We start from the raw sequence: 57169 nt of genomic DNA on the forward strand, positions 1-57169 counted from the left end.
CCGGACAATTTGATATAGAAATTATACCAAGGTTAGCGGCGGTGAGGGGGAGAAAAAGCACGGTCGCAATGACCATGCCTTTTCCACAGTTAATCGACAGCTTCTGACGGACCGCTAGTCCGACATTCCGCTGCTGATCAGCCTTTTAACGGCCTGACGGATCGCTATTCCGGTGATCCGCCGCTGATCGCGGCCCATTCAAAGTTTTATAGAACGCCATTTAAAGAATATCTCGCTTTATTTCTATTAAGATCGCAACAGAATGCTTTTGATTTTGTAATAGTTATAGGTAAGTTGAACCCGCGAAGAGGAGGTCTGTTGCATTCCGAGAGAGGGTTGTGTGAAAGTCCCATTTGATCGCGAAGTATGGGCATGGGGAACACAGGGGAGATACCGCATGAAGACTATAAACAACCAAATAACCAAATAATCGGCCAGGAGGGAGCAAAGCTGAGATTTCTATTATCTAGCTTGTGTATTTTGTTGCTCGCCGTGCTGTTGGGCTGCGCCAAGCAACCGGACCCGATCGCCATTGACTATGATAGCAGCCTTGTTCCGGTGCAAGTCCAATTTAACGGCAAGGTCTATCAAACAACTTCCGAAACAGGGACATGTACAAAAGAAAAAGAAATCGGAAAGGGATACGCGTTATCGGAGGAAGGCGAGATTTTAGAACGGATATATTGGCGGGTCTTTCAAGAAGCCGATGGGAGAATTGCGGTGAAGGCAACGAGGACGTGTTACATTTTTACCGAATAGAGCAAAAGGGACCGCCCGCGGGGCAGTCCCTTGCTCGTTGTTTTCGCAAATTAAGAAATGATGAATTTAACGACAACCGCGACCGTGAATACGATGAACATGAAGCCGAACATCACTCCAAAGCCGGCCGCCACGTCGAACAGATCGTCGCGCGGTTCTTCGTTGATGTGCTGGCGCGGATCGGTAACATTAGCCATTGATAAGCCTCCTGATACGCATTCGATAGTTACAGTATACCCAACATCGCTTTTTGTTGTAAAGTATTCCCCGGAACGATCGGTGACAAGTTTGCGACAACGGAAAATCCGATAAGGCGGCGTATCGTCCGAATGTGCTACAATGGGAGGAACGGGTGTTCTATCCGGCCGGACGTCAAAGCTTAACCAGAGGAGGGACGTTATCTTGGATACCCTGAAATCTTCCGCGGATCGGGACAAAGCGATGGAGAACATTCGCAACAAGCTGGCGCTGCTTCCCGATCAGCCCGGCTGCTATCTGATGAAAAACGAAGAAGGAAAAATCATATACGTCGGCAAGGCGAAAGTGCTCAAAAACCGCGTGCGCTCCTACTTTACCGGCAGCCACGACGGCAAGACGCAGCGGCTCGTCTCCGAAATCCGCGACTTCGAATACATCGTAACGGCCAGCAATACGGAATCGCTGATTCTCGAGTGCAACTTGATCAAGGAGCATTTTCCCCGATACAATGTGCTGCTCAAGGACGACAAATCGTTTCCCTACTTGAAAATCACCAGCGACAAGCACCCGAAGCTGGAGGTGACGAGGCGGGTCGTGAAGGACAGGGCGAAATATTTCGGGCCTTACCCGAACGCCTTCGCCGCGCAGGAAACGAAGAAGCTCCTCGATAGGATGTACCCGCTGCGCAAATGCAATACGCTCCCGGACAAAGTATGCCTGTACTATCATATGGGCCAGTGCGTGGCGCCTTGCGAGTATCCGGTGGAGCAGCAGGTTTATGACGAGATGGTCGGGGAGATTGCCCGCTTTCTGAACGGCGGTCATACGGAGATTAAACGCGAGCTGAAGCGCAAAATGGAGCAGGCCGCCGAAGAGCTGCAATTCGAGCGGGCCAAGGAATACCGCGATCAGATCGCGGCGATCGAGGCGCTGATGGAGAAGCAGACGATCAATATGGCGGACGCGATGGACCGCGACGTGTTCGGCTATTCGGTCGACAAGGGCTGGATGTGCGTGCAAATTCTTTATATGCGCCAAGGCAAAATGAATCAGCGGCATATGTCCGTTTTTCCGTTCTACGGGGAGGCGTACGATGACTTCCTCAGCTATGTGACGCAGTATTACAGTGACAATCCGGCCTTGCCCCGCGAGGTGCTGCTGCCCTCGCCGCCGGGGGAAGAAGCGGGCGAGGAGGCGGCGGAGAAATCCGCCCAGCCGGGTGTGGCCGGCGAAGCGGCCCGGACCGCCATGGTCGCCGAAGCGAAGACGAGCTATGGCGCGGCGGACGGGCACGAGGCGGAAGAGGGAGAAGCCGCGGAGGTCGGGGAATCGCTGCGGCGCTGGCTGAAAATCAAGGTGGCGATTCCGCGCCGGGGCTCGAAGCGCCAGCTCGTTTCGATGGCGTGCGACAACTCCCGCGTCGCGCTGGAGGAGAAGTTCCGGCTGATCGAGCGGGACGAGTCGCGCACGGGCAAGGCGGCGGAAGGGCTGGCGAATTGGCTCGGCATTCCGAGCGCGTCGCGCATCGAGGCGTTCGACAACTCGAACATCCAGGGCGCTTCCGCCGTGTCGGCGATGGTCGTGTTCACGGACGGCAAGCCGGATAAGAAGGAATACCGCAAATACAACGTCAAGACGGTGCAGGGTCCGGACGATTACGAGTCGATGCGCGAGGTCGTGCGGCGGCGTTACGAGCGCGTGCTGAAGGAAGGGCTGCGCCTGCCCGACCTGATCGTCGTCGACGGCGGCAAAGGGCATATCGCCGCCGCGCTGGACGTGCTCGTCAACGAGCTGGGGCTCGACGTGCCTGTCTGCGGCTTGGCGAAGGACGCGAAGCACCGCACCTCACAGCTGCTTGTGGGCGATCCGCCCGAGGTCGTTCCGCTGCCGCGCGACAGCCAGGAGTTTTACTTGCTGCAGCGTATCCAGGACGAGGTGCACCGGTTCGCGATTACGTTCCACCGCGAGAAGCGGGCCAAATCGATGGTCGCTTCGCGGCTGGACGCGATCCCGGGCATCGGGGAGAAAAGAAGGAAACAGCTGCTGAGCCATTTCGGCTCGCTCAAGGCGATCAGGGAAGCGTCCGTTGAAGATTTTCGCGAGGTATCGATCGGCGAGGCGCTGGCCCAACGCATTCTTGACGCGCTTCATGCGGAATAATTCTTAAACCGGAAATCAAGGCCGATTCATAAGCCGATGCGGAAACGCCGGCTTGCGGGTCGGCCTTTCGCGTTTCTCTGGACCAAAGTCTAATGCCTGCTGGACGAAAGTTCGGAACCGAACCCGACGCGAACCGATGGGAACGGGAGCCGCCCGGCGATACAATGAACTTAACGCGAACGGCAGCGGAAAATAGACGAAGACGGAGGAGCGGACATGCATAATCAACCGGTATGGACGGCGGGAAGAACGGTGTGGCAGCGAGGACTGACGCTGCAGAGAAGAAGCTTCGGCTTTGCCAGGCAAAGCGTATGGATGGCGTGGGAGAAGGCCGCGGCCTGGGCGATGAGATTGACGAGCGAGCATACGCTGCGCGCCGGAATGTGCATCGTCATGGTCAAGAAGTACAAGGGAGAGCCGTTCGTCTGCGAGGACGGAACCCGGATCGAGCGCGGCGACCGGATCGGCGAGCTGCATCTGAACAACGGGATGGTGCTGGCGTTAACGAGGGAGCTCGGTGCGGACAGGGCGGCGCTTCAGACGGCGCGGCTGGCGCGGAACTCTCTCCGGCAAATCCGCGAGGAATTGGATGGAAGGCTCGCCCCGGCGGGGGTCAAAGCGCTGGTCGGCATTACGATTCTTCATCGGGGGCTGACGCACGGCCTCGGATTCGAACAGCGGCCGCTCGCCTCGAAGCGATTCGAGCGGCTGACGGCGTTTTATTTGAAGCTGCTGCTTCGCTTCATGCACCCCGACGGGATGGGGCGCAGCGAACGGAGCAAGCTGAAGCTGACTCCGGTTATGCTCGTCTGCACCCGCGACAATCTTGGCCGCAAGTTCGGAGCCCGTTCATCCGTTCCTCGCAAGGAGCGAATAAGTTGAACGCTCCCGCAGCCGAAGCTTCTTCCCGGAGCGTCAAGCGCGGCGCGGCGGCCTGGAAGCCGCTGCTGTGGCTGCTGCTCATTCCGACGCTTAACCTGCTGTACGTCTTTCAGAACAGGGCGGCGGCGGACGCATGGTCGCTCATGACCGAAGTCGACGCAAGCCTCCCTTTCGTGCCGGCCTTCGCGCTTCCTTACTCGCTCTGGTATCCTTTTCTGTTCGTCGTGTTCGCCCTTGTTCTTCGCAAGGACAGGAAGGAATACTTCCGCTTGCTGCTGGCGTTCTGTCTCGGCCTGCTGCTGTCCAACCTCGTTTTTCTGCTGTTTCAGACGACGGTTCCCCGTCCCGAGATCGGGCCGGACGGATTTTTCCACGGCCTTGTCTCTTTTATCTACACGAACGATCAGCCGTACAATTGTTTTCCAAGCGTGCACGTACTGACGAGTGCTCTGATGGTCTACGGCTCCCGGGTTTTGAGCAGGGCGGCGAAAATCCCGATTTTCGCCGTTGCCGCCGGCATTATCGTTTCGACGGTGATGATCAAGCAGCACGTGATCGCGGACGTATTGGCCGGGCTGCTTGCCGCCAAGCTTGTGTTTTGGCTGTCCGGGGCGCTGATCGCGCGGCTGTCGGAACGCAAAAGGAGCCGTCTGCCAAGCCGGGGCGCACAAGATGATAGATGAGAAAAGAAGAAGCATCTATCTCCTGGAGACTGTCTCATACGGTCCTGAAATGTAGGAGATAGATGCGACTCACGCCCATCCATCGATCATCGTTCAGTGCGCTCCTGTTTGCTCGGCAGACGGCTCCGGGTTTCAGACTTGCGGTCGAAGCGCCTTGTGAAGCCGCCCTATCACGATGCCGACAAGAGCGGGGGTGAGGAGGCTGAAGACGCCGCCGGCGAAGTCGCCGGGCAAGCCGTCGAACATCATCTGCATGCCCATCAGAATGGCGTCCAGCGCGACATGCGCGAAGATCACCGTCATCAGGCCGAAGCGGAGCATAAACCATCCGAAGAGGAAGGACAGCAGCACGAGCTCGATGACGCGCGTATACACCGGATAAACCGCATAGCCGACATGGCCGAGCGCCCAGAACAGACCGGGCGGCACGATCGCCAGCGTCGTCAGAACGACAGCCGTTCTTTTGGAAGGCTCTCCGCCCTTCAGCTTGCGGGCGAGGCCGACGAACCATTTGCGGAACACGCCGATGCCGAACAGCCGGCTTTGCAGCTCCTCCGATATGCCGGCGCACCAGGCCAGCAGCGGCAGCAGCAGCGGGATGCTCATGTTGTACATCGATTGCGTCGCGTCGCTCGAGGCGAACGCGCCCAGGCTTTTCTCCAGCAGAAGCAGGATGACGGATTGCGCGCCCAGCAAAATAAAGGCCAGGAAGTAGCCCTCCTTCATGCTCTTGAGCACCGCTTCCCCGTAGCCCGATTCCCGCCATCTCGGCCACAGCGAACGACCCATCGACTTCCACAGGCCGTCGCCGCCGACCGCCGAGAAATAAGTGAGCAGCGCCATGGCCGCGTATGTCACGAGGCTGACCGCAAGATTAAGATTGTCTCCCGGGCTGATGCCCGATTCCCACGTTCCCGCCCGCAAGCCCGGAATCATATTAAACGTCAGGCCCGCGTACAGCGCGAAAAAGACGAGCGCCAGAAAGATGCCCCTGCGATACGAAGTATGTCCGCCATGCGTTCCCGTATAAATGATAGCCAGGATGAATAGCAGCACTTGGGGCAAAATGAAGCCGAAAACCGACAATTCCGTCGCCCACCGCTCCTGCCGCTCCATGTACGCGAGGAACGGCGCGGGCAAGTCGACGCGATAGGAGACCGCTCCGCCCTGCCAGCTCGGGTAAGCGGAATCCGTCAGCCGGAAATCCGCCGGGGCTGCGACTTCCAGCACAAGCTTGGCTTCTCCGATCGCCGGCTGCCGGGAGGCGTACGCGAAGCCGCCGCCGGCGGACGTCCCGCCGGTCCATTCCCAATCGTCCGGACGGATCCCGAATGCCGACGCGTACTGCAGCGCGTTGGCCGCCTGCTCCGCCGTCGGCTGTTCCGCCGCTTCGCCGGCCGAAGCGCCGGCTGCCGCGCCAAGATGACGCCAGGCGACGAGCTCGCCCGACTCCATATGGAGCGAGACGGCCAGCGCCCCGGGCACTCCGTTTACGTACAGCTCGACGACGTAGACGTCCGTCGGAGTCGCCGCCGCCCATTGCTTGTCGTAAGCGTCCGCCAGCGCGTGTTTCGAGAAATAGCCGTTCGTTTTGCCGTCGGTCATGTGCGTGACCGTCGTCTTGCTTACGTCGGAGGCCGCGACGTTGAATTTATCCGCCGCCCATTCGATCGCCCGCTGCTCCGCTTCGCCCCTCGTGAGCACGGGAGCGGAGTTCATGGAAAACAATTGCCCGGTAACGGGAAACACTTGAATCAATAAAAACAAGACCAGTCCGACGGAGGACGCCCACACCCAGCGTCTGTCCAGCGGCAGCGGTCGATTGTCGATCATTCGGCTTCTCTCCTCGCATGCAAATCAATACAAGATAACGGATACAACGGCTTTGTTCGCGGCGTTGCCGGGATTTTCATTAAGTATCTCGCATTTTCAACGAAAATGAAAGCAAATGGAACGATAAAGACTGTCCGAGGCCGTTCCGTGCGGATAACCGCTGCTTAAATCGCTCAAACGAGCCGGATTGCCCCCATTCTGGTGTTGTTCCTCCTATTCGTTCGGACTATAATTCGGATGGTACGTCAATTCCATTCATTTCATCGAACGAAACGGCCGAATTTCCGCATCCGGAAAACGGGGGAACCAAAGGATTGCGTGTACAAGACCTATTGTATTCGAAGATCCAGGGGTGAATTCCATTCCGCGCAAGTCGCGAAGGATAGGGCAGCCTGTTCGAGCCCGAACCCGACAGCTAACCTCGTAGGCTTTATACGAACAGGAATCGCGTGCGTCGAAAGCGCTGGGTTCCAGTGCTTTTTTATTTTGCCTGAAAAGAGTAAGCCAACTGCAGAGGTGGATATTTTGTTTAAAAAAGCGGTGCGCTGGTTGTATGCTTCCCCGCCAAGAATGCTGTTATTGGGGTTTTCGATCATCATATTGGCGGGGGCGTTCCTGCTCAAGCTGCCGGTTGCTTCCGCAAGCCGGGAACCGATCTCGTTCGTCGACGCCTTGTTCACCGCGACCTCCGCGGCTTGCGTCACCGGCCTGGTCGTGTTCGACACGGGCTCTCATTTCTCCACGTTCGGCCATTGGGTCATTCTGATGCTCGTGCAGATCGGCGGGATCGGCTTCATGACGATGGCGACGCTGTTCGCGTTGATTTTGCGCAGAAGGATTTCGCTCAGGGAAAGGCTGATTTTGCAGGAGTCGTTAAATCAGGGCAGCATCGAAGGGCTTGTCCGGCTCGTGCGCAAAGTGATTTTTTACGCGCTGATGATCGAGCTGGTCGGGACCGTCCTCTATACCGTGCGCTTCGCCTTCGATATGCCGTTCGGACAGGCCGTTTACCACGGCGTCTTTCATGCGATTTCCGTGTTTAACAACGCGGGCTTCGACTTGTCCGGCAATTCCGGCAGCTTTTCCCAATACGCTTCCGACCTGTACATCAACGCCGTCTCGATGGGGCTTATCGTACTCGGAGGTTTCGGGTTTATCGTACTGGCCGACCTGTTCGAAATTCGCAGGAAGAAGAAGTTCTCCCTGCACACGAAAGTCGTTCTGAGCGTGTCCGCCGTTCTGATTGCGGTCGGAGCCGTTATCATTCTCATCTTCGAATTTACGAATACCCGCTCGATCGGGGACGAAAGCTTCGGTCACAAAGCTTTGAGCGCGCTGTTCCATTCGGTGACGACCCGCTCCGCGGGGGTGACGACCGGCGATATCGCGGATTATCGCCAGGCGACCCAGTTTTTCATGATTATTCTGATGTTTATCGGCGCTTCGCCGGGCTCCACCGGGGGCGGCATCAAGACGACGACGTTTGCCGTGCTCGTCGGGGCCGTGCTCGCGATGATCCGCGGCAAGGAGGACGTCGTGCTGTTCCGCTTCCGTCTCGCCCAGGAGCGCGTTTATAAAGCCGTAACCGTCACGCTGTTCTGTATCGGCATCGTGTTGCTGGGAACGATGATTCTGGCGACGACCGAGGACGCGAGCTTCCTGAAAATTTTGTTCGAGGCCACTTCGGCCTTCGGCACCGTCGGATTGTCGATGGGGCTTACGGGGAGTTTAACGGTAGCCGGGAAGCTGACGATCATTTTCTTGATGTTCATGGGCCGGCTGGGTCCGCTTACGCTGACGTACGCTTTGGGACCCAAACCGGGCCGGGTGCTTTATCGGCATGCCGAAGGCAAAATTATTATCGGATAAGGGCGGAGAACCATGAAATTAAATCAATTCGTCATTATCGGCCTTGGCAGATTCGGCTCCAACCTGGGCCGGGAATTGATCAGACTGGGCTATGAAGTGCTCGGCGTGGATCGGGACGAGGAGAAGGTGCAGGAGCTTTCCGGCGTGCTGACGCATACGATCGTGGCGGACGCGACGGAGGAAGAGGTTTTGCGCTCCGTGGGAGCGCGGAATTTCGACTGCGGCGTCGTGGCGATCGGCGACGATATCCAGGCCAGCATTCTGGCCACGATTCTGCTTAAGGAGCTCGGCGTCAAGAAGGTCGTGGCGAAGGCGGTGTCCGACCTGCACGGACGAGTGCTGGAGAGGATGGGCGTCGACCGGATCATCTATCCCGAGCGGGATATGGGCATACGGGTCGCGCATCAGCTCGTCTCGCCCAACCTGCTCGATTACATCGAGCTGTCCCGGAAGTATACGATCGCGGAGCTTGCGGTTCCGCGGTGCTGGTCGGGCAAATCTCTTGGAGACGTCGATTTGCGCGGCAAATTCGGCTGCAGCATCGTGGCGATCAACAAGCCGCAAGGGATGATCATCGCTCCGGCGGCCCAAGACGTTTTGGCGCAGGAGGACGTGATGGTGCTGATCGGCACGAACGATCAAATCGAGCAGTGTCAGGAATCGTTTCAGTCCGGTGAATGAAATCCATCCGGTTCGTTCAGGCTAACGTTAGATGACGAGCGGGTGGGAGGAATGGGCGATGAAGAGGGTGCGCCTTGGAATAGCGGTGACGGCGCTGGCGAGCGTCGTCGCTTTTTTGGCTTTGGGGCTTGCGCCCTCGCCGACGAACGCCGATGCGGCGAAGCCGTCCGGCAGCCGTTGGACCGAATGGGAGCGCAAGTACGAAGGCGTCTTCGTGCTGTCCGCTTCGCGGGAGTCCCGCAAAATCGCCTTGACGTTCGACGACGTGCCCGATCCGCGCTACACGCCCCGGGTGCTGGACATTTTGAAGAGGAAGGGCGTTCGCGCCAGCTTTTTCGTCGTCGGCACCCGCGCGCGCAAACATCCCGACCTGGTCAAACGAATCCATCGGGAAGGCCACGATATCGGCAACCATTCTTACAGTCATCCCGATTTTTCGAAAATGACGCTGGCGCGGGTGCAGGACCAAATTTTGCGGGCGGAAGCGGCGATCACGAGCGCGGTCGGCTTAAGGCCGAGGCTCGTTCGTCCGCCGTACGGGGAAATCGTGCCCAGGCAGCTGGAATGGGCGAAAAGACGAGGCTACACGGTCGTCAATTGGGACGTCGATTCCTCGGACTGGCGCCAGCTTAGCGCCGAGCAGGTATTTCGCAACGTGACCCGCGCGATAAAGCCGGGCTCGGTCGTGCTGATGCATGCCGGAGGCGGGGTCGGCCAAAGCCTGTCCGGAACGGTCGAAGCGCTGCCGAAAATCATCGACTGGCTGCGGGAGCACGACTACGAGCCCGTTGCGCTGACGGAGCTGCTGAACTTGCCTGAGAAGAAGGGGCAGGTAAAGTAAGGTAATGTAAAGTAAAGTAAGGGGGCAGGGGCTGTCCCTTAAGTAGGGAGAAGTATAAGATTAGCGAAGAAAAAAGTGGGCATCTATCTCCTGGAGACTGCCTCATACGATCCTGAAATCACCGATTAACGGGTTTACCATTCCCATTTCAGGATCGTATAGCATCGGAAGGAGATAGATACCCCTTGAGAACATCGATAATCATTAGGCACGACTCTTATTACTTATGGGGCATCCCCCGTTATTCCAAAACGTACACTTTGACATTCTGGAAGCCGAAGCCGGAGACGAACGAACGGGAGCCGGGAACGAAAATGTCGATTCGGTTGCCCTTGATCGCGCCGCCCGCATCGGACGCGGTGGCGGTCATGCCGCCTGCCGGAAGGCCGGAGAAGTCGTAGCCGGTAATGTACACTTTGGTGCCAAACGGAATGACGTCGGGATCGACCGCGATCGTTCCGAGCTTCAGCGGATTGCCGAAGTAGTCGACGGCGCCCCATTTGCCGTTCTCCTCGGCCGCCGCCGAGTACGCGGTCGCTTTAACGTCCAGCGCCCTGGAGAAGGCGAGCGATTGACCGGAAACAGTCGTCACCGCCTGCGTCTTCTGAACTGCGGACTTGGAAGCGGCCGTCATCGTCTTGTTCGCGGCGGGAGCGGCGGGAATGACCAGCTTCAGGCCGGCGTAGATGTTAAGCGGATCGATGGCGGGATTCGCGTCCATCAACTGCTGCAAAGGGAGATTCAACTGTTGGGAAAGCTTCCAGAACGTATCGGAATCCTTCGCCGTATAGGTCGAAGCCGCATGGGCGGTCAGGCCCGGAAGCGCGATAGCCGCGCCCAGGGCAAGCGCGGCCGAGCGCGCGCCGATTGTTTTCCAACGGATAGTCATGGTATTTTCCTCCTGAACAAATTGGGGATAGCCCCGACTCGTTGTAAAAGGTACCATAGCCAATCGTCGGATAACAGAGGAAAGATCAGGAAGGCGCGGCGGGTGAGAATTCTCTAAGATTCCTTGCTCCGCGCCGATTTGCGGTTAAAGTAGGCGCTTGTCTCCTCGATCAGATAACGCGTCGAAGGGGCGAGCCAGGCCGGATCGCCGTGAATCAGAAACGTCGTTCGCTTCGTCTCCTCAAGCTCTTTGATGCGCGCGAGGTACAGATCGTTGTCGATAAGCACCTGCTCGCGGAGGTAGGATTTGGGAAGCAGCGTGGCCGCGCGGCAGGCGCTAAGCAGCCGGATAATCGCCTCGAACGAGTCGATTTCCATGCGGACGTCGGGCTTGAGGTTATATTTTTTTAATAATTCGTCGGTCAAGGTGCGATACCACGTTCCGTGGGCGAACAGAATCATCGGCAGGTTCTGCAGATCGGTCATCTCGATATGCGTTCTTTCCAATATAATATGCGTTCGCGGCAGCACGAGGATAAGATGGTCGTCGAATAAGGGTACACTGGTAATGGCGGCATCGTCGATCACGGAGGAGGCGACAATGCCGAAATCGACTTTGCGTTCCTTGACCAGCTCGGCGATTTCGTGCGATTTGCCGGTGATCGCTTTGATCTCCAGATTGGGGTGCTTCTCGGTCATCGTCTTTACGAGATCGGGCAGCGTCGTTTGCAGCGTCGTCAGGCTGGCCCCGATCGTGGCGATGTGGGCTTCGGACGACTTGTAAGCGTTCAGCTTCTGCAGGTAGCTGCCGTGGAAGCGTCTGAGCTCCAGCGCGAATTCGTAGGTGACCTGGCCGGCCGCGGTCAGCTCCAGCCTTTTGCCGATTCTGCGGAACAAGTCGACCTCCAGCTCGGCCTCGAGCCGGGCAAGGCGGCGGGACAGCGCCGGCTGGGACAGGTTTAATCGTTCCGCCGCCCTGTTCAGGCTGGTCTGCTCGACGATTGTCGCGAACAAACGCATATCTTCAAGCATGAATGCACCTCGTCTCTTATGCGGTATTGTTATAAGCGATAATATTAAATAAGCAGTTCCATTATAAGCGAAAATAGAGTAACCTTAAAGACGGTGACAAAATGGTGACGAATGCCAGCCGTGCCAGAAGCATCGTCATCCGATGTCGAAGCACGGATGCGAAAGGAGAACAAACTTAGACATGAAAGGTAATTCTTATTTACCGCGCAAGCTTCATTCGTTGCTTGGCGTAATCCCGCTCGGCTTGTTCATCGTCGAGCATGCGCTGACGAACTACTCGGCCTTTGAGGGGGGGCAGGAAGGATTCTCGGACGCGATCGATTTGCTGAACAGCCTTCCGCTTATTTTCTTCCTGGAGCTGTTCGTGATCTGGCTGCCGATTTTGTTCCACGGGGTGTACGGCCTGTACATCGCTTACCAGTCGAACCTTAACACCGGCAGATTCAGCTACGGGCGCAACTGGGCGTTCGCGCTGCAAAGGATTACGGGGGTCATCACTTTTATTTTTATCGCATGGCATTTCTACGATACCCGGATTCAGGTCGCGTTGGGCAACGTCTCCCATGAGGAATTGGGTCAGCACATGAACAATATTCTGAGCAACCCGCTTGCCGCGACGGCTTACGTCATCGGCGTATTGGCCGCGACGTTCCACTTCGCGAACGGGCTGTGGGCGTTCCTCGTCAGCTGGGGCATTACGATCGGTCCTCGCGCGCAGAAGGTTTCGTCCAGAATTTGCATGGGGATCTTCGTCATCCTGGCGGTTCTGTTCTTGCTGTCCATTTTCGCATTCCGCAGCGACGAGTTCGCTTCGGCGGCGGCAGCGGCGCTAAGCGCGGTATCGGTAGGTTAAGGGAGGAGTAACTACACATGGCAACTCAAAAAGTCATAGTCGTCGGGGGCGGCCTCGCCGGCCTGATGGCGACGATCAAAGCGGCGGAGGCCGGCGTTCGCGTCGATCTGTTCTCGCTTGTTCCGGTCAAGAGATCTCACTCCGTGTGCGCGCAGGGCGGCATCAACGGAGCTGTAAATACGAAGGGCGAAGGCGACTCCCCCTGGGAGCACTTCGACGATACGGTATACGGCGGCGACTTCCTGGCGAACCAGCCTCCGGTTAAAGCGATGTGCGAGGCGGCGCCCGGCATCATTCACCTGATGGACCGGATGGGCGTCATGTTCAGCCGGACTCCGGAAGGCTTGCTCGACTTCCGCCGCTTCGGCGGGACGCAGTACCACCGCACCGCGTTCGCGGGCGCGACGACCGGGCAGCAGCTGCTCTACGCGCTGGACGAGCAAGTTCGCCGCTGGGAAGTGGCGGGTCTCGTGCAGAAGTACGAGCACTGGGAATTCACCGGCGCCGTTCTCGACGACGACGGCGTATGCCGCGGCATTTCCGCGCAGGATCTGCGCACGATGGAGTCGGTTACGTTCCGCGGCGACGCGGTTATTCTGGCGACGGGCGGACCGGGCATCATCTTCGGCAAAACGACGAACTCCGTCATCAATACGGGAACCGCGGCCAGCGCGGTGTACCAGCAGGGCGTCTACTACGCGAACGGCGAGTTTATCCAGATTCACCCGACGGCGATTCCCGGCGACGACAAAAACCGTCTCATGAGCGAATCGGCGCGCGGGGAAGGCGGACGCATCTGGACGTACAAGGACGGCAAGCCGTGGTACTTCCTCGAGGAGAAATATCCGGCATACGGCAACCTCGTGCCGCGGGACATCGCGACGCGGGAAATTTTCGACGTGTGCGTCAACCAGAAGCTCGGCATCGACGGCGAGAACAAAGTGTATCTCGACCTCTCGCACAAGGATCCGAAGGAGCTCGACGTCAAGCTCGGCGGGATCATCGAAATCTACGAGAAATTCACGGGCGACGACCCGCGTAAAATTCCGATGCAGATTTTCCCGGCCGTGCACTATTCGATGGGCGGCCTGTGGGTCGACTACAATCAAATGACGAACATTCCGGGGCTGTTCGCCTGCGGCGAGTGCGATTATCAATACCACGGCGCGAACCGGCTCGGCGCGAACTCGCTGCTGTCCGCGATTTTCGGCGGCATGGTGACCGGACCGAAAGCGATCGAGTACGTCAAAGGCTTGAAGAAATCGGCCGAGGACGTGTCCGAGAGCGTGTACGAGCGCGAGCGCAGCAAGCATGCGTCCAAGTACGAAGCGATCACGAAGATGGACGGCAAGGAAAACGCGTACGTCTTGGCCAAAGAACTGGGCGAATGGATGACGAACAATATGACCGTCGTCCGTTACAACAAGAAGCTTGAAGAGACGCTTGACAAGATCAAAGAACTCAAGCAGCGTTACCAAAATATCAACATTAACGATACGGCGCAATGGAACAACTCGGGCGCGGCGTTTACTCGCCAGTTGTGGAACATGATCGAGCTGGCCGAGTCGATGACGGCCGGAGCGCTGCTGCGCAACGAAAGCCGCGGCGCGCACTACAAGCCGGAGTTCCCGGAGCGCGACGACGACAATTTCCTGAAGACGACAAAGGCGAAATGGACGCCGGAAGGGCCGCAAATTTCGTACGAGGACGTCGACGTATCGCTGATCAAGCCGCGGAAGCGCGACTATTCCACCAACAAGAAGAAGGAGGGCTAATCCATGGCGGAAGCAACTGCAGCACCGACTCCGTCGGCGACAGGTCGTAAAGTCAAATTTATCATTACTCGCCGGGAGCGTCCGGATGCCTCCCCATTCACGGAGGAATTCGAGGTTCCCTATCGTCCGAACATGAACGTCATCAGCGCGCTGATGGAAATTCAGCGCAACCCGGTTAACGCGAAGGGCGAGAAAACCGTTCCCGTATGCTGGGAGTCCAACTGTCTGGAGGAAGTGTGCGGCGCGTGCTCGATGGTGATCAACGGCAAGCCGCGCCAAGCGTGCAGCGCGCTGATCGACAAGCTGGAGCAGCCGATCCGGCTGGAGCCGATGTCGACGTTCCCGGTCGTGCGCGATCTGGTCATCAACCGCGAGCGCATGTTCAACGCGCTTAAGAAGGTCAAAGCCTGGATTCCGATCGACGGAACGTACGATCTCGGACCGGGACCGCGGATGGCGGAATCGAAGCGCCAATGGGCGTACGAGCTGTCCAAATGCATGACGTGCGGCGTCTGCCTCGAGGCATGCCCGAACGTCAACGACCGCAACAGCTTTATCGGACCGGCTTCGATCTCGCAGGTGCGGCTGTTCAACGCCCATCCGACGGGCGAGATGAACGCGCACGAGCGTCTCGAAGCGCTGATGGAGGAAGGCGGCATCGAAGGCTGCGGCAACTCGCAAAACTGCGTCCGCTCCTGCCCGAAAGGCATTCCGCTGACAACTTCGATCGCGGCGATGAACAAGGATACGACCAAGCAGCTGTTCAAGCAGTGGCTCGGCCTGTAAGTCAAGCTTGCGTCCCGCAATCGTTCGCAGCGCAGCGGAAGTCTTCTTTTAAGATGCGAAAGGACCTCAAAATCCACGGAAATGGTGGAGGCTGAGGTCCTTTTTTTTGCGGCTCGGCCGGAGCGTTAAGGGACTCTGACCAAATAGGTTGCGAAGCGGTTGCGGTTTTGCTGTTCGTCGGGCAGGGTGGACGTCACCATAAGCCGGTTGCCGGACGGATTCCAGCGCAAAGGGTCGGCCAGAAACTTGATGTCCAGCGACAAAGGAACGGATAGCCCGGTGGAAGCGTCCGCGACATAGATGCCTCGCACCGTTCCGCTCTGCGTGATCGCGGCGTACGCGAGCCGGCTGCCGTCCGGAGACCAGGCCAGACCGTACAGCTGGGAATCCTGGGCGACCGCGTGCAGCACGCTGCCCTGAAGGTCGACAATCAGCAGCTCCATCTCCCGGCTTTGCACGCTGCGAACGACGACGGCGAGCCGCTGCTCGTCGGGGGAGGGAACCATCCAGATGACACTGCCCTTCGTCTTGAGCTGCACCTGCTCGGTCGGGCTCTGAATCATCAGGGCGCCCTTAAGCGTCGTATAGAACAGCCGGTCGCCGAGCAAAGCCAGGTTGCCGGGAAACATTTCTTCACTGTCCAGCAGGAGACGCGGCTTCGCGCGGCTCGCGTCCGTCCGCCATTCGAAGATCTGCCCTTGAATCGTCGCGTAGACGAGCGAATCGTTATCGATCCAGCGGCCGTTGTCGACGGTCATCGCGTCCTCGGCCGTGAAAGCCGTCGATTCGCCGGTCGCCAGGTTCGCGATATGCCCTTGGCCCGTATTGCTCTGCAGGGAGAACGATTTGTAAAACACCTTCGTTTTGTCCGGACTGGCCACGGCATAGCCCTGATTGCTGTCCGAGGCGTCGATCGGCGTCTCGGTCCCGCCGGACAGCTCATGAATGTAGACGTTGCGCGGATACCAATCGGCGCCTTCCGCCCGTTCCGGCTTCCTGTCCGCGTTCTCGCGATCGACAAGCAGCTGCTCATCGCTGAGCCAGTCGGTGCCGCGAAGGTCGTTGAGCCGAACGAGTTCGTCGATTTCCGTCACCTCGTAGGCCGCTTGCTCGGGATTGTCCAATACGGTGATCGTCCGGTTCGCGATCTCGATCTCTTCCCTGTCCGCTCCCCATTGCGAGCCGCAGCCGGCCAGCAGAAGAACGGACGCCAGGCCGATTGCGGCCCCGGCATTGCGCCATGCGATCACGTCAGACCAGCTCCTTGTTCGAATGGTTTCGGGAGGGAGGGCGGAGGGGCAGGAAGAGCCGGAAGGTCGTCCCGGGTCCGGTGCGCGTCAGCAGCTCCACCGTTCCGCCCTGCTTCTCGGTCAATTGCTTGACGAGCGCCAGCCCGAGCCCCGTCCCGCCGCTGCTTCGGGAGCGATCCTTGTTCACCGTATAGAACGGCTCGAACACGCGCTCCCGGGCTTCCGCGGGAATGCCGATGCCCGTGTCGGCGATTTCCACGACGGAACGGCCTTCCGCCTCCCGGTTGGATACGGTCACCGTTCCTCCCTGCACGTTGTACTTGATGCCGTTGTCGAGCAGGTTCATGAAAATATGGATCAAGCTTTCGCGATCGGCCCATGCGTTGCCCGGCGTTAACGCCGGAACGAGCTCGACGCCGTATCTTTCCGCCTTGGCTTTCATCCGGCCGATCAGATCGAGCAGCAGCCCGGCCATATCGACCCTCTCCGGCCGGTATTCGAAATCGTATTTTTCCAGCGAAGACAGCCGCAGCACCTTATCGACCATCTCGGTCAGACGGTCCGCCTCGGCTCCGATATGGCGGACGGCATCCTCCGCCAGGGAGGCGTCCTCCGGATACAGCTCCATCAGCTCGGAATAGGCTTTAATCGACGTAAGGGGCGTCTTGAATTCGTGGCTGACGTTGCCGATGAATTGCTTCATGCCCGAAATATGATTGCGGATCTCGGTGCTCATATAATAAATTTCCTGTCCGAGCCGGCCCAGCTCATCCCGCCGTTTAAGCGGAGGACGGGTCAGAAACTCGCCTTTGCGGATGCGCCCGGCGGCGCGGTTCAGCTTCGCGATGGAGGACGCGGCCCGGGAGAAGTATAGATAGCCGAGAATAAAGCTCGCGGCCAGGACGGCCGCTCCGGTCCAGGCGAATAAACCGGCGATCGTATGGTAGAAACGCAGGTCGTTGGCCAGCGGATATTGAAATTGGATGACGCCCATCTGCTGTCCCGGTCCCTGGATCGGGGACAGATAAAGAATCGACGAGCCATCGCTCTGATAGGCGATTTTTCCTTCCAGGGCGAACCGGAGCGCGTGCTCTACGCCGTACGAGCTTGTGTTGAGAGGGACGGAGTCTCCGACTTTTTTGCCGTCCTTGTCGTACAGCGCGACATGCAGGCCCGAATAGACCGCCAGGTCCATCGAGAACTGCTGGCCCCTGGCCCGCAGAAACTGCTGCGCCTCGATGGGCGGTGAGGTCTGATAAGCCTGCTTGATGCTGAGATTGGCCAGCCTCGTCTGCTGCAGCAGCTCCTGCTCTATTCTCGTCCGCTGGTCGTCCTTGATGCCCTTGAGCACGAGCAGGCTCAGCACGAACACGGTCAGCAGCAGGAGCAGCGCGAGAAACAGGCTGAACTTGACCTTGATGCTGACCGCTCTCATGAACGGACTCCGGTCGCCTTGTAGCCGACTCCGAATACCGTTTGCAGCAGATGCTGCCCCGTGTCTCCCAGCTTTTTGCGCAGCCGCTGCATATGGATGTCGACCGTGCGGGTGCCGGCGGCGTATTCGAGTCCCCAGACGGCGTCCAGCAGCTCGTCGCGGGTATACACGCGTTCGGGATGGGACAGCAGCAGCAGGAGCAGATCGAATTCCTTCGGCGTCAGCTCGACCGGCTCGTCCCGGACGAGAACGGTGCGCGGCTTCGGAAGAAGCGTCAGCGCGCCCGCGACGATTTTTTCTTCCTCGGGCTCCTTCTTGTCGAGACGCCGGAGCAGCGCCTTGACCCGCGCGATCAGCTCCCGCAGGTCGAACGGCTTGGTCATGTAATCGTCCGCGCCCATCTCCAGGCCGACGATCTTGTCCACGATGTCGTTCTTGACGGTAAGCAGGATGATGCCCATGTTTGCGCGGTTGTCGAGCTTCTTGCAAACTTCGTAGCCCGTCAGCTTCGGCATCATGACGTCCAGCACGATGACATGCGGCCGGAAGCCGAGCGCTTGATCGAGCGCGGCTTGGCCGTCGTAGACCGTTACGACCTCGTAGCCTTCCTTGCGGAAGGCGTAGGAGATCGGGTTCGCGATGCCGGGCTCGTCGTCGGCCACGAGAATTCTTTTGTTCATAATCTCACCCGGATGGTTGATTAGGCTTTTGTGCGCAGCGCCTCTTCCGCCTCTTCGAAATATTGCTCTAACGTCACTTTCTTATTCGTCACGTCCTTGGCAATTTGCTCACCGACATAGCGCACGTGCCACGGCTCGTAGGAATAGCCGGTTAAATCTTCCTTGCCCTTCGGGTAGCGGATAATAAATCCGTAATCGGCCGCGTTTTTGGCCAGCCATTTGCCTTCCTTCGTATCGCCGAAGCTTTCCTCCAGCCCGTAGGAGACGCTTGCGCTCGATACGTCCATCGCCAGGCCGGTCTGATGCTCGCTTTGGCCGGGGCGCGCGCTGGTGCGGTTGGCGACTTCCTCGCCCTTGCGCTGGGCGTTGCTCTCGAAGATCGACTTCTGCGTCGAGTAGGAGCGATACCCGGAGACCGCCTTTAATTCGATGCCGTCGTCCTCCGCGCCCTTAAACAGCTTCTCCAGCGCTTTGGCGGCTTCCTTGCGCATCTGTTTTTTCGGCGAATCTCCCGAGAAGGAGAACGGCACGTCCGGCACGACAAGATCGCCGGGAGCGTAATCGGACGGCAGATTGCGTTTCTTGTTGACGAGGACGAACTGGCTTGTCGCGTTGGTAATGACGGCCAGCCCTTTTTTGTCCTCCTTGATCGTACGGCTCGGCAGACTGTCGGCCAGCAGAGCGAACGCCGGCGACGCCTTCACGGGCGGCTTGACGATCTCGATCGGAGTCTCGGAAGGCTCCGAGGATGGCGATTCGGACGTTTCCGCCGGAACGCTCGCATGCGGCGATTCCCCGGAAGGTTCCGCAGAAGCGGGGGGAGAGAACGTCCCGCTATCGGACGGCTGGGCGGCCGGCGAGGGCGAGCCGCCCGAGGATTGCACTTCCTTATACAACAGTCCGCCCGCGATAGCAATTCCGAGCGCAACGACGACTAAGCTTCTCTTTTTCATCTCGTAATCTCCTTGTCGAATGGCATCAATAATTAAAAGAATAATAGAAGAATGTTTCTACAATATATCGAGATGTTTCGAAAATGTAAACTCGAAATAGGTCGACGGGGCTATTGAAACGACTCGAAAAACGCAAATATCGGTCGAAGGAAGGAGGATTACGGTACGGAAACGTCTAATAGTAAAGAGTTGAACTTGCTTACAATCGGGAGGATATACGCTATGGTCGCGCGCCGACGTTTCTGGAATTATTTGTGGGTTCAAGTCATTTTGCTGATGCTGGTCGTCTTGCTGCTGCCCCTTGGGGGCGTCGGCTGGTATTATTACGGCATGCTAAGCTCGGATCTGGAGCAGATCGAGCGCACGCATTCCCTGGAGGTCAGCGATTCGGCGCACCGGCTGATCGCCCAGCTCGGGGAGCAGCTGTCCGGTTCCGTCATCACGAACGCCAAGTGGAAGGATTACGTGGACGCCATTAACGGCGGGGATCTGGGCTGGATCGAGGAAAATATCAACGTATCGCCGGAAATCGTGCCGAACGTCGATTTTGTCGCTACGGTCGATTACGAGGGCAAGGTGCTGACGCAAGCGGGGGACGTGGCGGAATTTGTCGGGCAGCTGGCGGATCTGTCGATCGTCGAAAAAGCGAAGGAAACTCCGGACGTGTACGGCATGATCCAAACGTCGCAGGGGCTGGCGGTGATCGCGATCTCGCAGGTGACCGACGAGCAGGGACAGGCGGAGTCTCCGGCGGCGCTGCTGTTCGGACGGATGCTGGACGACGAAGCGATGGAGGGGATCGGCGCCATTCTGAACGCGGGGGTCGCCGTTCGCTCCTCCGGGGGCCAGCGGCTGAGCAGCGCTCCCGAATCGGATGGCTTGGCGAATCCGGGAGAGGGGCCGCTTCCGGCGGCCGGGGAAAGCCCCCGTTTTGCGGCGGTCGAATCGGGCGGGACGAGACACGGTCTCGTCGTGTCGGGCTACGCCGGCTTATCCGGCGAGACGGTCGCCGAGCTGGTCGTGTCGGTGCCCGCCGAGGCCAGCGGAACGGTGCACAAGGAAATGGTGCGCATGAGCGGGATCATAGCGGCGCTGGGCGCCTTGCTGATCGCGATCATCGCCTATCTGCTGCGCAGGAGGATCATCGTCCCGCTGGTCGGCTTCGAAGCTTTCCTGAAGGAGGTGTCTGCGGGACAGCTGTCCGTGACGGTGCCGGACAAGGAGCGCGGACGCAAGGACGAAATCGGCACGATCGGCCGTTCCTTGCAGGAGATGGTCGATCAATTGAAGACGATCGTGGCGGGCATCCGGGCCACGGCATCCGTCACTTCGACGGCCGCCGGCCAGCTGACCGAGGAAGCGGGGAGCGCGGCGGACGGAGCGAACCGGATCGCGCTGGCGATGAAGGAGGTCGCCGCCGGAGCGGATTCCCAGATGCAGGGCATGAAGCGCGGAGCGGACGTGGCGCTGGAAATCGTCGCCGGAATGAACACCATCGGCGAGCGTTCGTCCTCCGTCGCGGCGGTGGCGGAGCAGGCGTCCAGGCAGGCGTCGGAAGGCAGCGGCACGGTGAGCGGAGCGATCGAGCAGATGGATAAAATATCGGCCGCGGTCGGCTCGTCCGTCCGGGACGCGCACGAGCTGCACGCCCAATCCGAGCGAATCGGCCGGATGGTCGAGGCGATCTCGGCGATTGCCTACCGCACGAATTTGCTGGCGCTGAACGCGAATATCGAAGCCAGCCGGGCCGGGGAGCACGGGAGAGGATTCGCGGTTGTCGCCGGGGAAGTAAGGAAGCTGGCGCAGCAGGCGGATCAAACCGCGGCCGAGATTGTTTCCGTTATCGAGGTGGTGCAAACGGGCATTCAATCGGTCGTGCGGCGGATTGAGGACGGGCAGCGCGAGGTGGACAGCGGCACGGTCCGGGTCCGCGAAGCCGGGCAGACGTTCGAGGGCATCGCGGCCGGCATTCGCGGCATGGAGGACGAGCTGCAGGGCATCGCCGCAGCCGGTCAGGAGATCGGCGCGCAGCTGGAGGAGCTGTCCGCGCTGATCGAGGAGACGGAGGCGATCTCCGAATCGAGCGCGGACCGCGCCGGGGATGTCGCCGATATCGCGGATTCGCAGATGAATACGGTGCGTAAAGTCGCGGACGAAACGGATGGATTGGCCGGCCGGATTCGCGAATTGGAGCGGGCGGTCAACCGTTTTCGATAAACTGGACTTAAGTCGAGGGGCAGTCCAGTGCATCGGTCAAGGGAAATCGTTGGAAGGATACGGTAGAATGATCGTATCATGAGGAGAACAGGGAGATTTGGTATGAAGATAAAAGGATTATCGCAGACGATCGCAGCATGGAAGTTGTTACTAAGCAGCTTACCTCGCGGAGTCGTTGCATTCGTCATCGCGGTAGCGGGTTTAAGCGTCGGGTTGCCGCTTGCTCTATTCGTGATCGGTTTACCGATTCTGGTCGGAATGCTTGCCGCATGCGAAAAAATATTGGGCGTGGATCGGCGCATGGTGGCCGCTTGGGAGTCTTGCGGGGAATATCCGTCCGGATCTCCCCGAATCGGCCTGCCCGATAGCCGGGCCGAACTGGTTCAGGGGGGCTTGAAAAGTTGGATCAGCTCGCTCGGAAACGTTCAGCGATATCGAAATTTGGCGTACGGAATCGGCCAATTCCCGGTTTCCATTCTGGCTTTCGTGCTGGCAATCGTCATTCCGGCGACGGCGTTGGCCTTGCTGCTGTCGCCTGTTGCGGAACTTATCAGCTCGCGCATCTTCTCGTTCAACCTATTCGAGCAGGACTTGATCATGAAGTGGCTTTTCCCCGATTTGTCAAGCTTTCAACGGTCTTGGTTCAACACCGGCCTCGGCGTGCTTCTGCTAATGGCTACGCCATTCTTGTTTCGAAAGCTGGGTCAATGTTATGCGGCCTGGATTCGCTGGATTTCAGGTGCGCTATCCCATACGTAAGAGAGCGGACCGGCGTCGGTCCGCTCTCTTGCGTATGGCTCCGAGTTACATCCAGGCTTCGCCCCAGTGCTGGATGGACTGGATGACTTCCTCCAATTGGTGGCCCTTCTCGGTTAGCTCGTACTCAATGCGCACCGGCATTTCGGGATACACCGTACGGGTCAGAATTCCGGCCGCTTCCAGCTCCTTCATACGGTCCGTCAGCATTTTATCGCTCATTTCCGGAATTTGCTCTTTAATGTCCTTAAACCGTTTGGGACCTCCGAGAAGCACGCGGATGATCAGTCCGGTCCATTTTTTGCCCAGCAGCTCCGCAGCCGATTCGTACTTGGGGCACATTTTGGAATAGTCCATATCGACTCCCCCTTTTGTTCTATTTTAGCACACTCACTTCAAAAAAGTAAGTGGGATCTGACTGGGAACGTCAAAGGGCTGCAGCGGACGTCCGGCGCAGCCGCTTTGTTACACAAATGAAACATTCCTGTGATGTTGCTGTCGTACAGGTCGGTTATCCTTATTAACAAGACCCCCTTTTTTCATAGTATTGAAGCCTGCCAACGTTGGCAGGCTTCCTTTTTGTATTCGGAGCCCGGAGGCGTCCGATGCCCCGCGTCCGATACAGCTTATAGAGGAACGGCGACCTTCTCCTTCTGCCGGAAAAACACCCAACGCGCAAAGCCGATCTCGCGAAGCCGGGAACGGACGATCTCCCACTCGTCCCCGACGCGGGCCGGAAGGTGGGCGTCGGACCCGAACGTGACGTCGGCTCCGAAATGCAGCGCGCGCTCCAGAATGGCGTCCGACGGGTACCAGCCGCCGCAGTCCTTTGTCTTGCCGCTTGTATTGATCTCGATGGACAAGTCGTTCGCGGCGACCGCTTTAAGCGCTTCGTCGATGTCGGCTTCCGCGCCGGCAATGTCCGCGAAGCCCGGATAATAGCCCTTCATCGCGTCGATATGGCCGAGCACCTGGAACAGTCCGCTTTCCGCGGAACGGCGGATCAGCTCGTAGTAATGCTTTTTCTCCTCCAGCTGCCGCGTCTCGTCCAGGCCCTTCCAGCGGTTGCGGTTAAAGATGCTGACGCCGCTCGTCTGATGCACGGAGCCGATAATGTAATCGAACGGGTAAGGCGCGTAAGCGGACCGGTACAGCTCGATCTGGTCGATAAAGAAATCGGATTCGACGCCGAGCAGCACCTCGATCCGGCCCTTGTACTCCTCCTTGAGCCGCAGCACCTCGGCCACGTAGTTCGGGAACTCGCTACGGGCCATCGCGATGCCCGGATACGGATGGTCCTGCTCGTGGGCGAAATAGGGAGAATGGTCGGAAATGCCGATGACGTGCAGCCCGGCACCGATCGCCGCTTCGATATAATCGCGAATATCGTCCGTTGCGTGTCCGCATCTGTCGTGGTGCGTGTGCAAATCGAATTTCATAGCGTTCACTCCTGCCTTAGTCGTTATTCGGTTCCAATGAACTGATCCTCGGGCATTCCCTTCAGATCGTTGAGAAATTGCCGCATCGCGCTGTTAACGTATCTCCCGGACTTGGTCATCACGCCGACCGGATGGCTGACCTCCAGCTCGGTGACGGGAATCATTTTCAGCGTGCCCCGCCGAAGCTCTTCGGCTACCGACAGCTTGGATACGACCGCGGCCCCCAAATTCAGCTCGACCATTCGCTTGACTTCCTCGCTGCTTCCCAGCTCCATGACGATGTTGGGCTCGATGCCGTGATCCCGTAAAATCCGGTCCGTAAACCGTCTTCCGAGCGTATCGGGGGATAATAAAATCAGAGGGACGTCCTTCAGCATGCCGATCGTGACCCGCTTGGCTCCGGCAAGCGGATGCCGGGGGGCGACGACGAATTCGAACGTGTCGTAGTAGAGAATGGACGTTTCGACTTGCAGGCTGCGATCGGTCAAGTAGCCGATGCCGATATCCACGGCGCCGTTCTCGACGCTGGAAAGCACTTGGGTCGAAGACATGGAAAGGATGCTGGTCTTGATAAGCGGGTACTGGTTCTGGAAATAGGACAGGACGCGGGGCAAAATCTGAATCGCGATCGAGGAGGTCGTTCCGAGCACGATATGGCCTTGCGGAACCTCGTTCAAATCGGTCAGCTTCTGCTTGAGCTGCTCCACGATGGCCAGAATTTGTTCGGCGTGATCGAGGAACACTTGTCCTCTGTCCGTTAATGCGACGGGATGATTCCGGTCGACGAGAATCGTCTTGAACTCGTCTTCGAGACTTTTGATTTGCGCCGAGACGGCGGGCTGCGTCAAGTTGAGCATTTCGCCGGCTTTGCGGAAGCTTAGCGTCTTGGATATCGTGACCAACGTCTCCAGTTGGCTAATGTTCACCTGCACGCCTCCTTGGGTATCGAATTAATTTATCAACTGCTGCAATAGATATAAACAACGTTTGTCATAACCTTATTATAGGGGAAATATTTTTTCCTCGCAAAGGGTTTACACGTACTCAAAATAGAGTATAATATTCGTTGCCTACTCAAATTTGAGTAAAGAGAATTAACGGGAGAGGAAGTTTAGCAATGGATGTCAACAAGAGCAATACGAAGCTTGTCGTGACCGGCCTGCTGCTCGGCCTGTTCATGGCCGCGCTCGACCAGACGATCGTGTCGACGGCGATGACGACGATCATCAAGAAGCTGGGAGGGCTCGAAAGCTTTATTTGGGTCTATTCCGCTTATATGATCGCGATGGTCGTCTCGACGCCGATTTTCGGCAAGCTGTCCGATATGTACGGGCGCAAGCGGTTTTTCCTGATGGGCCTGATTCTGTTCCTGCTCGGCTCGATTCTGTGCGGCACGGCGCAAAATATGGATCAGCTCATTATTTACCGGGCAATTCAGGGAATCGGCGGCGGCGCCTTGATGCCGATCGTGTTCACGATTATTTTCGACCTGTTCCCGGGAGAAAAACGCGGGAAAATGATGGGGCTGTTCGGCGCGGTATTCGGCGTATCGAGCGTTTTCGGACCGATTATGGGCGGGGCGATTACGGATTACATGAGCTGGCGCTGGATTTTCTACATTAACGTACCGATCGGCCTGCTGTCCATTTACTTCATCTCGACGGCGTACCGGGAGTCGAAAAATACCCGCAAGCAGGTCATCGACTGGGCCGGGGCGATTTTGCTTACCGGAGCGATTCTGTGCCTCATGTTCGGACTGGAGCTGGGCGGCTCGGAAGGGTGGGCCTGGGACTCCGCCAAGACGATCTCGCTGTTCGCCGGTTCCGTCCTGCTGTTGGGTCTGTTCCTGTGGGCGGAGAGCGTCGCGAAGGACCCGATCATCAAGCTGGGGCTGTTCCGCAAGCGGCTGTTCACGAGCAGCATGGCCATCAGCCTGCTGTACGGCGGCGTCATGATCGCCGGCGCGACTTATATTCCGATCTTCATTCAAGGCGTATTCCACAAGACGGCGACGGAGACGAGCACGGTGCTGACTCCGATGATGCTCGGCGTCGTGCTGAGCAGCCAGATCGGCGGCCGGGTCGCCAGTCTGTTCAGATACCGGGACGTGATGCTGGTGTCCGTAATTACGCTGCTGGTCGGGTCCTGCCTGCTCGGCTTCGTCATGGATACGGAAACGAGCCGTCTCGTCATTACGCTGTTCATGGTCGTGATCGGTCTCGGCATGGGTGTGTCCTTCTCGCTGCTGAACATCTCGACGCTGGGCTCCGTTCCTCCGCAATACAAGGGCTCGGCCTCGTCGCTCATCACCTTTTTCCGGACCATCGGTTCGGCGCTCGGAGTAACGGTGTTCGGGACGCTGCAGAAGCATCAGTTCCAGCAGGGCGTTCAAGAAATACCGAATATGAATCCGGATATGGCGGCACAAATCAAGGGCGGGCAGGCGCTGCTCGATCCGACCGTCCAGGAGAAAATGGGGCTGTCTGCCGACATTGTGAACGGGCTGCTCGCCAAACTCGCCGATTCGATTACCTACGTCTTCCAATGGTCGGTGCTGCTGCCGGCGCTCGCGTTCGTGTTCGTCCTGCTGATGGGCAGCGCGAGAATGGAGAAGGCCGCCCCCGGGCGGCAGGGAGCGCCGGACGACAAGCCGGGCAAGCCGGAGCCTTCCTACAATAGAGGCTAGCGGGAGATGTCGATTCGATTAATCATCCTCGGCTTGCTGATGGAAAACAATCGCCATCCGTATGAAATCCGGCAGACGATCAAGGCGAGAAATTGGCATATGACGTTCCGAATTCGCGACGGCTCGCTCTATTACGCGGTCGATCAGATGAGGGAGGATGGGCTGATCGAGGTGGCGGAGACGATTCCGGTACAAGGCGACAACCGTCCGGACAAAATCGTGTACCGCATTACGGACAAGGGGAAAGACGCTCTTCGGCAAATGGTCCACGAGGAGTTCGACAAGGACTTCTACCCGCAGCATCCGATATTCGCTCCGCTCGTATTCGCGCGGCATGCGGACAACGCAGAGATGGAGACGCTGATCGCCAAACGGCTGACCGGCTGCCAGGACCGGATCGACCGGATCAACGGCGTGCTGGAGCTGAAGGGCGGATGGCTGCCGCACGGCTCCAAGCGCATGATCGAAGGCGTTCTGCGGTTCAGCGAGGCGGAGCGCGACTGGCTTGCGGTGATTTTGGAGGACGCAAGGAACGGGCTGCTGAAGATTGCGGAGAGGAAGCCGGGCTCCCCGCCGGACGGCGAGCGCTGCTGAGCGGACGGCAGGGGACGGTATAGAGGAGCCTTGATTGCTTCGAAAAAGGCGGCCCGAATGTAAAGGGTCGATTAAATCTTGCCGAAGCCCCCCGCGAAACAAGGAAAACGCCGGCCGTTCGTCGAAGTTAACCGTCAAATCTGCGCTTTGGGCGAGAAAGGCGACTTCGATGGACGACAAAAAACAGATTAACGCCTGGGTCATGTACGATTGGGGCAATTCCGCTTTCGCTACGACGATTATGGCGGCCGTCATGCCGATTTATTTTATCAGCGTCGCCGGAGGCACCGACGGAAGCTGGAGCTTCACGCAGACGGCGGCGGCGATCGTCGTGGCGCTGCTGTCCCCGCTGCTCGGCGCGATCGCCGATCATACCGGGAGGAAAAAAGCGTTTCTCCGCGTATTCAGCCTGATCGGAGCGGCCGCCAGCGCGGCGATGGCGTTCATCGGCCCGGGCGACATGTGGCTCGCCTCCGTGCTTGTCGTTATCGGCATGGTCGGCTTCGGAACCGGAAATACGTTCTACGACGCGCTGCTGGGCGACGTGGCTTCGCCCGCGCAGCGGGAGCGCGTCAGCGCCAGAGGCTACGCGATGGGGTATTTGGGCGGCGGACTGCTGCTGGCCGTTAATCTCGGCCTGATTCTCGGCTGGGAGAAGATCGGCCTGCCCGACAGTACGGCCGCTTCGCAAATTTCGTTCGTATCGGTCGGCGTCTGGTGGATCGTCTTCTCGCTGCCGCTGTTCCGCAGAGTGAACGAGGCGCCCGGCCAGGCCAAGGAAGGCACGGTAACGGACCACGTCAAGACCGGTGCGCGGCGGCTGAGGGAGACGTTCGGCCGCATCAAGCGTTACCCCGAGCTGATGAAGTTTATGCTGTCCTATTGGTTTTTCTTCGACGGCATCAATACGATCATTGTTATGGCCGCCAGCTACGGCACGACGATCGGCATCGAGAGCGATCACTTGATCGCCGCCCTGCTCATCACGCAATTCGTCGGCTTCCCGGCCTCGCTGCTGTTTGGCAAACTGGCCGACAAGCTGGGGAGCAAGAGGATGCTGTACGGCTCGCTCGTCATTTATCTGATCATCGTTTTGCTGGGCTACTTCATGACCAGCGCTTTGCATTTCTATTTGCTGGCCTGTATGGTCGGGCTTGTGCAGGGAGGCTCGCAGGCGACCTCGCGGTCGATCTTCAGCAAAATGATTCCCTCCGGCCGGAACGCGGAGTTTTTCGGCTTCCTCAGCTTTACGAGCCGCTTCTTCTCGTTCGGCGGCCCGCTCGTGTTCGGCCTCGTCAAGCTGATCAGCGATTCGAGCCGGTCCGCGCTGCTGGCGGTCGCCTTCTTCTTCGTCGCCGGCATCGTCCTGCTGTCGTTCGTCAACCTGGCGAAGGGCGAGCGGGAGGCGGGGCAGCCGATCTGAGGCCCGGGGAGGCTCGGCATAAGCCCGCATGAAATGACACTTGATTTTCTGGAAAACAATTGCTAAGATGAAAACTACGATGACGGTTGGAGTCCATGAGAAAACCCGAACAATTCGATTTGCTCGTTCGCGAGCTTATCCGATTGTTGGGGTTTTTTTTATGATTATTTTCGGAGTCGGATTCGGTTTCGGATAGTCGGACTCATCCGGGAGAGGAGGTGCCGTTCGCGTCGAGGGAAGAGGGAAAGGATTTAACCATTACGAGGAGGGATTTGCATGCTTCATGCTCACAAATCGCCGGTTAAGAACAGACAAGTAAAACGGGTTGTTTCCGTCGTCCTCTCCGTCCTTCTATGGGGACTGTCGGCGCTGCCCGCGTTCGCGGCCACTCCGCAGAAAACGGTTAACGCTTCGGCAACGCTTGCTTACAATATTCTGGGGCTTAATCACAACAAGGTCGTCCAGAAAGCTTATCTCGGTTCCACCTATCTGTACGTCCTCCAGCGGGATGAGGGGGATTGCCATCTCTCCAGATTGTCGATAAGCGGAAACGACGCGACGTATATGGACGAAATGACCGTTACCAACGCCGGACATTGCGAAACGCTGGATATGTACGAATACGACGGCGAAAATTATTTCTACATCAGCTCGAAGGCGGACCCCTCCACGGAGCGTTACTGGTCGCTTCAGGTGGCAAGGCTGCAATATTCGCCCGGCATGGTCTACGATTATACGGACCTTCATCGATTCACGTACATGAATTACGCCAATGCAACCGGAACGAGATTGGGCGACACCTATCGGGTTGCCGGCGCCGGCAACGGCAGCTATACGATCTTCCGCATCCAAACCAAGCAAAAAACCGTAACCTGGTCCATCTACGACACGAAAAAACTGAATCAGCTGCTGGACAATAATCAGCAGGTGCGAATGGACAGCACAGCCGCAAAAAACGCCCTGGTTACAAGCTTCACGCAATCGGGAAGCGCGATCGTCAGACCGAACAACTCCTTCCAGGGCGCCGATATTTACAGCAAAACGAAGATTTACACGTCCGGCGGCGGGGCCGGGGAGGTTCCGCAGATTGCCTTGATGTCCAATACGGGGGCCTACCAGACGCTCGTAAACATCACCAACGTCGGAATGTATGAAATCGAAGGCGTGCAGCCTAAAAACGGCAACGTCTATTTTACAATCGTTCCGGATACGGTCAACAAACAAAACACGCAAAAAGTCTATTACGTAGCCGATAGCGTGTTCGATTGAGCCGTTCCTCCCAAGCTTGACAGCTATATTGCATCATGCTAGAATCGGATTTGTTCACAAACTTCATATTTTGTAAGCGCTATACTCTGTGGGGCGCTTAAGACGGACGGGTAGAGACGATGAGAAACCCTTAGTCTAAAACTGCGAATCCATTTTGGAAGGAGGTTTTAGATAAGTTTCTCATCGTTTATTTGCATTTTCAAAAAATGAAAACATTCACAAAAAAAGAGAGAGAATCTACCAAAAAAGAGGGATGAAGATATGCGATTCAAAATGTTGAAAGTTTGTCTGTCGATTATGCTTATCGCGAGCGTTGCCGCCCTTGCGGCTTGTTCTTCCAAAAATAACGAATCCAAAACTTCTCCGTCGGCATCCGGAACACAGCCTGCATCCTCGTCGAGCGGCGCTCCGTCGGAAGCCAAGAAAGAGCCTATCGAACTGGTATTCTTCTATCCGGTTGCCGCCGGCGGCTCCATACGGGAAGTGTTCGACGCTCTGGCCGCGCAATTCAACGAGGAACACGGACCCGACATTACCGTAAAGAACGTATTTTCCGGAAGCTACCAAGATACGCTCGTCAAAGTAAAGACCGGGGTCATGGGCAAGGATTCTCCGGATCTGACCCTGCTTTCTTCGACGGCCTTGTTCGAACTGCTGGACATGGATGCGATCATGCCGCTCGACGATCTGATTGCCAAGGACGGCGGCGATGCCTATGTCAACGACTTCTACGAAGCTTTCCTGGCGAATGGCCGGACCGAAGGACAACTGTACAGCATTCCGTTTCAAAGGAGCACGATCATCCTTTACTACAATAAAGATCTCTTCAGGAAAGCGGGGCTTGACCCGGAGAAACCGCCGACCAACTATGCCGAGCTGGTGGAATACGGCAAAGCATTGACGAAAGACGGAACGTGGGGATTGGAAATTACGGCGACGGATTTTATCCAATGGATGTTCCATGCCTTCGCGCTGCAGAACGGCAAAAACATCATGAATCAAGACGGAACGGAAATGTACCTCGATACTCCGGAAAACGTGGAAGCGCTGCAATTCTGGAAGGATATGATCTACGAGCATAAAATGATGCCGACGGGCGCTACGGCATGGGGGACGATTCCTACGGATTTCATCAGCCAGAAAACGGCGATGATGTACCACACGACGGGGAACTTGGGCACCGTCCGGAATGGCGCGACCTTCGATTTCGGCACCGCGTTCCTGCCTGCGGGCAAACAATACGGAACGCCTGTCGGAGGAGCCAATCTCTACATTATCAAAGGCTTGCCGCAAGAACGGCAGGATGCCGCCTGGACATTCATTCGCTGGTTGACGGAACCGGAGCGCATGGCGCAATTCAGCATCGATACGGGTTACGTCGCGGCAACGAAGTCGTCGTACGATACCGAAACGATGAAGAAGTTCACCGCGGAATTCCCGCAATTCCTGACGGCGCGCGATCAACTGGAGTATGCCGCCTCATCATTCTCCGTTCATAACCAAGGGGAAATTACGAAGGTATTCATGTCCGAATTGCAAGCGGCCATCGTAAGCAACGCCGACCCTGCGGAATCGTTGAAGAAAATACAGAAGGCGGCGGACGAAGCGTTGAAGCAATATCATAATTAACAGAACCGGGAGACGGTATACCGATGAAGCTATTGCGATCCAGACAAGCCAAAACGAATATCTACGGGTATTCCCTGCTCCTGCCTTCCCTCCTTTTTCTCGGCCTGTTTACGTTCTTTCCTCTCGGGAGAACGGTGTACAACAGTTTGTTTTACAACAGAATAAGTCTCCCTAGCCCCGAGTTCGCGGGGTTAGGGAACTTTCGAAGCCTATGGGGAAATGAAGTTTTCTGGAAGGTCATGAAGAATACGTTTATCTTCGTTGCAGGCACCGTGCCGGTCAGCATTGCGATCGCGCTGATGATGGCGGTGTTTGTCAATAAAGCGTTTAGGGGCAGCGGAATTCTTCGTACGTTCTTTTTCTATCCGACCGTTCTGCCGACCATAGCGGCCGCCAACATATGGCTGTTCATTTACACCCCTAATTATGGTTTGTTGAATATGGTCCTGGAGAAAATCGGGTTGTCGTCCTTCAATTGGCTGGGCGACCCGAGCACGGCGTTAGCGTCCACCATGATCATGATGATATGGAAAGAAGCCGGTTATCTGATGGTTTTCTATCTGGCCGGACTGCAAAATATTCCGAAAGATATGTACGAGGCCGCGGAGGTGGACGGCGCCAAGCCTTCCTACATGTTTTTCAAAATCACGTTTCCGTTATTGATGCCAAGCACGCTGTTTATTCTCATTATATCGACCACGCACGGGTTCCGGATGGTCGACCACCTGCCGATCATGACGGGAGGCGGACCTAACAACGCCAGCAACCTGCTTCTGTATTACATTTACGAGACGGCCTTCTCTTCCTGGAACACGGGATTGGCCGCCGCGCTGACTTTGATCCTGGCCGCCATTCTTTTGGCGCTCGCGAGCGTTCAGTTCTTTGGCCTGGATAAAAAAATTCACTATAACTAGGGTGTGCAGATGCGAAGATTATTACAGCTTTTCATGATCGTGATGGGCATTCTATGGTTCGTTCCGTTCGCATGGATTCTATGGACCTCGATTCGCCCGAGCGAGCTGGCGATGCAGGCGGATTTTACGACATTGAAATTCACCTTGTCCAATTTCGTGGACGCATGGCAGGGCGCGGCATTTAACCAGTATTACATCAATACGATCATCATTGTTTTGGGCATTCTTATCTTTCAATTGTTTTCCGTGACTCTGGCCGCTTACGCGTTTGCGAGGCTGGCCTTCTGGGGAAGCAACGCGATGCTGATCGTCGTCATGATTCAAATCATGATTCCGCCGGAATCCCTGATCGCGCCGAATTATTTGACGATCAGCGATATGAATTTGTACGATACGAAGCTGGCGATTATGCTGCCGGCCTTCGCGTCGGCCTTCGGGATTTTCCTGCTGCGCCAGACGTTCAAAGCCGTGCCGGTCGAAATGGACGAGGCGGCCAGGCTGGAAGGCTGCAATATGGTTCAGATGATCTGGAGAATTTACGTTCCGTTATCCGTCCCGACCTTGATCGCCTTCAGCATCGTGTCCATCAGCGCGCACTGGAACAGCTTCCTGTGGCCGCTCATCGTGACCAGCTCGCCGGAGAATCGTCCGCTTACGGTTGGTTTGGCCATCTATGCGGGCTCCTCCGAGACCGGCGCGCAGTGGTCCGCCGTATCGGCGGCAACCCTGATTATCGTGCTTCCGCTCATTGCCGGCTTTTTAATTTTCCAGCGCAAATTCATTAACAGCTTTATGCACGTCGGCGTCAAGTGACCAAGCAGGGAACGCCCGCCAAGGGGAGCGGCTCGAATGATACAAGAATACGTCCTATGAGGTGACACCATGTCGAAATCGGAATTAATCGTAATCGGGCATCGCGGGTGCGCTGCGGAAGCGCCCGAAAATACGCTTGCTTCGTTCGCTCTTGCCGTACGGCAGAAGTGCGACGCGATCGAACTGGATATCCAGCTTTCTGCGGACAACGACATCGTCGTTTGCCATGACCGCACGATTGACCGCACGACGGATCGTCGGGGGGCGATCAGACAGCTGAAGACGTCGGAATTGAAACAGGCGGACGCGGGAAGATGGTTCCGCGAGGATTATGCCGGCGAAAGAATTCCGCTGCTCGAAGAAGTGCTCGACGCGGTGCCGCCTTCAATCGAATTGAATATTGAAATCAAAAATTCATGCGACGGGGAAATCGAGCCCAGACTTATCGACTTGTTGAAACGGAAAAACCGCATCTCCAACGTCATTATCGTTTCTTTCGATTTCAAAAGCCTGAGCCTTGTCAAACGAATCGAACCGGACCTTCGCATCGGCCTCACTTACTCGAATAACCTGGTCGATCATTATCGGCTGACCGAATTGGTCGATATTCCGGTTCATTCTCTTCATCCCAACTATGTGCATCTCAACAAGCGGGACGTGGAGGATGCATTGAGCCGCGGCTTGAAGGTTTATGCCTATACCGTCAATTCCGAAAGCGATATGAAGCAGGTAATCGATTACGGGGTATCCGGAATATTATCGGATTGTCCCGGCAGGCTTAGAGCTCTGTTGGACGCCTAAGCCGGCGGAGCTGCCGAGACCAGAATCAGGAGGGTTAAAATGTCAGGGACAACAACTTCGGGAATCGACAGAATTACCTATTGTCTGAAACGCAAGCCCGTGATCGCCACGCTGGTGCACGAAAACGATCTGAGCGAGATTTTGCAAACGACGTCCCATATCGTTTGCGTGCTGAAGGCGGATATATTTACGTTAGGCGAAACCGTTAATCAAATTCGAGATGCGGGCAAGCTCTCCTTTATTCACTTCGACCTCGTAGAAGGGCTGGGAAAGGATAAAGTCGGAGTGGCTTATCTGGCCAAAACGATCGGCGCAGACGGGATTATTACCACCAAAAGCTCGATTATCTCCGAAGCGCATAAGCTGGGACTGATCACGGTGCAGCGTTTATTTACATTCGATTCCGTATCGCTCGACAATGGCATAAAATTGGCCAAATCTTCCAAGCCCGATGCGATCGAAGTGCTCCCTGGCATGGTTTGCTCGAAAATTATGGGCCGGATCCGCAAGGAAACCGACATTCCGGTCATCGCCGGCGGATTGATGATCGACATGGACGATTTGAACGGCGCCATCCGGAGCGGAGCCATCGGAATTTCGACTTCCAGCAAAGAGCTGTGGCGCTGGCAAGATCAACAATAATTCTATAGCTAGATTCAATGGGCAGAGACATGGAGAAGCCCTTTGCATGAATCCACACCTTGCGGCGACGCGAGTGTGCAAGGATTGCAAAGGGACTTCTCTTTTTTTTCGCGAGGCTCGGCGCCCTGAATGGAAAGGAAACGATCATGGATCAATTTGCTGGCTACATTTTCGACCTGGACGGGACGATTTATCTTGGGGACGCTGCGATTAAGGGAGCGGCGGAGACGATCGAATATTTGCAAGCGCACCGTAAAAAAATGCTGTTTCTCACCAACAAGACGATTGAATCCCGTGAAAGATACGTAAAAAAACTTCGCGGCTTCGGCATTGAGGTCGATCTGGAAAACCTGCTGAGCCCTTCCGTCGTTACCCTTCAATATTTGCATAAACACTATCCCGCAGCGCCCGTCTATCTGATCGGGGAGGAGGCGCTGAAGGAGGAATTGCGGCAAGGAGGCATCCGGTTCGCGGAGTCTCCGGAAGAAACCGAGATGGTCGTCGTTTCGTGGGACCGGGAATTCCATTACAGGCATCTGGATTTTGCGTATCAATCGATTCGCCAAGGCGCTCACGTGATCGCTACGCATCCCGATCGAACTTGTCCCGTCTCGGGAGGGGAAGTCCCCGATTGCGGAGGCATGATCGGCGCCATTGAAGCGGTGACCAACAGGAAGATCGATGTGATTATGGGCAAGCCCTCGGCTTTAATGGCGTCGACGGCGCTGAATATTTTGCAGGTCGGGGCCTCCGATTGCCTGATGGTCGGGGATCGTCTGGAGACGGATATTCTGATGGGACAGCTTGCGGGCATGCGCACGGCGCTTGTGCTTACCGGCGCGACCTCCGCGGAGGACATTCGGGCAGCTCTGGCGAAACCGGACTATATACTGGATTCCGTATCCGGGCTCATGCTTCATGAACAAGTACGAACCGAATGATGGGCAGGGGTAGAACATGTCAAACGCGATCGATTTTGTCTTCGTTGTGTTCAAGAACTACGAATTTTATTTCCGCATCCTGATCAGCGCCGTTCTCGGGCTGCTGATCGGATTCGACCGCACTCATAAAAATAAGCCGGCCGGCGTCAAGACGTTTACGTTCGTGACGGTCGCCTGCGCGCTGATCACGATCGTATCGATCGAGAGCGTGGGCGTGTTCAGCCGTCTGCACGATCGAACGATGATGGACCCGATGCGTCTGGCGGCCCAGATCGTGACCGGTTTGGGATTTCTCGGAGCCGGCTTGATCATGAAGTCCGGCTTCGAGGTGAAGGGACTGACTTCCGCGGCGATGATCTTGTTCGCAGGAGGCGTCGGCATCGGTACCGGCGCGGGCTTCTACGGGTATGTCCTGTTCGCGATCGCGGTCGTCTTCGCATTCGTCCGCATCGGCGGCTGGATCGAGAAGCGGGAGCACGACAAATCGCAGGCGAAGGCCAAGGAAGAAACGTCCAAGAACGCAAAGGTTCCCGGACCTTCCCAGCCTGCCGCCGACTCGCTGCCGGGACGGTCTTCTGCCGGGTAGAACGTTCGACGGCGCAGCGCATCCGCGCTTCGCCGTCCCGGGCCGCATCAGCCCGGAATAACCGAATCCGCGTAGACGATGGCGGCGCTGCCGCAAGATTTGCCGGTTTCATAGGAGATATTTCCGAGCAGCCCGGCGAAACTCGCTTTCAGCCGGGCTGCTTCTTCGTCGTCCGGGCCGCGGCCCAGCCAGCGGAGCGCAGCCGCCGTCGTCTCGCGTCCGTCCGTCAGGGCTCGCTCCCACAGCTCCATCGCGCTGTCGCAATGGACGACGGTGCGGTCGCTCGGGTCGATCCAGCCTTTCCGGGCATCGTTCAGCACGTCCCAGGCCAGCCTGCGGCGAGGCGGGGAGAACGGCTGCAGCTGTCCGAAGACAAGGCGCCCCTTCCAGCCGCTCGGGTCGAAGAACAGCCGCTGGGCTTGCTGCATCTGCGCGACCGCCCGGTCGAGCTGTCCGGGCGAGATCCGCTCCGCCGGCATCGGATAATGCAGCCGGGCGATGCGGAGGAAGTCGGCGGCGAAGCCTCCGGGCAGGCGGCCTCCCGTTTCGATCTCGGGAGCGACCGGCGTCCTGGCGGTGCTAACGCCCGCGCGGCGCATCATAATTTCCGCGTCCATAGCCGTTTCGTAGAACTGATGGTCCCATTTTCGAAAGCCGGAGCGGCTGAACACGAACGGATGAAGATGGCGGTCGAGCAGATGATGGAGCAAAAACCCGAGGCAGTACGCCGCTGCCGGATCCTCCGCTGAACGGGTTCTCGCTTCCTCGAGCAAGGACAGCAGGAAAGGGCCGCAGTGCTGCACGTGCATCAGCGCCCCCAGCTTGTTCAGGTCGGTGTCCCCGGTCTGCCAGGGCAAATATCGATCGTAGAAAAGGAAGTCCGGACCTTGGCAGCCAAGCTGGAAAGCGGTTTTCCAAGGCGGCGATCCCATAGGACTATCGGCCTGAATTGCGCTCAGAACTTCCCTGCCGAACTGAAGATGCGCCCAAACATTCGGCATCGATCTTCCTCCCTTGACAAAAATCAGTGTACTTGTACCTATGAATTAAGTATAATAAAGGAAAGTGGTTTCGGCTAGCGGTTCAATCCAAACAGACAAGGGGCGCGTTCAGGCATGAAGGCTGAGTACATCAACCCGTTTTTGGAATCCGCGCGGATGGTGATCGAGCAGATGGTGCAAATTCGTCCCAGCACGGGACAGCTCTCGATTCGGGATATCAAGTTCGCGGAAAACCATGTATGGATTCAAATCGGACTAACGGGTCATTTGACCGGAGATATCGTATTTGGACTGAGCGAATCGGTGGCCCTGCGCATCGTGTCCGCGATGATGGGCGGTTACGCCATTACGGAGATCGACGATATGAGCAAAAGCGCGATCTCGGAGCTGGGCAACATGATCAGCGGCAACGCCAGCACGATGCTTTACAATCAAGGCGTTCACGTCGACATTACCCCTCCGAAGATTATGGAGGCGCACTTCGCTTCGGCTACCGGGGCTACGAGGGCGCTGGCGGTTCCCCTGATTATGGACGGAATCGGAGAGATGGAGATTCAAGTTCTGATCGCCTGATACATAGGTTCGAAGGCCCCGTCAGGGGCTTTTTTCATGGGCCGATTCGGCTGGATGCGTAATTTGTCCGGGAGGGGTTATGATGAGAGTAGAGCTGCGCGGCAAAGTGGCGCTCGTCACCGGAGCGTCGAGCGGCATCGGAGCGAGGCTGGCCGTTCTGCTGGCCGAACGGGGAGCGATTCCCGTTCTGACGGCCCGTTCCGTGGACAAAATGGAGAAGCTGGCCGCCTCCATCCCCGGAGAGCATGCGGTATACGGGATGGACGTTCGTTCGGACGAGCAGGTTCGCGACACTGCGGCGCGGATCGTCGAGCGGTACGGCAAAATCGACATCCTGCTGAACAATGCGGGATACGGGGAATTCGTCCGTTTCGCGGACGCTCCGATCTCCCATTTTCAAGAGATGATGGACGTCAACTACATGGGCTCGGTTCGCTGCGCGCACGCCGTGCTGCCTTACATGCTGAAGGCCGGTCAAGGACATATCGTCAACGTCGCTTCGATGGCGGGAAAAATGGCGACCGCGAAGTCGACCGGCTACTCCGCGACCAAGCACGCCGTGCTCGGCTTTACGAATGCTTTGCGCCAGGAGCTGCAAGGGACGGGAGTCGCCGTCTCGGCGGTGAATCCGGGCCCGATCGATACGCCGTTCTTCGAGCGCGCCGATCCGGACGGGCAGTACGTGCGCAACGTAAGCTGGTTCATGATGCCGCCGGATAAAGTCGCGCGCGCGATCGTATCGGTTATCGAGAAGCGCAGGCCCGAATTGGACCTGCCTTGGACCGCGGCCGTCGGAGCGAAGTTTATGCTGCTGTTTCCGCGGCTCGGCAACGCGCTGTTCGGAAAGCTGACGAATCGAAAATAGGTTTTTATGAGATAAAGGGGTTGTAAGGATGGACTTTGTTGCTTTGGGGTTAAACGAGACGCTGGCCGGCAAGCTGGCGGCCTCCGGAATTACGCAGCCGTCCGAGGTTCAGCGCCAGGCTTTGCCCGCGCTGCTTGGCGGCAGGGACGGCGTTCTGATCTCGCCGACGGGGACGGGCAAGACGCTGGCGTATTTGCTGCCGCTGCTGCAGAGCGTCGACGGCTCGCGCAAGGAGGTGCAGGCGCTCGTGTTGGCGCCGACCCAGGAGCTGGCGATGCAGATTATGCGCGAGGCGGAGGCCTACGGGCAGCCGCTCGGCATTAAGGCCGCGGCGCTAATCGGCGGCGCTTCGCTCGCGCGGCAGCTCGAACGGATGAAGAGCAAGCCCGCGCTGATCGTCGGCACGCCGGGACGCGTGCGCGAGGTGGCGAACACCCGCAAGCTGTCGCTGCATGCGGTCGGCTTTGTCGTCGTCGACGAAACGGACCGGATTTTTTCCCTTGGGGGCAGGGGCGACGTCGAGCATCTGCTGAAGCTGTGCTCTCGCGAACGACAGACCGTCTTCGTGTCGGCAACCCGGTCGCAGGCGATGCGCGAGGCGGAGGTGAAATGGCAGAAGGACCCGTGGGTGTCCGATGTGACGGAGCAGGAGAGCGAGAACGGGCTGTCGGCTACGCTTAAGCATTGGTATTTCCTTGGCGACCGGCGCGACAAGATCGATCTTGTCCAGAAAATCGTCCGTCATATGAAGCCGTCTTCCGCGCTGTTGTTCGTCAACGATACCGAGAAAATCGGGGAGCTGCTCGCCAAGCTGCGTTACGAGGGCCTGTCGGTCGACGCGCTGTACGGCGACACGAGAGGCCAGGAGCGCGGAGAGGTGATGCAGCGCTTCCGCAAAGGGCGCACGAGGCTGCTGATCGCGACGGACGTCGCGGCCAGAGGGCTCGACCTGCCCGGGCTGCCGCTCGTCATCCAGCTGGAGCCTGCGCTCGACGCGGATCATTATGTTCACCGCTCGGGGCGGACGGCAAGGATGGGACGCGAGGGAACGTCCGTAACGCTGATCGCCCCGGAGGAGCGCTTTATTATCGACAAGCTGGAGAAGCAGCTGGGCATCTCGATCGAGCCGAAAACGCTGTACGAGGGACGGGTCGTGTCTTACGAGGAAGGCATGGCGAGCAGAGGAACCGGCGGCAGGGGCCGCAAGGCGCATGCGGGGGACGGTGCCGCCGCGAAGGACGGCCGCCCGGGATGGAAGTCGAAGGCCGAGTACCTGGAATCGCTGGAAGCACGGAAGCCGCAGCGGGACGAGGCGGCCTCCGAGCGCGCAGGGCACGTTCCGACTGCCGATCCGGTACGTCGACAGCCGTCGTCGAGAGCCGGCGGCTCGCCGGTCGCTTCCACGGCTAAGCCTGCGGCCAAAGGTGCGTTGCCGACCGGCAAGGGCGCTTCGTCTTCCGGCAAGGCCACGCCTGCGTCTAAAGAGGCTTCGACGGTTGGCAAGGGTGTGACTGCGTCAAAAGCGGCTTCGACGGGTGGGAAGGCCGCGCCTGCTACCAAAGCGGCCCCGTCTGCTGCCAAGTCCAAGCCGGGCAAAACAAAGTCGGAACGCGCACGAGACCAGAAGAACAAGGGCGCTCCGAAGTGGCTGAAGGCGAAGCGTGAAGCGGCCTCCGCGCCCAAGCAAGACTAAAATCTGCGACTAATTCGTTCGCGCGCATACTTTCCCGGAGCCGCTGCGAAACGTTACTCCAAAGAATCGCACATTGGCGAGCTTGGCTGGGGCGTTTGAGGGATGTTACTCAAAATCGGCTATCGTCGAGGAACATGGCGTGAATGGCGAGTCGATGTGCTAAAGAATCGGTTATCGTGGCGGAAAATGTGCAGAATGGCGGGTCGATGTGTTAAGAAATCGGCTATCGCGGCGCAAAATGTGCAGAATGGCGGGTCGATGTGTTAAGAAATCGGCTATCGCGGCGGAAAATGTGCAGAATGGCTGGCCGATGTGCTAAAGAATCGGTTATCGCGGCGGAAAATGTGCAGAATGGCGGGTCGATGTGCTAAGAAATCGGCTATCGCGGCGCAAAATGTGCAGAATGGCTGGCCGATGTGCTAAGGAATCGGTTATCGCGGCGGAAAATGTGCAGAATGGCTGGCCGATGTGCTAAGAAATCGGTTATCGCAGCGAAAAATGTGCAGAATGGCGGGCCGATGTGCTAAGAAATCGGTTATCGCGGCGGAAAATGTGCAGAATGGTGGGGCGGTGTTCTAACATAGAGGCATCGGCGCACAAATGGGATGTTTTCGGAGGATGTTAAAATAAGCCGTCTTCTGCGCTGCGGTTCGCGAACCGGGCGGAAGGCGGCTTTATTTGGCATTATTGCGGAAGACCCTCGACTTCTGCGAGAGTAGGCATGCCGTCCTGGGCGCCGAATTTCGTAACCGACAGGGAAGCGGCTCTAACCGCGAAGCGGAGCGCGTGCTCCGTATCCCAGCCGGAGGCGAGCCCGTAGGCGAAAGCGGCGTTCAGGCAATCGCCGGCCCCGGTCGTGTCGACGGGCTGTACCGGCGGCGCGGCAATCGTCTCGGCCGCGCCGTCCTTGACGTAGGAGGCCCCGTGCTTGCCGCGGGTAAGGATGACGGCATGGCCGTAACGGCTCGTCCATTCGGACAGTCCCATCTCCCAATTCGCCGGCGGCATGTCGTCTGCGGCCTCTCCGTCCCCATATGCGCCGAGAATGGCGAATTCGGTTTCGTTGGGCGTAATGTAGTCGGCGGAGCGGAGCATCTCCTCGGGCAATCTTCGCGCCGGAGCCGGGTTAAGAATCGTCCGAACGCCCGCTTGCCTGGCAATGCGCAGCGCGGCCGCGGCCGCTTCGAGCGGGATTTCCAGCTGCACGAGCAGTACGTCGGCTTGGGCGATCAAGTCGCGCGACCGTTCGACCCGCTCCGGCGTCACCTCGCCGTTCGCTCCCGGAACGATGACGATGCTGTTGTCCTCGTGCGTATGGAGAATCGAGGCGATTCCCGTCGCGGTATCTTTCAGGACGTCGATGCGGTCCGTCAGGACCCCGTTTTTCCTCATCTCGTCCACGATTGTCGTTCCGAACGGATCGCTGCCGACGGCGCCGATCATATGTGCTTCGGCTCCCAGCCGGGCGCAGGCGACCGCCTGGTTCGCCCCTTTGCCCCCGGGAATGAAATGGACGGATTCCCCCTGGAGCGTCTCCCCGGTTTGCGGCGCCCGGTCGGCGGTGACGACCAGATCCATATTCAAGCTGCCCACCACGACTATGCGGGGACGTTTCATGCTGACCACCTCGTTGGTTTTTCTTCCTATCATCGCATGAAACGGCCCGCTGCACCAGCTTCAAAAATTCGGATCGCGTAACGCTTTGTCGCAGCGATACAACCGGCCGCGGCATATCCGCGCTTAAGGGGCGGCGAGGAAAAACCGGCATTCGCCGCCCCGACAGGACGCGAAAAAGCAGCGCCCGCGGCGATTGCGCGAGCGTTGCTTTCGTCGTCCGGACCGTCACCGGTACGTTTTCGTTTTCAGCTCGTCCAGGCTCTTGAACTCGTAGCCCTGGGCGCGCGCGGCGTCGATAATGCGGCCTAGCGCTTCGGCGTTGTCGCGGGAGACGGAGTGAAGCAGAATAACGGCGCCGGGGTGCAGCTGGCCCATAACGCTGTCGTACGCGTATTTCCACCCTCGCTGCGCATGAACGTCCCAATCCTTGTACGCGACCGACCAGAATACGCCGGTATACCCGAGCTCCCGGCAGACGCCCAGCATCCGATCGCTGAATATGCCTCGCGGCGGCCGCATGTACGGCATCTCCGGAACGTTCGTAAGCTCCGCGACTCCTTGCTTGACTTGATCCATTTCGCTGCGGATCCGTTCCGCTCCGACCTGGCTCAAGTCCGGATGGCTCCAGGAATGGTTGCCGACCAGATGCCCCTCTTTCGCCATTCTCCGCACCAGCTCCGGCTGGTCCTTGACGAAATGTCCGGTCACGAAAAAGGCGGCGGGAACCCGCTTGTCCCGAAGAACATCGAGAATGCCGGGGGTATAGCCGTTCTCGTAGCCGTTGTCGAAGGTCAAGTACAGCTCCTTGCTGTCCGTACTGCCGAGGAAGATGGCTTCCTGCTTCCGCAGAACCTCGATGAAGCCTTCCTCCGCGATGGACGGCAGGCTTCCCTGCTTGCTCTTTTTGAATCCGAAGTGATAAGGGGAATAAGGGTTGGCGGCGGCGGTCGAGGTCAAAATCAGACAAGCGGCCGCCAGGCAGCTCGCCAAGACGGTAAACAAACGGTGGGACATAAACGTCGACACCCTCCTTGCGAACATGGTTCTTAATACCATGGTACGAAGGAAACGGAATTATTCATGATCGGCTGCGGATTCCGGCGGCGGGTTCCTACTTGAGCCTTATTTCGCGTTTTGGGCCTTGCCAGCGAGGGGTATTTCCCTGAATGCTATGTATACGGGCAATCCCCGTAATAAGCTCGCTGCAAAGGAGAGGCCTCACGATGAAACAGATGCAACCGGTCCTTAAGAAGACGGCGGCGGCCACGCTGGCGTTGGCCATGCTTGCGGGAAGCGCGACCGCGGCGATGGCTTCGGCGAAATCGGATCAAGGCTCCAAAAACCGGCACGACGACAAACGCGGCAAAAACGGCATTCATTTGAATTATAAAGACGTGAACGGCAAAGAGTGGAAATGGGCGTACGGGTCGATTGTCAGACTCGCCTCCCAAGGCGTATTCAACGGTTACGGAGACGGCAGCTTCAAGCCGCGCAACAACATCAGCCGAATCGAGGCGCTGGTCGCCGCGGTGCGTTTGCTGGGACTTAAGGAAGAAGCCGAAAAGCCGGAAAACGCAAACGCCAAACTGAATTTCAAAGACTTTGCCCAACTGAAGAAAAAATACGGCTGGGCGGTAGGTTATGTCGCCGTGGCGCTGGAGAACGATTTGTTCTCCGAGACGGACGCGGCGGTCGAGCCCGATAAGCCGGCCACCCGGCTCTGGGCGTCCGTTCTGCTCGTCAAGGCGATGAAGCTGGAGGGCGAAGCGAAGCAAAAGATGGATACGGAGCTGCCGTTCCGCGACGCGAAGGAGATTCCGGCGGGCTCCGTCGGATACATCGCGGTGGCGCTGGAGAAAAATCTGATCAAAGGCTACGACGACAAGACGTTCCAGCCCAATCGTCCGGTCACGCGCGCGGAGCTGGCTTCGCTGCTGGACCGCGTCGATCGGCAGCTGCCCGAGGAGGGCAGGGCGCAAGCGATCGTCGGCAAAGTCGAGACGGTCGCGGGCAACGCGTTGACGGTGAGAAAAGCGGACGGCACGGCGGAGACGGTAGCCTTCGACGGCAGCGTGTTCATTTTCCGCGATAACGTTAAAGCGCCGATCTCCGCGCTGCAGCCCGGAGACGAGGTGCTGGTGCGCACGTACGAGGGGAAAGCGGTGTTCATCGAAGTGACGAAGACGGCCGCGGCAAGCGCGCAGTTCGTCGATAGCGGCACGCTCGGCTCGTTCACGCTCGGTCCGGACGGCAAATTGGCGACGATCTCCGTGCACAAAACGTCGGACGGCGTCACCCATATCATTATCTACGATGTGGACCCGAACGCGACGATTAGCGGAGGCGCGGGCTTGTCGCCCAACGCGAACGTCGTCGTCCGCGGATCGAACAACATTGTGAAGACGATCGAAATTCAGGCTTGACGGGTCGCATTCGGTAGAAAAACAAAAAAACGGCGAGTCGGGGAATTTGCCCGATCCGCCGTTTTTGCTTGCCTGAAATACGCACTTCATCCGTTCGAAGTTCGGATTCGCGTATCGTATTTTATTTCATCGATGTGACGGCGTGGGTGCTCCGGGAGTTCGCGCAATTTTTTAACGAGGTGCCCAATTGGTCGATCAGCGCGCTGGCTTTGCGGGGGCTGGCCGAGGGCGGGAAGAACACGGCATTGACCGCCTCTACGAATCTTCTGGACACGGGACGACGGCGACGCCCGAAATGATCGCCGATTGGGAGGAGCTTTACCCGGCCTGCCGCTTTTCCGTGACCGTGCGCGCCCGAATCGACCCTACCAACTTCACGGTCTGAAGCCGCCTTTTTTGTAAGCGTGCCTTACTCCCGCTATAATAAAGGGAACAAAGGCATTTGTGCTGTTTATCGGGGAGGCAGGAAGATTGGTGGTATCCGAACAAGGGAAGGCGGGCGAGTCCGCGCTTGTGATCAAGGAGCTGACGGGGGGCTACAGCAGGCGCAGACCGGTGCTGCACGGCGTATCGATGTCGCTGAATCGCGGCGAGCTGCTGGGCTTGATCGGGCTGAACGGAGCGGGGAAGAGCACGGCCATCAAGCATATTCTAGGACTGATGATTCCGCACGGCGGGGAGGTTCGGGTGGCCGGAGTGACGTTGGAGGAGAACCGGGAGCTGTATCGCTCCTCCGTCGCTTACGTGCCCGAGCAGCCGTCGCTGTTTCCGAACTTGACGGTGAAGGAGCATTTGCAGTGGACCGCGATGGCTTACGGACTGGAGCCGGGAGCCGCCTGGGAGCGGGTCGACAAGCTGGCCGCGACGTTCCGGATGACCGAGGCGATGAAGGCGCTGCCCGATACGCTGTCCAAAGGGATGAAGCAGAAGGTCATGCTGATGAACGCTCTGCTCGTGCAGCCCGCGCTGCTGATCATCGACGAGCCGTTCCTCGGATTGGACCCGCTGGCGATCCGGGGACTGATCGGAGCGCTGGACGAGGTCCGGGAGCAGGGCACGGCGATTCTGCTCAGCTCGCATATTTTGCCTGCGCTCGAACGCAAGGCGAACCGGCTCGTCGTGCTGCACAAAGGCCGGCTGATCGCGGAGGGCTCGCCGAGGGAAGTGATGGAGCAGGCCGGCTGCTCCGGAGCGGACGCGACGCTGGACGATGTGTTCGAGGCGTTGGTCGAAGCCGCGGAAGGGGGCCGCGCGGGTGGGTAACGTCTCGCACGAGGAACAGGGCGCCTTCCTGCGTTCGCTTCGTCGGGAACGCGCCGCGGCTTTCCGGCAAGAAGTCGTGCCGTATTCCCGCTATGTGATCCAGAGCGGGTTCGGCTTGTTTGCGTCGGCGATTTTTTTCGCGGCGCTGATCTGGTATACGGATTTGCTCAAGGCGGTGCCCTCCGATTGGCCGGCGAAGCCGGTCGGAGTCGCCGTCCTCTCGCTGGCGGCGATTCGCGCGCCGCTCCGCACTTATTTGCGTCCTGCCGATCCGATTTTTCTGCTGGCGATGGAAAACCGCGTGCTCGGACGGTATATCGGGGACGCATTGCGCATCGCGTTGGTCGCGGGCGTGCTTCGGATGCTGGCCGTATTCGCGCTGTATGCCCCGATCTATAGCCGCGCGCCGCAGACGGCCGGGCTGGTCGATACCCATCCGCTCGTCGCGCTGGCCCTTGCCTGCGCGCTGCTGGCCGGCTTTAACGTCTACGGCGGCTGGCGCGAACGCAGAATGGCCGCGCGATTATGGCGAATCGGGCTGAAAGCCGTCCGCGTGCTGCTGACCGTGGCGGCGGTCGCGGCGCTGCTGCTCAAGCCGTTGGGGCTGGCGATTCCTTTCGCGGCGGTCTGCCTCGTCGTTCTGGCGCTGCTGTGGCGTCTGCCTCCGCAGCATGCGCTGCCTTGGGACAGGCTGATCGAAGAGGAGGCGTCGAACCGCCGCAGATGGATGGGTTTTCTCAGCTGGTTCGTGGACGTGCCCTCCGAGACGGCCAAGCCGGCTTACCGCCGCTGGATCGCGTGGGCCGGCGATTTCGTTCCATGGAGCAAACGCCGGGCGTGGCACTATTTGTACGCCAAGACGTTCCTTCGCGGGGAGACCTTCGGGGCGCTGTGGAGATGGGTCGTCGTTACTTGCCTGGTGCTTGCCGTATCGGGAAGCGCGCTGCTGGACGCGATCTTCTTCGCCGTCTCGGTCGTCGTCTGCGGCCTGCAGCTTAGCGAGCTGAAGCGGGTGCGTTTCGTGGAGACGGCGGATACGCTGCCGATCCCTCCGCAGGGCAAGCTGCCCGCGGCCGCGTCGGTCTCGCGCTGGTCCGGCATCGCGGCGGTCGCGATCATCGGCATTGTCGGGCCGGCGACCGCGGGGCTGGGAACGGCGTTGGGCAATTCCGGAGCGGGGGATGCGCTGCGGTTCGATTACTGGCTGGCGGCGCTCGCGTTCGGTCTGCTCTGGTGCGGCTGGTGGATGCCGCGCAAAATCGCGAAGTCCAACGACGAGGACGATCTGTAATCGGCATCGGCGGTAAAAAAAGGCTTCTCGCATCGGCGTTATTCCTGCCGAATCGAGAAGCCTTTCATTCCATTTCCGTCGGGTTACGCGTTGCCCGTTTTCACATCCAGCACCGCTTTGTAGATCCGGTCGAACAAATCTTCCAGATCGGCTTCCTCGATGCAGGAGAAGGCGACGCGAAGATCGGTCTCGCCCAGCGCGATCGTGCCGACGCCGTAAGCGCTCAGCAGGCGTTGGCGTACGGCTTCCGCGTCGACCGTCAAATTCAGGCACATGAAGTAGCCGGAGTTGAACGGATAATACGTCCATACGTCGCCGTATTTGCCGCTGTCGAGCAAGTCCTTCACTTTGTTGGCGCGGCCTTTCATAATGCGGAATTTCTCTTCCTTCTGCGCTTGAAAACGATCCGATTTGAGCGCCCGCAGAATAAACGTCTGGGAAGGATGAGGGCCGCTGGAAATCGTGGAACGGATGTTGCCGATCGTCTTCTGCTCCAGCGCCGTCAAGCTGGCTTCGCTCAGTCCGCCGTAGGTGATGAAGCCGACGCGGAAGCCCCATACGTATTCTTCCTTCGTCGCGCCGTCGACCTTGACGGCCAGCACGCGCTCGTGCAGCCCGCAGAGCATGCCGAACAGCGATTCCTGCAGCGAATCTTCGAAAAACAGGCCGAAGTAGGCGTCGTCGGTGACGACGACGACGTTGATGCCGGCTTCCGCAGCGTCGCGAATCGCGGCGACGATCTCGCGGCCTTCCTCCGCTCCGGGCGTGTAGCCGGTCGGGTTGATCGGGAAGTTGAGCAGCACGATCGCTTTGCCTTTGTCCTTCCGGGAGAGCAGCGCGTCGCGCAAGCCTGCCGAGTTAAAGCGGTTGTCGGCGTCGTACAGCGGATAATACACCATGTCCGCGCCGCGGCGAACGCCGAAGGTCAGCTCGTAGTTTTCCCAGTTTTTGTCCGGTACGATCACCGCGTCGCCGGCGTCCGCGAACAGGTCGGAGACGATGCTGAGACCGTGCGTCAGCGCGTTCGTCACAACCGGCAGGCTGATCGTTTTGTTCCCGATGGACGGGTTTTCCGCCAGCATTTTATCCCGCCAGACGGTGCGGAGCTCCGGTTTTCCCCCGGGAGGGGCATATTCGTAAAGATCCTTCGGATCGTAGGCGGACAGCGTCTCCTGAATGACCTCCAGGTGCATCGGTTTGCCGTTCTCCGTCGCGATGCCGATCGTGGCGTTATAGGTGCCCGCTTTCTGCTTCGCTTCGGCAGATTGGCTCAGAATGCCGAGCTTGGGCATATAGATGGCTTTGCCTAGGCTGGAAAGCATTTCGGCAGCGTGCGGATTGTCTCGGGCAATCGTCTCGTTCAACTGCTGGGCAAGAGGATTCATCACTTTCATCCTTCCAATTGTCATTAGCAGATATTATACACCATTGACCGGGGAGCGTCATTGTATGGGAGCGTTTTCTCGGAAAAAAAGGAGCGAGATTTCATCCGTTTTCAATGTTTTGTTTCATAACCCGGAGTCTTGCTCCGGCGTGGATGGGAGCCGCCGCTTTTTGGGTGCCGCGTCGCGGATTCGCGCGACCGTATCCGCGTCTCCCGGCAGCCCCCGCTCGAGCAGGCCTTCGACGATTTTCTCCCGCTTGGCTTCCGGCACGTTCTGGCCGAACTTGAACTTGCCCGTCAAGCTGTCCGGGTCCAGGCGCATGACCGCTACGCCGCGCAGGGACGACGCGTAGCGCGGATCGGACGCGTCGATCGGCGCGTGCCCGCCTTCCGGCTGCATGCCCCGCAGCAGCGCGCCGAGGGCGGCCGCTTTCTCTTCGGCTTCCTCGACCTGGACGATCGTGCCGCGAATGCGCGCAGAGCGGAAGAATACCGTTGCGGGACAGGCCAGATAAGGATCGGTAAAATGGGAAGGAATAAAAGCATGCGCCTCGTAGACAACGAATTCGGCCCGGGGATCGCTGGCCAGCCCCGCCATTTTCTCTCCGTGCTTGCTGCCGTGGAAATAAACCGCGCCGTCCTGCCACGCGTAGTTCAACGGAACCGCCTTCGGCCAGCCGTCGGCGCCGACGAATGTCAGCACGCCGTCGTGCTTCTCCATCAGGAAATCGATGCATTCCTGCTCGTCGGCTTTGAATTCTTTTCTTCTCATGGGACCAGCTCGCTTTCGTTTCGTTGTGAAACAGTGTACGCTGTGCATTGACAAGAGAAAAGATCCATTTTACAGTAAAATGACTAGTCCATTTCTCAAGAAGGTAGAGCGTATGTCCTCTCCGTTTGCTTATTTTGCCAAGCTGTCCGATTGCGGCAGCAAACATCTGGCCATGTATTTGGCCATTCGGGAAGCGATCGGCCAGGGAAAGCTGTCCCCCGGCGAGAAGCTGCCTTCCACCAGACAGCTGGCCGCGCTGTACGGCTTGTCCCGCGGAAGCGTCAGCCTGGCGTACGAAATGCTGTCCGCGGAAGGGTTCGTGCAGGCCGGGGTCGGACAGGGCACTTTCGTCGCCGGAACAGAGCGGGAGGAGACGGGAACCGGGCCGTCTCCGGACGGCCGGGAGAGCGGCGGCGAAACGGTCCCCGAGCCTCCCCGGCTCACGAAATGGGGGCTCAGACTGCAGGAAACGCAGTCAGCGGCGCCACGGTCGGACGGATCGGAGGGGCATTACGACGGGGATCGCCCGGCGGACGAAGCGGATGTCGTCTCGTTCGTTCCGGCCGGTCTCGGCCCGGATCGTTTTCCCTGGCACGAGTGGAAGGCGGAGGTCGCGCAGCAGTGGCGAAGCTTCGGGGCTTCCGGCGCGGCCGACGGGCACGGGACGGAAGGAAGCCTGGCGCTGCGCAAGGCGATTGCCGGCAGATTGCGCCGGGAGCGGGGCATTCCATGCCGGGAGGAGGATATTGTCGTTACATCCGGATCGATGCAGGCGATCGCCCTGCTGTCCCAGCTGCTGCTGGAGGAGGGAAAGGCGGCGGTCATCGAAAATCCCGGCTACGTCGGCACGAGAAACGCGGTGAAGGCGACCGGGGCGGCCATCGTCGCGGGGCGAACGGATGGCGGCGGCATCGTGCCGCGGGATTGGGACGCGGAGCTGCTGTTCGTCACGCCAACGCGGCAGTTTCCTACGGGCGTCGTGCTCAGCTACGAGCGGCGGCTGTCGCTGCTGGCGTGGGCGTCCAGGCGCGGCGCCTGGATCGTCGAGGACGATTACGACAGCGACTTCCGCTGGGGAGGGCGGCCGATCGAGCCGCTGAAGGCGCTGGACCGGGAAGGCCGGGTCGTCTATGTCGGCACGTTCTCCCGCTCGATGAGCGCGAGCATGAGGATCGGCTTCGCGGTCGTTCCGCAGGAGCTGATGCAGCCGTTCCTGCTCGCCAAAAAGCTGTACGATCCCTATCCGACGGGCATCGCGGAGCAGCAGGCGCTGGCGAACTGGATGTCCTCGGGCGGCTACGACCGGCACATGCGCAAGATGCGCCGCGTGCTGGGCAAGCTGGAGAATAAGCTGCGCGCTTGTCTGGATGCGGATTTGCAGGGGCTGTTCACGGCGTTCCCGTCCGATGCGGGCTTGCACGTGTACGCGAGATGGGAAGGAACGGAGGAAGCTTACCGCCGCCTGCTCGAAGCGTGCTTGCGCCGCGGCGTGAAATGGAAGGACGGATCGGCATACGACATCCCGGTCGGAGAGAAGCCGCCGCCCTCGGCGCTGTTCGGCTTCTCCCATCTGAACGAGCGTCAGATTGAAGACGGCGTCCGCCGCATTCGGCAAGCGGCGCTTGCGCTTGGCGAGCTGCGCGCAAGCCCGGAACAAGGAGGGAACGTTCATGATTAACCTGTCTCCCGCATCTTTCGTGCTGCATTCGGCGTTCGCCAAAATCTCGTGCGAGCCGGGCTGGAAGTGGCAGAAGCGGGAAAAGCCGCTGGCCAACTACGACATTTTCTACGTATGGAGCGGCGAAGGAGACCTGTCTCTGAACGATAAAATGTACAAATTGGGCAAGGGGAGCTGTTTTCTGTTTCGCAAAGGGGACCACACCTGGGCGACGCACAATCCGCAAAAGCCGCTCGTGCTGACGTATATTCATTTCGACGTGTCCGAGGCGGCGGAGGAGGTTCCGAAGCCGTATCGCGTGTTGGAGGATACGTTCGATTTCGAGCACCTGCTGTCCAAGTACGTGCGCTTGTTTCTCGTAAAAACGTATGCGGCCGAAATCGAGGCGCAGCTCATTCTCAAGCAGTTGGTGATCCATCTGCTGCGCCACGACCGCCAGGAGCCCGTCGAACGCAAGGTCAGCAACCAGCTCAGCGAGAGCATTCGCGAGGTGGCGAACTATATTATGCAGCATCCGGGGCAAGCCCACCGCGTCGAGGATCTGGGCAAGCGGGCCGGTCTGTCCTCGCGGTACTTCTCGATCAAGTTCAAGGAGCTGATCGGCATGTCCGTGCAGACGTATATGATTCGGGCGCGCATCGAGCGCGCGCAGCATCTGCTGCTGCACGCCGGCATGAACGTGACCGAGGTGGCCGATGCGCTCGGATACCGCGACATCTTCTTTTTCAGCCGGCAGTTCAAGCAGTATACAGGGAAAAGTCCGTCCGAAATCCGCTAATCCGTTCTCTTATAGAGAAAAAGCCCGTCGGCGCCGTTTTTATCGGCTGCCGGACGGGCTTTTCGGGATCAACGTGCCAAGCTTTTCTCCCATGCGCACTTTGTCTCCCAATTTCAGATCCGGACGGGGCTTTAACGTGCCGTCCTCGGTGAGCAGAACGATGGTGGAGCCGAATTCGAAGTAGGCCAGCTCGTCCCCGCGGCGCAGGCGATCGGGCTTCGGATCGACGTATCGGATGCTGCTGACGTTCAGCGCTCCGACTTTCACGACGGCGACTTCGCCGCCCTCGTGAGAAATATAAGAGACAAGCCGCTCGTTGCGGGACAGCACGCGGCGCATCGAGACGAGGCCGAATTCGTTGACCGGGTACACTTTGCCGGGAATAGGCTCGCTTTCCACCAGCTCGCCGTCGCAAGGAGAGTGAATGCGGTGATAATCGGTCGGACTCAAATACAGCACCCAGAAGTAGCCGTGCCGATATTGGGAAATTCTCGGAGAGCCGTTCAGCAGCTCCTCGACCGTATAGTCTTGTCCTTTGATCTGCAGCATCATGCCGTCTTCGATGACGCCGCAGCCGGTAACGAGCGCGTCCACCGGACTCGTCAGGGCGTCGGGCGCGGGATCGACGGGCCTGCGTCCCGGCTTGAGCCTGCGGGTAAAAAATTCGTTCAGCGAGCGGTACTCCCCGATCGCTTTCTCCGCTTCCTCGACGGGAATGCCGTAGATCGCCGCGAAGCGGGGAATCAGGAGACGGCTGAAGGACGATTTGGCGAACCGCCCCGTCATGCGGGATACGAATTTGCGCGAGGACAGCTCTGTCATAATACGCAGCAGCCAACGGGTCATGCGACCGAGCACTCCTTTATCGATAAACTCATTCCCGAGAATTGTGACATAACCCCGTATAAAGTGCAATAGCCCCTTTGTCCAGCGCCGGGGTAGACGCCGTAACCCTTCGCCGGAACGGCGTATATGCTGGAGCGAAAGCCTGCATGCAAGGAAACGATGCGGATAGAAGCAGGCGAGGGAGATGGGTCGATGCTGAAAGCCGCATTCATTACGCCGGGCGCGTTTCCGGTTCCTTCCGCGATGGGAGGCTCGGTCGAACGCGTGGTCGAGAAGGTCGTTCCCGCGCTTGTTCCCCGTGTCGACGCTACGATCTACGGCAGAAAAGGGAAACGGCTGCTTGCGAGGGGGAATCTGCACGGCGCGAAGGTGGAAAGATTCCCGGCCGCGAACAAGGGCGAATATTTCCGGCGGGTATGCGGACGGCTGGTCCGTTCCAGGCCGGACGTGATCCAGGTCGAGAATCGTCCCCTGTGGGTGCCCAGGCTGAAGCGGCGGTTTCCGGGAAGCCGGATCTGGCTCAACCTGCATTCGACCACGTTTATCAACGCCCCGTACTTGACGCCCGCGCAGCGTAAAATCTGTTTGCAGGCGGCGGACTACGTACAGGTGAACAGCGAATTTCTTCGCTCTTATATTCAGACGCGCGTTCCGACAGCGGCGCATAAAATCCGGGTTAACCATCTGGGCGTGGACGTGTCGCGATTTTACGGAAGCTCGGCGCCGGAGGGGGCGGCGATGCGCGAGGAGATGCGGGCCCGTCACGGCTGGGGAAACCGTCCGATCGCCATTTACGTCGGCCGGCTCGTTCCGCAGAAGGGCGTCAAGCATTTGCTCGCGGCGATCCCGCTCATTCGGGCCGCGGTGCCCGACGCGCTGATCGTAATCGTCGGCAGCGCGCGATACGGCTCGCACCGGGAGACGGGACACGTCAGGCGGCTGCACCAGATCGCGAAGCGGATGAAAGGCCATGTGCATTTTCAGCCCTACGTGTCCCATCGCGATATCCCGAGATGGTTCGCGATGGCGGACGCGGCCGTCGTGCCTTCCGTCGGCCGGGAGGCGTTCGGGCTCGTCAACCTGGAGGCGATGGCCGCGGAGCTCCCGGTCGTCGCCACGCGCGCCGGAGGGATGAAGGAAATCGTCGTGGACGGCTATACCGGTTTTCTCGTTTCCACGGACCCGGTCTCGATCGCGTCGGAGCTGGCCGGCAAAATCGGCTTTTTGCTGGCAAACGGCGAGGTACGCCGGGAGATGGGGCGGCGGGGCCGGGAAAGGGTATTGACGAATTTCCAATGGCGTCATACGGCCGACCGCTGGCTCGGCTTCCAGAACGAATGAATCGTTAAAAAAGAGACGCAAGCCTCTCCCTGGGGAGGCTTGCGTCTTTTTGCCGTCGGCGGGACCGGCTTCGCTTACGAATGCTCCAGGTGCTGCAGCGTTTGCAGAAAAATCTGTTCGATATGCGAGTCGTCGAGCGAATAGAAGACGGTTTTGCCGCTTTTGCGGCGCTTGACCATGCGCATGTTGCGCAAATATCTGAGCTGGTGGGATACCGCGGATTGTCCCATGTCCAGCAGCTCGGCCAGATCGTGGACGCACAGCTCCCGGTGCAGGAGCGCGCCGATCAGTCGGACTCGCGTCGGATCTCCCAGCGCCTTGAACAGCTCGGCCAATCGGCCGGCGGAATCCTCCGTAATCATGAGCTGCCGCACGTCCTGCAGCCGAAGGTCGGAGTGGGTGCAGCCTTCGTCACATCGTTCGAGCACGATTTTATCCACGAGTGTTCCTCCTTGCGGCTGGTTGCGATCGTTCTTTCATTATAACGCAACGGGAGACGGACGGAAACAAGGCGATCCCGCCGCGGCCCCCGGGAGGAGGGACAGTCGCCCATCCTCGTGACGCGCCCATGGGTGAATGCATATGATACTGGAGAATTCGACGAACAGGAAGGAGAGGGACATGAAAAGGAAACGAACGGGCAAAGCTCCCAAGTCGCGAAAGCCGCTCTACTACGTCGACGATCCGAACAAACTCGAGCTGAAATGGCTGGATGACATACAAAAATCGAAAAAAAAGCCGATGAACGTTCACGGATCGTCCGCAGCGGCGCCGGAGAGCCAGGCGGTTGAAAAGCCGAAACGCGACGCGGTTCAGAAGATTCAGAAGGGAAGGCCCGACGTCCCGGCTTCCGGTACGGCCCAAGCGTCCGGCGCAGCTCAAGCGTCCGACGGCCCGTCGCTGTCGGAGACCGTATCGACGCCCGAGGAGACGGAGGAGCTCGTCGCCATCGCGACCGCTTCGCCCCCGGGGCTCGAATCGACGGATGCGGCTTCGCAGCCGGAAATCGTCTCGATTGTCGAATCGCTAAGCTCGGAAAACGAACGGTTAACGGATGAGCTGGCGGCCATGATGAACAAGGCGTCGGAGGGGAGCGACTCGTCCGAAGAGGAAGCGGCGGAGCGGGAGGCGCGGCAAGCCAAGCTCGAGGAGAAAAGAATGCCGACGCGTCCGGCGCCCCTCGTCTATACCGACGATATTGCCGACGAAGCGATTACCGGAGAGAAGCTGGCTCCGTTCGCGGTGAAGGCGACGCATCTGGCCGCCGACTCCGTCGCTTCCGATTCCTTGGCGGATTTCTCCGTGACGGCCATTAAGCTGGCGGACGGTTCGGTGACGTCCTCGAAGCTGGCTTCGGAATCGATCATCGGCGACCATCTGACCAAAAATTCGATTTCCGGCCAGAAAATCCGCGACCGCTCGATTACCGGCGAGAAGCTTCGCGACGGAAGCGTCTCGTCGGAGAAGCTGGCGGACCGGACGATCAGCTCGGACAAAATCGCCGAAGGATCGATTCAATCCAAGCATTTGTACGCTTCCGTCATCACTTCGGAACTGCTGCAGGACCAGAGCGTTACGTCCGAAAAAATTCGCAGCGGCGCGATACGCAGCGAGAACCTCGCCAACGAAGTCGTGGACACCTCGAAGCTGGCCGAAGCATCCGTAACGACCTCGAAGCTGCGCGACGGAGCGGTGACGAAGGAGAAAGTGGCGCGGGGGGCGATCGAATCCCCGCACCTGACCGAAGGGCTGATCGTAGCCGACCATGTGGCGTTGGGGGTGCTGCAGGGAAAGCATTTGGCTCCGCGGTCCGTCGCGGCGGAGCATCTCGGAGACGGAGCCGTAGGGACAAGGGAATTGGCGGAAAGATCGGTGGCCGGGAGCAAGCTCGCGCTCGGCTCCGTGCTGTCCGAGCATCTTCGGCCGGGGACGGTAAAGGCCGACCATCTCGGGGACGACGCCGTTAGCTCCAAGCATCTCCAGGACGGATCGGTCACGGCTGCGAAGCTGGCCGATCAGTCGGTCACGACACTGAAGCTCGTCGATCAGGCGGTTACGTCGACGAAGATAGCGGACCAGAGCATCGTCTCGGCGAAGCTCGGGGACGAAGCCGTGCAGACGCGGCATATCGCCAAGGGAGGCATTGCGGCCGAGAAGCTGGCCGACGGGGCGGTGGGCGAACGCCATCTCGCGGACGACGCGGTTAACGGCCGTCATCTGGCCGGTCAATCCGTCGGCCGGGTTCATCTTGCGGACGGCGCGGTCGGCCCGGTCCAGCTGGCGGCGGATACGATTCAGTCCGCGCACGTTCTGGAAGGGGCGATCGGAACGCCTCAGCTGGCCGAGGAGGCCGTCACCTCGGCCAAGATGGCGGACAACGCGGTCGCCAGCCGTCATCTGTCGTCCGCTTCCGTGACGACGGAGCATCTGGCCGACGCGAGCGTGACGTCGGCCCAGCTGGCGGCGGGCGCTCTGAAGCCGCAGCACTTCAGCGAGGAGTCCGTGCCCGGAGAAGCGCTGGCCGCGAATTCCGTTGCAGGCAGACATATTCGCGCGGGGACGGTAGAGGCGGCCCATCTCGCGAACGGTTCGGTCGGCACGGCGTCGCTCCAGATTGAAGCCGTCACGGAGAAAAATCTCGCGCCGGGAGCGGTCGGCGAGCGTCAGCTCGGCATTCGCTCCGTATTTTCCCATCATCTGACCGATCATCTGATTACTTCGCTGAAGCTGTCGCCGGAATGCGTGGCTACGGATAAGCTGGCGGATTTGGCGGTGACGACGGCCAAACTGGCGGACGACAGCGTGAACGCCGACAAGCTGTCCGAGAACGCGGTGTTCGACAGGGCTCTGCAGGATGGCGCCGTGACCGGGCGGGCCTTGGCCGAAGGCGCCGTCTCCTCGAAGCATGTCATGCCGAAGGCCGTCAAGCGGCCGCATCTCGGCGAAGGAGCGGTTGCCACCGCAAGCCTGGAGGACGGCGCCGTAACGGCGGATAAACTGGCGGACGGCGCGGTTATGCCGCGGCATGTGGCCGCGGGCTCGGTGGAAGCCCGCCATCTGGCGGAGCAAGCGGTATTGGGGATTCATCTGGCCGACAAAAGCGTGCGCGGATTCCACCTGGGCGAAGGCATCGTAGACTCGGGCAAGCTCGCGGACGGCAGCGTGGACGGAGACAAAATCGCGCCCGGCGCGGTGAAGGAGCTTCATATCGGGGAACAGTCGGTTTCCGCGGCACAGTTGCAGCCGGATGCGGTGGGGGCGACGCACATCGGCCCGGAAGCGGTGAACGAACGTCACTTGGCGGCCGGCAGCGTACGGGAAACGGCGATCGGCAAGGATGCGGTCACGGCGGATAAGCTGGCCGAAGGCAGCGTAA

The 57169-nt window shown here is 58.8% G+C and carries 52 protein-coding genes and 1 riboswitch (1 of these 53 cut by a window edge); of the genes, 34 read left to right on the forward strand and 18 right to left on the reverse strand.

The annotated features are described in order from the left end of the window. The first annotated feature begins 372 nt into the window (after positions 1-372). On the forward strand, positions 373-759 hold the full coding sequence (locus tag ACFFT4_RS23245) for a hypothetical protein (protein WP_378051271.1): 387 nt from the start codon (positions 373-375) through the stop codon (positions 757-759). Between the two features lie 50 nt (positions 760-809). Here the strand turns inward: ACFFT4_RS23245 and ACFFT4_RS23250 are convergent, their stop codons facing one another. Beyond that, on the reverse strand, positions 810-956 hold the full coding sequence (locus tag ACFFT4_RS23250) for a YqzM family protein (protein WP_378051272.1): 147 nt from the start codon (positions 954-956) through the stop codon (positions 810-812). A gap of 244 nt (positions 957-1200) precedes the next feature. Here ACFFT4_RS23250 and uvrC point away from each other — a divergent pair, with 244 nt between their 5' ends. The 3 genes from uvrC to ACFFT4_RS23265 all read left to right on the forward strand — a co-directional run bounded on the left by uvrC (position 1201) and on the right by ACFFT4_RS23265 (position 4682). Further along, positions 1201-3117, forward strand: a complete 1917-nt coding sequence (gene uvrC / locus ACFFT4_RS23255; protein WP_378051625.1) for an excinuclease ABC subunit UvrC — start codon at positions 1201-1203, stop codon at positions 3115-3117. Between the two features lie 216 nt (positions 3118-3333). Further along, entirely contained in the window at positions 3334-3999 is a 666-nt protein-coding gene (locus ACFFT4_RS23260; protein WP_378051273.1) for a YkoP family protein, read from the forward strand. Continuing rightward, positions 3996-4682: a phosphatase PAP2 family protein gene (locus ACFFT4_RS23265; protein WP_378051274.1), complete on the forward strand. Its 687-nt coding sequence runs from the start codon at positions 3996-3998 to the stop codon at positions 4680-4682. Before ACFFT4_RS23260 ends, ACFFT4_RS23265 begins: the two co-directional genes overlap by 4 nt. Positions 4683-4814: 132 nt before the next feature. Here ACFFT4_RS23265 and ACFFT4_RS23270 read toward each other — a convergent pair whose 3' ends face one another. After that, on the reverse strand, positions 4815-6515 hold the full coding sequence (locus ACFFT4_RS23270; RefSeq protein WP_378051276.1) for a hypothetical protein: 1701 nt from the start codon (positions 6513-6515) through the stop codon (positions 4815-4817). 264 nt (positions 6516-6779) lie between these two features. After that, positions 6780-6960, forward strand: a riboswitch (cyclic di-AMP (ydaO/yuaA leader). 125 nt (positions 6961-7085) lie between these two features. On the opposite strand from ACFFT4_RS23270, the gene ACFFT4_RS23275 reads away from it, so the two are divergent. From ACFFT4_RS23275 to ACFFT4_RS23285, 3 genes are read left to right on the forward strand one after another with little or no spacing between them, the layout of a single operon-like run. Continuing rightward, positions 7086-8384, forward strand: a complete 1299-nt coding sequence (locus ACFFT4_RS23275) for a TrkH family potassium uptake protein (protein WP_378051626.1) — start codon at positions 7086-7088, stop codon at positions 8382-8384. 12 nt (positions 8385-8396) lie between these two features. Further along, positions 8397-9065 carry a potassium channel family protein gene (locus ACFFT4_RS23280; protein WP_378051278.1) on the forward strand — a complete coding sequence of 223 codons (669 nt, stop codon included), beginning with the start codon at positions 8397-8399 and terminating at the stop codon, positions 9063-9065. Positions 9066-9123: 58 nt separating this feature from the next. Then, positions 9124-9906 carry a polysaccharide deacetylase family protein gene (locus tag ACFFT4_RS23285; protein WP_378051279.1) on the forward strand — a complete coding sequence of 261 codons (783 nt, stop codon included), beginning with the start codon at positions 9124-9126 and terminating at the stop codon, positions 9904-9906. Positions 9907-10147: 241 nt separating this feature from the next. Here ACFFT4_RS23285 and ACFFT4_RS23290 read toward each other — a convergent pair whose 3' ends face one another. Together ACFFT4_RS23290 and ACFFT4_RS23295 are read right to left on the reverse strand one after the other, a co-directional pair. Further along, the gene (locus tag ACFFT4_RS23290; protein ID WP_378051280.1) at positions 10148-10795 is read right to left on the reverse strand and encodes a 3D domain-containing protein; all 648 of its coding nucleotides are present in this window, start codon (positions 10793-10795) and stop codon (positions 10148-10150) included. Between the two features lie 113 nt (positions 10796-10908). Beyond that, a complete protein-coding gene (locus tag ACFFT4_RS23295; protein WP_378051281.1) occupies positions 10909-11826 on the reverse strand; it encodes a LysR family transcriptional regulator in 918 nt (305 codons plus the stop codon). 181 nt (positions 11827-12007) lie between these two features. Between ACFFT4_RS23295 and ACFFT4_RS23300 the strand changes: the two genes are divergently transcribed. Genes ACFFT4_RS23300 through sdhB form a run of 3 tightly spaced genes read left to right on the forward strand, consistent with a single transcriptional unit; the run spans position 12008 to position 15240 of the window. Beyond that, positions 12008-12679: a succinate dehydrogenase cytochrome b558 subunit gene (locus ACFFT4_RS23300; RefSeq protein ID WP_378051282.1), complete on the forward strand. Its 672-nt coding sequence runs from the start codon at positions 12008-12010 to the stop codon at positions 12677-12679. A gap of 17 nt (positions 12680-12696) precedes the next feature. Further along, entirely contained in the window at positions 12697-14454 is a 1758-nt protein-coding gene (sdhA, locus tag ACFFT4_RS23305; protein WP_378051283.1) for a succinate dehydrogenase flavoprotein subunit, read from the forward strand. Between the two features lie 3 nt (positions 14455-14457). After that, positions 14458-15240, forward strand: coding sequence for a succinate dehydrogenase iron-sulfur subunit (gene sdhB, locus ACFFT4_RS23310; RefSeq protein WP_378051284.1), 783 nt, complete (start codon positions 14458-14460; stop codon positions 15238-15240). A gap of 125 nt (positions 15241-15365) precedes the next feature. On the opposite strand, the gene ACFFT4_RS23315 is transcribed toward sdhB, so the two are convergent. Genes ACFFT4_RS23315 through ACFFT4_RS23330 form a run of 4 tightly spaced genes read right to left on the reverse strand, consistent with a single transcriptional unit; the run spans position 15366 to position 19558 of the window. After that, positions 15366-16490 (reverse strand): TolB-like translocation protein, encoded by a 1125-nt coding sequence (locus tag ACFFT4_RS23315; RefSeq protein ID WP_378051285.1) that lies wholly within the window; start codon positions 16488-16490, stop codon positions 15366-15368. A 1-nt stretch (position 16491) separates the two neighbouring features. Beyond that, positions 16492-17925: a sensor histidine kinase gene (locus ACFFT4_RS23320; protein WP_378051287.1), complete on the reverse strand. Its 1434-nt coding sequence runs from the start codon at positions 17923-17925 to the stop codon at positions 16492-16494. Continuing rightward, positions 17922-18605 carry a response regulator transcription factor gene (locus ACFFT4_RS23325; RefSeq protein ID WP_378051288.1) on the reverse strand — a complete coding sequence of 228 codons (684 nt, stop codon included), beginning with the start codon at positions 18603-18605 and terminating at the stop codon, positions 17922-17924. The genes ACFFT4_RS23320 and ACFFT4_RS23325 overlap by 4 nt, the downstream gene beginning before the upstream one ends. 20 nt (positions 18606-18625) lie before the next feature. Next, the gene (locus ACFFT4_RS23330; RefSeq protein ID WP_378051289.1) at positions 18626-19558 is read right to left on the reverse strand and encodes a M15 family metallopeptidase; all 933 of its coding nucleotides are present in this window, start codon (positions 19556-19558) and stop codon (positions 18626-18628) included. Between the two features lie 222 nt (positions 19559-19780). Here ACFFT4_RS23330 and ACFFT4_RS23335 point away from each other — a divergent pair, with 222 nt between their 5' ends. Beyond that, positions 19781-21775, forward strand: coding sequence for a methyl-accepting chemotaxis protein (locus ACFFT4_RS23335; protein ID WP_378051290.1), 1995 nt, complete (start codon positions 19781-19783; stop codon positions 21773-21775). 102 nt (positions 21776-21877) lie between these two features. After that, complete coding sequence (locus ACFFT4_RS23340) at positions 21878-22534, forward strand: sensor domain-containing protein (protein WP_378051292.1); 657 nt, start codon at positions 21878-21880, stop codon at positions 22532-22534. Between the two features lie 45 nt (positions 22535-22579). Here ACFFT4_RS23340 and ACFFT4_RS23345 read toward each other — a convergent pair whose 3' ends face one another. The 3 genes from ACFFT4_RS23345 to ACFFT4_RS23355 all read right to left on the reverse strand — a co-directional run bounded on the left by ACFFT4_RS23345 (position 22580) and on the right by ACFFT4_RS23355 (position 24896). Next, positions 22580-22888 (reverse strand): winged helix-turn-helix transcriptional regulator, encoded by a 309-nt coding sequence (locus ACFFT4_RS23345; protein ID WP_378051294.1) that lies wholly within the window; start codon positions 22886-22888, stop codon positions 22580-22582. 269 nt (positions 22889-23157) lie between these two features. Further along, complete coding sequence (locus tag ACFFT4_RS23350; RefSeq protein ID WP_378051296.1) at positions 23158-23970, reverse strand: histidinol-phosphatase; 813 nt, start codon at positions 23968-23970, stop codon at positions 23158-23160. 23 nt (positions 23971-23993) lie between these two features. Continuing rightward, positions 23994-24896, reverse strand: coding sequence for a LysR family transcriptional regulator (locus tag ACFFT4_RS23355; protein WP_378051297.1), 903 nt, complete (start codon positions 24894-24896; stop codon positions 23994-23996). A 191-nt stretch (positions 24897-25087) separates the two neighbouring features. Between ACFFT4_RS23355 and ACFFT4_RS23360 the strand changes: the two genes are divergently transcribed. The 11 genes from ACFFT4_RS23360 to ACFFT4_RS23410 all read left to right on the forward strand — a co-directional run bounded on the left by ACFFT4_RS23360 (position 25088) and on the right by ACFFT4_RS23410 (position 36268). After that, positions 25088-26656 carry an MDR family MFS transporter gene (locus ACFFT4_RS23360; protein WP_378051298.1) on the forward strand — a complete coding sequence of 523 codons (1569 nt, stop codon included), beginning with the start codon at positions 25088-25090 and terminating at the stop codon, positions 26654-26656. Between the two features lie 6 nt (positions 26657-26662). Next, on the forward strand, positions 26663-27250 hold the full coding sequence (locus tag ACFFT4_RS23365; protein WP_378051300.1) for a PadR family transcriptional regulator: 588 nt from the start codon (positions 26663-26665) through the stop codon (positions 27248-27250). A 34-nt stretch (positions 27251-27284) separates the two neighbouring features. Beyond that, positions 27285-28673: an MFS transporter gene (locus tag ACFFT4_RS23370; protein ID WP_378051302.1), complete on the forward strand. Its 1389-nt coding sequence runs from the start codon at positions 27285-27287 to the stop codon at positions 28671-28673. Between the two features lie 276 nt (positions 28674-28949). Next, complete coding sequence (locus tag ACFFT4_RS23375) at positions 28950-29942, forward strand: helveticin J family class III bacteriocin (RefSeq protein WP_378051303.1); 993 nt, start codon at positions 28950-28952, stop codon at positions 29940-29942. Positions 29943-30203: 261 nt separating this feature from the next. Beyond that, a complete protein-coding gene (locus ACFFT4_RS23380) occupies positions 30204-31571 on the forward strand; it encodes an ABC transporter substrate-binding protein (protein WP_378051304.1) in 1368 nt (455 codons plus the stop codon). A 239-nt stretch (positions 31572-31810) separates the two neighbouring features. Next, the gene (locus ACFFT4_RS23385) at positions 31811-32485 is read left to right on the forward strand and encodes a carbohydrate ABC transporter permease (RefSeq protein WP_378051305.1); all 675 of its coding nucleotides are present in this window, start codon (positions 31811-31813) and stop codon (positions 32483-32485) included. Positions 32486-32494: 9 nt separating this feature from the next. Then, the gene (locus ACFFT4_RS23390; RefSeq protein ID WP_378051306.1) at positions 32495-33298 is read left to right on the forward strand and encodes a carbohydrate ABC transporter permease; all 804 of its coding nucleotides are present in this window, start codon (positions 32495-32497) and stop codon (positions 33296-33298) included. Between the two features lie 69 nt (positions 33299-33367). Next, on the forward strand, positions 33368-34099 hold the full coding sequence (locus ACFFT4_RS23395) for a glycerophosphodiester phosphodiesterase (RefSeq protein ID WP_378051307.1): 732 nt from the start codon (positions 33368-33370) through the stop codon (positions 34097-34099). A gap of 39 nt (positions 34100-34138) precedes the next feature. Continuing rightward, positions 34139-34741, forward strand: a complete 603-nt coding sequence (locus ACFFT4_RS23400; RefSeq protein ID WP_378051309.1) for a glycerol-3-phosphate responsive antiterminator — start codon at positions 34139-34141, stop codon at positions 34739-34741. Positions 34742-34887: 146 nt separating this feature from the next. After that, positions 34888-35682 carry an HAD-IIA family hydrolase gene (locus ACFFT4_RS23405; RefSeq protein WP_378051311.1) on the forward strand — a complete coding sequence of 265 codons (795 nt, stop codon included), beginning with the start codon at positions 34888-34890 and terminating at the stop codon, positions 35680-35682. Positions 35683-35698: 16 nt separating this feature from the next. Next, positions 35699-36268: an MgtC/SapB family protein gene (locus ACFFT4_RS23410; RefSeq protein WP_378051312.1), complete on the forward strand. Its 570-nt coding sequence runs from the start codon at positions 35699-35701 to the stop codon at positions 36266-36268. A gap of 47 nt (positions 36269-36315) precedes the next feature. Here the strand turns inward: ACFFT4_RS23410 and ACFFT4_RS23415 are convergent, their stop codons facing one another. Beyond that, positions 36316-37269, reverse strand: coding sequence for a zinc dependent phospholipase C family protein (locus ACFFT4_RS23415; protein WP_378051313.1), 954 nt, complete (start codon positions 37267-37269; stop codon positions 36316-36318). A gap of 114 nt (positions 37270-37383) precedes the next feature. On the opposite strand from ACFFT4_RS23415, the gene ACFFT4_RS23420 reads away from it, so the two are divergent. The 3 genes from ACFFT4_RS23420 (at position 37384) to ACFFT4_RS23430 (ending at position 40400) form a co-directional block, all read left to right on the forward strand. Further along, positions 37384-37842, forward strand: a complete 459-nt coding sequence (locus ACFFT4_RS23420) for a chemotaxis protein CheX (RefSeq protein WP_378051314.1) — start codon at positions 37384-37386, stop codon at positions 37840-37842. Between the two features lie 82 nt (positions 37843-37924). After that, on the forward strand, positions 37925-38707 hold the full coding sequence (locus tag ACFFT4_RS23425) for an SDR family NAD(P)-dependent oxidoreductase (RefSeq protein WP_378051315.1): 783 nt from the start codon (positions 37925-37927) through the stop codon (positions 38705-38707). A 28-nt stretch (positions 38708-38735) separates the two neighbouring features. Next, a complete protein-coding gene (locus ACFFT4_RS23430) occupies positions 38736-40400 on the forward strand; it encodes a DEAD/DEAH box helicase (RefSeq protein ID WP_378051316.1) in 1665 nt (554 codons plus the stop codon). Between the two features lie 684 nt (positions 40401-41084). Here the strand turns inward: ACFFT4_RS23430 and rbsK are convergent. Both rbsK and pdaA read right to left on the reverse strand, forming a co-directional pair. Further along, positions 41085-42017 carry a ribokinase gene (gene rbsK, locus ACFFT4_RS23435; RefSeq protein ID WP_378051317.1) on the reverse strand — a complete coding sequence of 311 codons (933 nt, stop codon included), beginning with the start codon at positions 42015-42017 and terminating at the stop codon, positions 41085-41087. A gap of 225 nt (positions 42018-42242) precedes the next feature. Further along, positions 42243-43031, reverse strand: coding sequence for a delta-lactam-biosynthetic de-N-acetylase (pdaA, locus tag ACFFT4_RS23440; protein ID WP_378051318.1), 789 nt, complete (start codon positions 43029-43031; stop codon positions 42243-42245). A 209-nt stretch (positions 43032-43240) separates the two neighbouring features. Between pdaA and ACFFT4_RS23445 the strand changes: the two genes are divergently transcribed. From ACFFT4_RS23445 to ACFFT4_RS23460, 4 genes are all read left to right on the forward strand, one after another. After that, entirely contained in the window at positions 43241-44440 is a 1200-nt protein-coding gene (locus tag ACFFT4_RS23445) for an S-layer homology domain-containing protein (protein WP_378051319.1), read from the forward strand. Between the two features lie 187 nt (positions 44441-44627). Continuing rightward, positions 44628-44825 carry a hypothetical protein gene (locus ACFFT4_RS23450; protein WP_378051320.1) on the forward strand — a complete coding sequence of 66 codons (198 nt, stop codon included), beginning with the start codon at positions 44628-44630 and terminating at the stop codon, positions 44823-44825. A gap of 86 nt (positions 44826-44911) precedes the next feature. Beyond that, the gene (locus ACFFT4_RS23455) at positions 44912-45703 is read left to right on the forward strand and encodes an ABC transporter ATP-binding protein (protein ID WP_378051321.1); all 792 of its coding nucleotides are present in this window, start codon (positions 44912-44914) and stop codon (positions 45701-45703) included. Then, positions 45696-46994 carry an ABC transporter permease gene (locus tag ACFFT4_RS23460; protein WP_378051323.1) on the forward strand — a complete coding sequence of 433 codons (1299 nt, stop codon included), beginning with the start codon at positions 45696-45698 and terminating at the stop codon, positions 46992-46994. Before ACFFT4_RS23455 ends, ACFFT4_RS23460 begins: the two co-directional genes overlap by 8 nt. 83 nt (positions 46995-47077) lie before the next feature. Here ACFFT4_RS23460 and ACFFT4_RS23465 read toward each other — a convergent pair whose 3' ends face one another. Next, positions 47078-48379, reverse strand: a complete 1302-nt coding sequence (locus tag ACFFT4_RS23465) for an aminotransferase class I/II-fold pyridoxal phosphate-dependent enzyme (RefSeq protein ID WP_378051324.1) — start codon at positions 48377-48379, stop codon at positions 47078-47080. 123 nt (positions 48380-48502) lie between these two features. Next, positions 48503-49150 (reverse strand): pyridoxamine 5'-phosphate oxidase family protein, encoded by a 648-nt coding sequence (locus ACFFT4_RS23470; RefSeq protein ID WP_378051326.1) that lies wholly within the window; start codon positions 49148-49150, stop codon positions 48503-48505. Positions 49151-49262: 112 nt separating this feature from the next. On the opposite strand from ACFFT4_RS23470, the gene pdxR reads away from it, so the two are divergent. Then, complete coding sequence (gene pdxR / locus ACFFT4_RS23475; RefSeq protein ID WP_378051327.1) at positions 49263-50828, forward strand: MocR-like pyridoxine biosynthesis transcription factor PdxR; 1566 nt, start codon at positions 49263-49265, stop codon at positions 50826-50828. Beyond that, the gene (locus ACFFT4_RS23480; RefSeq protein WP_378051328.1) at positions 50821-51606 is read left to right on the forward strand and encodes a helix-turn-helix domain-containing protein; all 786 of its coding nucleotides are present in this window, start codon (positions 50821-50823) and stop codon (positions 51604-51606) included. The genes pdxR and ACFFT4_RS23480 overlap by 8 nt, the downstream gene beginning before the upstream one ends. Positions 51607-51645: 39 nt before the next feature. On the opposite strand, the gene asd is transcribed toward ACFFT4_RS23480, so the two are convergent. Then, positions 51646-52452 carry an archaetidylserine decarboxylase gene (gene asd / locus ACFFT4_RS23485; protein ID WP_378051329.1) on the reverse strand — a complete coding sequence of 269 codons (807 nt, stop codon included), beginning with the start codon at positions 52450-52452 and terminating at the stop codon, positions 51646-51648. A gap of 192 nt (positions 52453-52644) precedes the next feature. On the opposite strand from asd, the gene ACFFT4_RS23490 reads away from it, so the two are divergent. Next, entirely contained in the window at positions 52645-53793 is a 1149-nt protein-coding gene (locus ACFFT4_RS23490; RefSeq protein WP_378051330.1) for a glycosyltransferase family 4 protein, read from the forward strand. A 74-nt stretch (positions 53794-53867) separates the two neighbouring features. Here ACFFT4_RS23490 and ACFFT4_RS23495 read toward each other — a convergent pair whose 3' ends face one another. Next, positions 53868-54233 (reverse strand): ArsR/SmtB family transcription factor, encoded by a 366-nt coding sequence (locus tag ACFFT4_RS23495; RefSeq protein ID WP_378051332.1) that lies wholly within the window; start codon positions 54231-54233, stop codon positions 53868-53870. Positions 54234-54414: 181 nt separating this feature from the next. On the opposite strand from ACFFT4_RS23495, the gene ACFFT4_RS23500 reads away from it, so the two are divergent. Beyond that, on the forward strand, positions 54415-57169 hold the start of the coding sequence (locus ACFFT4_RS23500; RefSeq protein ID WP_378051333.1) for a WIAG-tail domain. Its footprint extends 3089 nt past the window's final position; 2755 of the gene's 5844 nt are visible here — the first part of the coding sequence; its start codon is at positions 54415-54417; its stop codon lies beyond the right edge, outside the window.

The sequence above is a fragment of the Cohnella cellulosilytica genome, from assembly GCF_042431195.1.
In the GTDB taxonomy this organism is placed as follows: Bacteria; Bacillota; Bacilli; order Paenibacillales; family Paenibacillaceae; genus Cohnella; species Cohnella cellulosilytica.

Excerpts from the sequence above, each read along its gene's own strand:
- ACFFT4_RS23410 (WP_378051312.1), top strand. The coding sequence starts at position 35,699 with ATGTCAAACGCGATCGATTTTGTCTTCGTTGTGTTCAAGAACTACGAA.
- ACFFT4_RS23275 (WP_378051626.1), top strand. The coding sequence starts at position 7,086 with ATGCTGTTATTGGGGTTTTCGATCATCATATTGGCGGGGGCGTTCCTG.
- ACFFT4_RS23330 (WP_378051289.1), bottom strand. The coding sequence starts at position 19,558 with ATGAAAAAGAGAAGCTTAGTCGTCGTTGCGCTCGGAATTGCTATCGCG.
- ACFFT4_RS23465 (WP_378051324.1), bottom strand. The coding sequence starts at position 48,379 with ATGAATCCTCTTGCCCAGCAGTTGAACGAGACGATTGCCCGAGACAAT.
- ACFFT4_RS23345 (WP_378051294.1), bottom strand. The coding sequence starts at position 22,888 with ATGGACTATTCCAAAATGTGCCCCAAGTACGAATCGGCTGCGGAGCTG.
- ACFFT4_RS23400 (WP_378051309.1), top strand. The coding sequence starts at position 34,139 with ATGTCAGGGACAACAACTTCGGGAATCGACAGAATTACCTATTGTCTG.
- ACFFT4_RS23395 (WP_378051307.1), top strand. The coding sequence starts at position 33,368 with ATGTCGAAATCGGAATTAATCGTAATCGGGCATCGCGGGTGCGCTGCG.
- ACFFT4_RS23290 (WP_378051280.1), bottom strand. The coding sequence starts at position 10,795 with ATGACTATCCGTTGGAAAACAATCGGCGCGCGCTCGGCCGCGCTTGCC.
- ACFFT4_RS23340 (WP_378051292.1), top strand. The coding sequence starts at position 21,878 with ATGAAGATAAAAGGATTATCGCAGACGATCGCAGCATGGAAGTTGTTA.
- ACFFT4_RS23415 (WP_378051313.1), bottom strand. The coding sequence starts at position 37,269 with ATGCCGAATGTTTGGGCGCATCTTCAGTTCGGCAGGGAAGTTCTGAGC.
- ACFFT4_RS23490 (WP_378051330.1), top strand. The coding sequence starts at position 52,645 with ATGCTGAAAGCCGCATTCATTACGCCGGGCGCGTTTCCGGTTCCTTCC.
- rbsK (WP_378051317.1), bottom strand. The coding sequence starts at position 42,017 with ATGAAACGTCCCCGCATAGTCGTGGTGGGCAGCTTGAATATGGATCTG.
- ACFFT4_RS23390 (WP_378051306.1), top strand. The coding sequence starts at position 32,495 with ATGCGAAGATTATTACAGCTTTTCATGATCGTGATGGGCATTCTATGG.
- ACFFT4_RS23425 (WP_378051315.1), top strand. The coding sequence starts at position 37,925 with ATGAGAGTAGAGCTGCGCGGCAAAGTGGCGCTCGTCACCGGAGCGTCG.
- ACFFT4_RS23470 (WP_378051326.1), bottom strand. The coding sequence starts at position 49,150 with ATGAGAAGAAAAGAATTCAAAGCCGACGAGCAGGAATGCATCGATTTC.
- ACFFT4_RS23405 (WP_378051311.1), top strand. The coding sequence starts at position 34,888 with ATGGATCAATTTGCTGGCTACATTTTCGACCTGGACGGGACGATTTAT.
- ACFFT4_RS23285 (WP_378051279.1), top strand. The coding sequence starts at position 9,124 with ATGAAGAGGGTGCGCCTTGGAATAGCGGTGACGGCGCTGGCGAGCGTC.
- ACFFT4_RS23385 (WP_378051305.1), top strand. The coding sequence starts at position 31,811 with ATGAAGAATACGTTTATCTTCGTTGCAGGCACCGTGCCGGTCAGCATT.
- ACFFT4_RS23445 (WP_378051319.1), top strand. The coding sequence starts at position 43,241 with ATGAAACAGATGCAACCGGTCCTTAAGAAGACGGCGGCGGCCACGCTG.
- ACFFT4_RS23380 (WP_378051304.1), top strand. The coding sequence starts at position 30,204 with ATGCGATTCAAAATGTTGAAAGTTTGTCTGTCGATTATGCTTATCGCG.
- asd (WP_378051329.1), bottom strand. The coding sequence starts at position 52,452 with ATGACCCGTTGGCTGCTGCGTATTATGACAGAGCTGTCCTCGCGCAAA.
- ACFFT4_RS23295 (WP_378051281.1), bottom strand. The coding sequence starts at position 11,826 with ATGCTTGAAGATATGCGTTTGTTCGCGACAATCGTCGAGCAGACCAGC.
- uvrC (WP_378051625.1), top strand. The coding sequence starts at position 1,201 with ATGGAGAACATTCGCAACAAGCTGGCGCTGCTTCCCGATCAGCCCGGC.
- sdhB (WP_378051284.1), top strand. The coding sequence starts at position 14,458 with ATGGCGGAAGCAACTGCAGCACCGACTCCGTCGGCGACAGGTCGTAAA.
- sdhA (WP_378051283.1), top strand. The coding sequence starts at position 12,697 with ATGGCAACTCAAAAAGTCATAGTCGTCGGGGGCGGCCTCGCCGGCCTG.
- ACFFT4_RS23300 (WP_378051282.1), top strand. The coding sequence starts at position 12,008 with ATGAAAGGTAATTCTTATTTACCGCGCAAGCTTCATTCGTTGCTTGGC.
- ACFFT4_RS23375 (WP_378051303.1), top strand. The coding sequence starts at position 28,950 with ATGCTTCATGCTCACAAATCGCCGGTTAAGAACAGACAAGTAAAACGG.
- ACFFT4_RS23325 (WP_378051288.1), bottom strand. The coding sequence starts at position 18,605 with ATGAACAAAAGAATTCTCGTGGCCGACGACGAGCCCGGCATCGCGAAC.
- pdaA (WP_378051318.1), bottom strand. The coding sequence starts at position 43,031 with ATGTCCCACCGTTTGTTTACCGTCTTGGCGAGCTGCCTGGCGGCCGCT.
- ACFFT4_RS23250 (WP_378051272.1), bottom strand. The coding sequence starts at position 956 with ATGGCTAATGTTACCGATCCGCGCCAGCACATCAACGAAGAACCGCGC.
- ACFFT4_RS23365 (WP_378051300.1), top strand. The coding sequence starts at position 26,663 with ATGTCGATTCGATTAATCATCCTCGGCTTGCTGATGGAAAACAATCGC.
- ACFFT4_RS23350 (WP_378051296.1), bottom strand. The coding sequence starts at position 23,970 with ATGAAATTCGATTTGCACACGCACCACGACAGATGCGGACACGCAACG.
- ACFFT4_RS23270 (WP_378051276.1), bottom strand. The coding sequence starts at position 6,515 with ATGATCGACAATCGACCGCTGCCGCTGGACAGACGCTGGGTGTGGGCG.
- pdxR (WP_378051327.1), top strand. The coding sequence starts at position 49,263 with ATGTCCTCTCCGTTTGCTTATTTTGCCAAGCTGTCCGATTGCGGCAGC.
- ACFFT4_RS23480 (WP_378051328.1), top strand. The coding sequence starts at position 50,821 with ATGATTAACCTGTCTCCCGCATCTTTCGTGCTGCATTCGGCGTTCGCC.
- ACFFT4_RS23430 (WP_378051316.1), top strand. The coding sequence starts at position 38,736 with ATGGACTTTGTTGCTTTGGGGTTAAACGAGACGCTGGCCGGCAAGCTG.
- ACFFT4_RS23320 (WP_378051287.1), bottom strand. The coding sequence starts at position 17,925 with ATGAGAGCGGTCAGCATCAAGGTCAAGTTCAGCCTGTTTCTCGCGCTG.
- ACFFT4_RS23335 (WP_378051290.1), top strand. The coding sequence starts at position 19,781 with ATGGTCGCGCGCCGACGTTTCTGGAATTATTTGTGGGTTCAAGTCATT.
- ACFFT4_RS23360 (WP_378051298.1), top strand. The coding sequence starts at position 25,088 with ATGGATGTCAACAAGAGCAATACGAAGCTTGTCGTGACCGGCCTGCTG.
- ACFFT4_RS23280 (WP_378051278.1), top strand. The coding sequence starts at position 8,397 with ATGAAATTAAATCAATTCGTCATTATCGGCCTTGGCAGATTCGGCTCC.
- ACFFT4_RS23420 (WP_378051314.1), top strand. The coding sequence starts at position 37,384 with ATGAAGGCTGAGTACATCAACCCGTTTTTGGAATCCGCGCGGATGGTG.
- ACFFT4_RS23245 (WP_378051271.1), top strand. The coding sequence starts at position 373 with ATGGGGAACACAGGGGAGATACCGCATGAAGACTATAAACAACCAAAT.
- ACFFT4_RS23260 (WP_378051273.1), top strand. The coding sequence starts at position 3,334 with ATGCATAATCAACCGGTATGGACGGCGGGAAGAACGGTGTGGCAGCGA.